General features: G+C 64.8%; 54 protein-coding genes, 1 other RNA gene and 1 pseudogene (1 of these 56 running past the window's edge). 20 read left to right on the top strand and 36 right to left on the bottom strand.

Going from position 1 to position 55,529, the window contains the following annotated elements; translation table 11 throughout:
• Positions 1 to 22: 22 nt before the first annotated feature.
• The 5 genes from Q8R75_RS10815 to Q8R75_RS10835 all read left to right on the top strand — a co-directional run bounded on the left by Q8R75_RS10815 (position 23) and on the right by Q8R75_RS10835 (position 2,292).
• Positions 23 to 115: a hypothetical protein gene (locus Q8R75_RS10815; protein WP_305612472.1), complete on the top strand. Its 93-nt coding sequence runs from the start codon at positions 23 to 25 to the stop codon at positions 113 to 115.
• Positions 116 to 316: 201 nt separating this feature from the next.
• Positions 317 to 739, top strand: a complete 423-nt coding sequence (locus Q8R75_RS10820) for a hypothetical protein (protein ID WP_305612452.1) — start codon at positions 317 to 319, stop codon at positions 737 to 739.
• Between the two features lie 150 nt (positions 740 to 889).
• The gene (locus Q8R75_RS10825) at positions 890 to 1,681 is read left to right on the top strand and encodes a transposase (protein ID WP_305663653.1); all 792 of its coding nucleotides are present in this window, start codon (positions 890 to 892) and stop codon (positions 1,679 to 1,681) included.
• Positions 1,682 to 1,693: 12 nt separating this feature from the next.
• Positions 1,694 to 1,972, top strand: a complete 279-nt coding sequence (locus Q8R75_RS10830; RefSeq protein ID WP_305614514.1) for a type II toxin-antitoxin system RelE/ParE family toxin — start codon at positions 1,694 to 1,696, stop codon at positions 1,970 to 1,972.
• An 11-nt stretch (positions 1,973 to 1,983) separates the two neighbouring features.
• Positions 1,984 to 2,292 carry a HigA family addiction module antitoxin gene (locus Q8R75_RS10835; RefSeq protein ID WP_305614515.1) on the top strand — a complete coding sequence of 103 codons (309 nt, stop codon included), beginning with the start codon at positions 1,984 to 1,986 and terminating at the stop codon, positions 2,290 to 2,292.
• Between the two features lie 102 nt (positions 2,293 to 2,394).
• Here the strand turns inward: Q8R75_RS10835 and Q8R75_RS10840 are convergent.
• Positions 2,395 to 2,661: pseudogene (locus Q8R75_RS10840) on the bottom strand (transposase); the annotation flags it as partial.
• An 83-nt stretch (positions 2,662 to 2,744) separates the two neighbouring features.
• Here Q8R75_RS10840 and Q8R75_RS10845 point away from each other — a divergent pair.
• The 3 genes from Q8R75_RS10845 to Q8R75_RS10855 all read left to right on the top strand — a co-directional run bounded on the left by Q8R75_RS10845 (position 2,745) and on the right by Q8R75_RS10855 (position 3,668).
• Positions 2,745 to 3,032: a BrnT family toxin gene (locus Q8R75_RS10845; protein WP_305614516.1), complete on the top strand. Its 288-nt coding sequence runs from the start codon at positions 2,745 to 2,747 to the stop codon at positions 3,030 to 3,032.
• Positions 3,025 to 3,291 (top strand): hypothetical protein, encoded by a 267-nt coding sequence (locus Q8R75_RS10850; protein ID WP_305614517.1) that lies wholly within the window; start codon positions 3,025 to 3,027, stop codon positions 3,289 to 3,291. Before Q8R75_RS10845 ends, Q8R75_RS10850 begins: the two co-directional genes overlap by 8 nt.
• 173 nt (positions 3,292 to 3,464) lie before the next feature.
• A complete protein-coding gene (locus Q8R75_RS10855; RefSeq protein ID WP_305614518.1) occupies positions 3,465 to 3,668 on the top strand; it encodes a hypothetical protein in 204 nt (67 codons plus the stop codon).
• Positions 3,669 to 3,876: 208 nt separating this feature from the next.
• Here Q8R75_RS10855 and Q8R75_RS10860 read toward each other — a convergent pair whose 3' ends face one another.
• The 3 genes from Q8R75_RS10860 to Q8R75_RS10870 form a co-directional block, all read right to left on the bottom strand.
• Positions 3,877 to 4,074 (bottom strand): hypothetical protein, encoded by a 198-nt coding sequence (locus Q8R75_RS10860; RefSeq protein WP_305614519.1) that lies wholly within the window; start codon positions 4,072 to 4,074, stop codon positions 3,877 to 3,879.
• Positions 4,075 to 4,406: 332 nt separating this feature from the next.
• Positions 4,407 to 5,303, bottom strand: a complete 897-nt coding sequence (locus Q8R75_RS10865) for a 2Fe-2S iron-sulfur cluster-binding protein (RefSeq protein WP_305614520.1) — start codon at positions 5,301 to 5,303, stop codon at positions 4,407 to 4,409.
• Between the two features lie 123 nt (positions 5,304 to 5,426).
• The gene (locus tag Q8R75_RS10870; RefSeq protein WP_305626258.1) at positions 5,427 to 6,287 is read right to left on the bottom strand and encodes a class I SAM-dependent methyltransferase; all 861 of its coding nucleotides are present in this window, start codon (positions 6,285 to 6,287) and stop codon (positions 5,427 to 5,429) included.
• A 75-nt stretch (positions 6,288 to 6,362) separates the two neighbouring features.
• Between Q8R75_RS10870 and Q8R75_RS10875 the strand changes: the two genes are divergently transcribed.
• The gene (locus Q8R75_RS10875) at positions 6,363 to 6,794 is read left to right on the top strand and encodes a helix-turn-helix domain-containing protein (protein WP_305614522.1); all 432 of its coding nucleotides are present in this window, start codon (positions 6,363 to 6,365) and stop codon (positions 6,792 to 6,794) included.
• A 2-nt stretch (positions 6,795 to 6,796) separates the two neighbouring features.
• Here Q8R75_RS10875 and Q8R75_RS10880 read toward each other — a convergent pair whose 3' ends face one another.
• Both Q8R75_RS10880 and Q8R75_RS10885 read right to left on the bottom strand, forming a co-directional pair.
• Positions 6,797 to 7,546: an RES family NAD+ phosphorylase gene (locus Q8R75_RS10880; RefSeq protein ID WP_305614523.1), complete on the bottom strand. Its 750-nt coding sequence runs from the start codon at positions 7,544 to 7,546 to the stop codon at positions 6,797 to 6,799.
• Positions 7,543 to 7,938: an antitoxin Xre/MbcA/ParS toxin-binding domain-containing protein gene (locus Q8R75_RS10885; RefSeq protein WP_305614524.1), complete on the bottom strand. Its 396-nt coding sequence runs from the start codon at positions 7,936 to 7,938 to the stop codon at positions 7,543 to 7,545. The genes Q8R75_RS10880 and Q8R75_RS10885 overlap by 4 nt, the downstream gene beginning before the upstream one ends.
• Before the next feature lie 334 nt (positions 7,939 to 8,272).
• Between Q8R75_RS10885 and Q8R75_RS10890 the strand changes: the two genes are divergently transcribed.
• The 5 genes from Q8R75_RS10890 to can all read left to right on the top strand — a co-directional run bounded on the left by Q8R75_RS10890 (position 8,273) and on the right by can (position 14,671).
• Positions 8,273 to 10,213: a hypothetical protein gene (locus tag Q8R75_RS10890; RefSeq protein ID WP_305614525.1), complete on the top strand. Its 1,941-nt coding sequence runs from the start codon at positions 8,273 to 8,275 to the stop codon at positions 10,211 to 10,213.
• Positions 10,210 to 11,823 carry a PEP/pyruvate-binding domain-containing protein gene (locus Q8R75_RS10895; RefSeq protein WP_305614526.1) on the top strand — a complete coding sequence of 538 codons (1,614 nt, stop codon included), beginning with the start codon at positions 10,210 to 10,212 and terminating at the stop codon, positions 11,821 to 11,823. Before Q8R75_RS10890 ends, Q8R75_RS10895 begins: the two co-directional genes overlap by 4 nt.
• A 133-nt stretch (positions 11,824 to 11,956) precedes the next feature.
• Positions 11,957 to 12,652, top strand: coding sequence for an alpha/beta hydrolase (locus Q8R75_RS10900; RefSeq protein ID WP_305614527.1), 696 nt, complete (start codon positions 11,957 to 11,959; stop codon positions 12,650 to 12,652).
• A 186-nt stretch (positions 12,653 to 12,838) separates the two neighbouring features.
• Positions 12,839 to 13,807, top strand: coding sequence for a GNAT family N-acetyltransferase (locus Q8R75_RS10905; RefSeq protein ID WP_305614528.1), 969 nt, complete (start codon positions 12,839 to 12,841; stop codon positions 13,805 to 13,807).
• 219 nt (positions 13,808 to 14,026) lie between these two features.
• Complete coding sequence (gene can, locus Q8R75_RS10910) at positions 14,027 to 14,671, top strand: carbonate dehydratase (protein WP_305614529.1); 645 nt, start codon at positions 14,027 to 14,029, stop codon at positions 14,669 to 14,671.
• A 40-nt stretch (positions 14,672 to 14,711) separates the two neighbouring features.
• On the opposite strand, the gene Q8R75_RS10915 is transcribed toward can, so the two are convergent.
• Entirely contained in the window at positions 14,712 to 19,808 is a 5,097-nt protein-coding gene (locus Q8R75_RS10915; RefSeq protein WP_305614530.1) for an alpha-2-macroglobulin, read from the bottom strand.
• 266 nt (positions 19,809 to 20,074) lie between these two features.
• Between Q8R75_RS10915 and Q8R75_RS10920 the strand changes: the two genes are divergently transcribed.
• Both Q8R75_RS10920 and Q8R75_RS10925 read left to right on the top strand, forming a co-directional pair.
• The gene (locus tag Q8R75_RS10920) at positions 20,075 to 20,938 is read left to right on the top strand and encodes a hypothetical protein (protein WP_305614531.1); all 864 of its coding nucleotides are present in this window, start codon (positions 20,075 to 20,077) and stop codon (positions 20,936 to 20,938) included.
• Between the two features lie 205 nt (positions 20,939 to 21,143).
• Positions 21,144 to 21,836 carry a hypothetical protein gene (locus Q8R75_RS10925; protein ID WP_305614532.1) on the top strand — a complete coding sequence of 231 codons (693 nt, stop codon included), beginning with the start codon at positions 21,144 to 21,146 and terminating at the stop codon, positions 21,834 to 21,836.
• 34 nt (positions 21,837 to 21,870) lie between these two features.
• On the opposite strand, the gene Q8R75_RS10930 is transcribed toward Q8R75_RS10925, so the two are convergent.
• The 21 genes from Q8R75_RS10930 to pedF form a co-directional block, all read right to left on the bottom strand.
• Positions 21,871 to 23,799, bottom strand: a complete 1,929-nt coding sequence (locus Q8R75_RS10930; RefSeq protein ID WP_305614533.1) for an EAL domain-containing protein — start codon at positions 23,797 to 23,799, stop codon at positions 21,871 to 21,873.
• Positions 23,799 to 24,521: a transglutaminase-like cysteine peptidase gene (locus Q8R75_RS10935; protein ID WP_305614534.1), complete on the bottom strand. Its 723-nt coding sequence runs from the start codon at positions 24,519 to 24,521 to the stop codon at positions 23,799 to 23,801. Before Q8R75_RS10935 ends, Q8R75_RS10930 begins: the two co-directional genes overlap by 1 nt.
• A 66-nt stretch (positions 24,522 to 24,587) precedes the next feature.
• Positions 24,588 to 25,283, bottom strand: coding sequence for a CAAX prenyl protease-related protein (locus Q8R75_RS10940; RefSeq protein ID WP_305614535.1), 696 nt, complete (start codon positions 25,281 to 25,283; stop codon positions 24,588 to 24,590).
• A 106-nt stretch (positions 25,284 to 25,389) separates the two neighbouring features.
• On the bottom strand, positions 25,390 to 26,754 hold the full coding sequence (gene tilS, locus Q8R75_RS10945) for a tRNA lysidine(34) synthetase TilS (protein ID WP_305614536.1): 1,365 nt from the start codon (positions 26,752 to 26,754) through the stop codon (positions 25,390 to 25,392).
• Positions 26,723 to 27,691, bottom strand: coding sequence for an acetyl-CoA carboxylase carboxyltransferase subunit alpha (locus tag Q8R75_RS10950; RefSeq protein WP_305614537.1), 969 nt, complete (start codon positions 27,689 to 27,691; stop codon positions 26,723 to 26,725). The genes tilS and Q8R75_RS10950 overlap by 32 nt, the downstream gene beginning before the upstream one ends.
• 153 nt (positions 27,692 to 27,844) lie before the next feature.
• The gene (locus Q8R75_RS10955) at positions 27,845 to 28,273 is read right to left on the bottom strand and encodes a ClpXP protease specificity-enhancing factor (protein WP_305614538.1); all 429 of its coding nucleotides are present in this window, start codon (positions 28,271 to 28,273) and stop codon (positions 27,845 to 27,847) included.
• Positions 28,274 to 28,309: 36 nt separating this feature from the next.
• Positions 28,310 to 28,906: a glutathione S-transferase N-terminal domain-containing protein gene (locus tag Q8R75_RS10960; protein ID WP_257097615.1), complete on the bottom strand. Its 597-nt coding sequence runs from the start codon at positions 28,904 to 28,906 to the stop codon at positions 28,310 to 28,312.
• Positions 28,907 to 29,012: 106 nt separating this feature from the next.
• Positions 29,013 to 29,771, bottom strand: coding sequence for a cytochrome c1 (locus Q8R75_RS10965; RefSeq protein WP_305614539.1), 759 nt, complete (start codon positions 29,769 to 29,771; stop codon positions 29,013 to 29,015).
• A 14-nt stretch (positions 29,772 to 29,785) separates the two neighbouring features.
• Positions 29,786 to 31,069, bottom strand: coding sequence for a cytochrome bc complex cytochrome b subunit (locus Q8R75_RS10970; RefSeq protein ID WP_305614540.1), 1,284 nt, complete (start codon positions 31,067 to 31,069; stop codon positions 29,786 to 29,788).
• Positions 31,070 to 31,072: 3 nt separating this feature from the next.
• Complete coding sequence (petA, locus tag Q8R75_RS10975) at positions 31,073 to 31,681, bottom strand: ubiquinol-cytochrome c reductase iron-sulfur subunit (RefSeq protein WP_305614541.1); 609 nt, start codon at positions 31,679 to 31,681, stop codon at positions 31,073 to 31,075.
• A 133-nt stretch (positions 31,682 to 31,814) separates the two neighbouring features.
• Positions 31,815 to 33,029, bottom strand: a complete 1,215-nt coding sequence (locus Q8R75_RS10980; RefSeq protein WP_305626250.1) for a CaiB/BaiF CoA-transferase family protein — start codon at positions 33,027 to 33,029, stop codon at positions 31,815 to 31,817.
• The gene (gene recR, locus Q8R75_RS10985) at positions 33,026 to 33,619 is read right to left on the bottom strand and encodes a recombination mediator RecR (RefSeq protein ID WP_305613610.1); all 594 of its coding nucleotides are present in this window, start codon (positions 33,617 to 33,619) and stop codon (positions 33,026 to 33,028) included. Before recR ends, Q8R75_RS10980 begins: the two co-directional genes overlap by 4 nt.
• Before the next feature lie 16 nt (positions 33,620 to 33,635).
• Positions 33,636 to 33,956, bottom strand: a complete 321-nt coding sequence (locus tag Q8R75_RS10990) for a YbaB/EbfC family nucleoid-associated protein (protein ID WP_305613632.1) — start codon at positions 33,954 to 33,956, stop codon at positions 33,636 to 33,638.
• 13 nt (positions 33,957 to 33,969) lie between these two features.
• Complete coding sequence (gene dnaX, locus Q8R75_RS10995) at positions 33,970 to 35,661, bottom strand: DNA polymerase III subunit gamma/tau (protein WP_305613611.1); 1,692 nt, start codon at positions 35,659 to 35,661, stop codon at positions 33,970 to 33,972.
• A gap of 51 nt (positions 35,662 to 35,712) precedes the next feature.
• Positions 35,713 to 35,811: signal recognition particle sRNA small type (ffs, locus tag Q8R75_RS11000), an RNA gene on the bottom strand.
• 50 nt (positions 35,812 to 35,861) lie between these two features.
• Entirely contained in the window at positions 35,862 to 36,164 is a 303-nt protein-coding gene (locus Q8R75_RS11005; RefSeq protein ID WP_305613612.1) for a hypothetical protein, read from the bottom strand.
• 2 nt (positions 36,165 to 36,166) lie between these two features.
• Positions 36,167 to 36,421: a MoaD/ThiS family protein gene (locus Q8R75_RS11010; protein ID WP_069037844.1), complete on the bottom strand. Its 255-nt coding sequence runs from the start codon at positions 36,419 to 36,421 to the stop codon at positions 36,167 to 36,169.
• A 2-nt stretch (positions 36,422 to 36,423) separates the two neighbouring features.
• Positions 36,424 to 37,695: an FAD-dependent oxidoreductase gene (locus Q8R75_RS11015; RefSeq protein ID WP_305613613.1), complete on the bottom strand. Its 1,272-nt coding sequence runs from the start codon at positions 37,693 to 37,695 to the stop codon at positions 36,424 to 36,426.
• 63 nt (positions 37,696 to 37,758) lie between these two features.
• Entirely contained in the window at positions 37,759 to 39,606 is a 1,848-nt protein-coding gene (locus Q8R75_RS11020; protein WP_305613614.1) for an aldehyde ferredoxin oxidoreductase family protein, read from the bottom strand.
• Positions 39,607 to 39,626: 20 nt separating this feature from the next.
• On the bottom strand, positions 39,627 to 40,097 hold the full coding sequence (locus tag Q8R75_RS11025; protein WP_305663654.1) for a 4Fe-4S dicluster domain-containing protein: 471 nt from the start codon (positions 40,095 to 40,097) through the stop codon (positions 39,627 to 39,629).
• A 224-nt stretch (positions 40,098 to 40,321) separates the two neighbouring features.
• Positions 40,322 to 40,762, bottom strand: a complete 441-nt coding sequence (pedF, locus tag Q8R75_RS11030; protein ID WP_305613616.1) for a cytochrome c-550 PedF — start codon at positions 40,760 to 40,762, stop codon at positions 40,322 to 40,324.
• A 324-nt stretch (positions 40,763 to 41,086) separates the two neighbouring features.
• On the opposite strand from pedF, the gene Q8R75_RS11035 reads away from it, so the two are divergent.
• Positions 41,087 to 43,054 (top strand): sigma-54-dependent Fis family transcriptional regulator, encoded by a 1,968-nt coding sequence (locus tag Q8R75_RS11035; protein WP_305613617.1) that lies wholly within the window; start codon positions 41,087 to 41,089, stop codon positions 43,052 to 43,054.
• Between the two features lie 162 nt (positions 43,055 to 43,216).
• Here the strand turns inward: Q8R75_RS11035 and Q8R75_RS11040 are convergent, their stop codons facing one another.
• The 3 genes from Q8R75_RS11040 to Q8R75_RS11050 form a co-directional block, all read right to left on the bottom strand.
• Complete coding sequence (locus Q8R75_RS11040) at positions 43,217 to 44,971, bottom strand: PQQ-dependent methanol/ethanol family dehydrogenase (RefSeq protein WP_305613618.1); 1,755 nt, start codon at positions 44,969 to 44,971, stop codon at positions 43,217 to 43,219.
• Between the two features lie 148 nt (positions 44,972 to 45,119).
• Complete coding sequence (locus Q8R75_RS11045) at positions 45,120 to 46,091, bottom strand: quinoprotein relay system zinc metallohydrolase 1 (protein WP_305613619.1); 972 nt, start codon at positions 46,089 to 46,091, stop codon at positions 45,120 to 45,122.
• Positions 46,088 to 46,837, bottom strand: coding sequence for a quinoprotein dehydrogenase-associated SoxYZ-like carrier (locus Q8R75_RS11050; protein ID WP_305613620.1), 750 nt, complete (start codon positions 46,835 to 46,837; stop codon positions 46,088 to 46,090). Before Q8R75_RS11050 ends, Q8R75_RS11045 begins: the two co-directional genes overlap by 4 nt.
• 336 nt (positions 46,838 to 47,173) lie before the next feature.
• Between Q8R75_RS11050 and Q8R75_RS11055 the strand changes: the two genes are divergently transcribed.
• The 3 genes from Q8R75_RS11055 (at position 47,174) to Q8R75_RS11065 (ending at position 50,321) form a co-directional block, all read left to right on the top strand.
• The gene (locus Q8R75_RS11055) at positions 47,174 to 49,036 is read left to right on the top strand and encodes a methanol/ethanol family PQQ-dependent dehydrogenase (RefSeq protein ID WP_305613621.1); all 1,863 of its coding nucleotides are present in this window, start codon (positions 47,174 to 47,176) and stop codon (positions 49,034 to 49,036) included.
• 199 nt (positions 49,037 to 49,235) lie between these two features.
• Complete coding sequence (locus tag Q8R75_RS11060; protein WP_305613622.1) at positions 49,236 to 49,835, top strand: pentapeptide repeat-containing protein; 600 nt, start codon at positions 49,236 to 49,238, stop codon at positions 49,833 to 49,835.
• Between the two features lie 27 nt (positions 49,836 to 49,862).
• Positions 49,863 to 50,321 (top strand): c-type cytochrome, encoded by a 459-nt coding sequence (locus Q8R75_RS11065; RefSeq protein ID WP_305613623.1) that lies wholly within the window; start codon positions 49,863 to 49,865, stop codon positions 50,319 to 50,321.
• Between the two features lie 67 nt (positions 50,322 to 50,388).
• Here the strand turns inward: Q8R75_RS11065 and Q8R75_RS11070 are convergent, their stop codons facing one another.
• The 5 genes from Q8R75_RS11070 to Q8R75_RS11090 all read right to left on the bottom strand — a co-directional run.
• Entirely contained in the window at positions 50,389 to 51,441 is a 1,053-nt protein-coding gene (locus tag Q8R75_RS11070) for a methyl-accepting chemotaxis protein (RefSeq protein WP_305613624.1), read from the bottom strand.
• Between the two features lie 321 nt (positions 51,442 to 51,762).
• Positions 51,763 to 53,049 (bottom strand): TRAP transporter large permease subunit, encoded by a 1,287-nt coding sequence (locus Q8R75_RS11075; protein WP_305613625.1) that lies wholly within the window; start codon positions 53,047 to 53,049, stop codon positions 51,763 to 51,765.
• Positions 53,046 to 53,708 (bottom strand): TRAP transporter small permease, encoded by a 663-nt coding sequence (locus Q8R75_RS11080; RefSeq protein ID WP_305613626.1) that lies wholly within the window; start codon positions 53,706 to 53,708, stop codon positions 53,046 to 53,048. The genes Q8R75_RS11075 and Q8R75_RS11080 overlap by 4 nt, the downstream gene beginning before the upstream one ends.
• Positions 53,709 to 53,806: 98 nt before the next feature.
• Positions 53,807 to 54,811, bottom strand: a complete 1,005-nt coding sequence (locus Q8R75_RS11085) for a TRAP transporter substrate-binding protein (protein WP_305613627.1) — start codon at positions 54,809 to 54,811, stop codon at positions 53,807 to 53,809.
• Positions 54,812 to 54,968: 157 nt separating this feature from the next.
• Positions 54,969 to 55,529, bottom strand: partial view of an EAL domain-containing response regulator gene (locus Q8R75_RS11090; protein ID WP_305613628.1) — the 3' portion only. 717 nt of this gene lie beyond the right edge of the window; 561 of the gene's 1,278 nt are visible here — the last part of the coding sequence; its start codon lies beyond the right edge, outside the window; the stop codon is at positions 54,969 to 54,971.

A 55,529-nucleotide genomic window follows, 5' to 3' on the forward strand; every position in this document is an offset into this window, starting at 1 on the left:
CAAGCGCCTCGACCGCTTCACGTTGCGCGGGCGTACGAAGGTCAATGGGCAGTGGAAGCTCTATTGCATGGTGCACAACATCGAAAAGCTCGGGCACCATGGGTACGCGAATTAGGTAAGCTGGCGGGCAGGGAACCAGCCCGATCAGGTCACGCAGTAGCCGCCCTGTGAGGGCGTCAGGAGACGAAGATGAAACCGCTGAAACAGGATTGATGCGATGAAGAGTGAATTGAAGCCGGCAATGGCCGGACGCAGCAACTTGCCCCGGGACGGGGTTTTTCTACAGCGTCGTTAGCGGGCATAGAGAGGAAGTCGCGTGAATCTTGCAGTGAAGTTAACTCTGGCCGCATCGGGAATCTTTCTTTTTGTGGGCTTGATCGGCGGCATTCTGAAATACCGCGGGATCATGACGAGCCCAAATCATCGAGCGCATCCGTACATCGATATTGCGCATAGGGCCTCCCTTCTCTATAGCTTTGCTGCGCTGGTCATGGCCGCACTACTTACTTTCAGCCCGTATTCAGACCCAGTGCAGATTCTCATCACCGGAGTGCCGCTATTCTTCTTCTCAGTCGCTATCGCCCAGTACTATCGGCTCGGGCTTGAGGGCAAAGTTACCAACCAGTTCAAGGAGCGGAACTTCAATACCACTTGGGGCATGCTGCTTCTGATCGTTGGTGAGCTTGGTGGCGTTGGCGCAATAGTCTGGGGCTTCATCTCTACGCAGTTCCTGGGGTGAGAGCGTGTGCTGCCCGCTAACGATTCGTTCGAGCGGACGTCCCTGACGGGCCGCCGCTCAACTCAAACGTTGAGGCTGTAGAAAAACTCGTTTCATCGTCTGTTTACATGCCGTTGTTATGATCGGTCATCGCTTCCACGGAGCCCTGCGATGCCGCGCTTCAAGACACCCGACTACGGTCTGAAGATGATTCCGGTCGATTTCGCGCAGCAGGTGCTGCCCGGCACCTTCGAGTTCGCGCTCTGTCACCTGGTCGACAACGAACTCGACCTCTCCACCCTCCGCTCCCGCTACACCAATGACGCCGGCGGCGCCCCGGCCTTCGATCCGGCAGTGCTGCTCAAGATCGTGCTGCTCGCGTACTCGCGTGGGCTCATCAGTTCGCGTTCGATTGCCGGCGCGTGCCGGAACAACGTGCTGTTCATGGCCGTTTCCGGCGACAGCGCCCCGCACTTCACGACGATTGCCGGCTTCGTGGCTGAGCTGGGCGACGAGGCCGCAGCACTCTTCACCCAGGTGCTGCTGGTGTGCGATCGCCAGGGTCTGATCGGGCGCGAGCTCTTTGCCATCGACGGCGTGAAGTTGCCGTCGAATGCATCGAAGGCGAAGAGCGGAACACGCGCTGACTTTGAGCGCGAGGCGGCGAAGATGGAGGCGGCCGTGCAGCGCATGATGGGCGAGCAGAAGGCGCGCGATCTCTCGGGCTGTGACGACGAGCAAGCGCGCGCAGCGCGCACCCGTGAAAGGCTCACCCGCGAAGCAACACAGATCCGCGACTGGCTCGCGGCCAACCCGGACGAGCGGCGCGAGGCCAAGGGCGCCGTGCGCTTGAGTAACCGCACCGACAACGAGTCGGCCAAGATGGCCACCGGCAAGGGCGTCATTCAGGGTTGCACAGAACCCCTGTTGGTTCGCGAGCTTGCCATGTTACGCGGAGCGTAATACACTCGCCACATGATCCTTTCGTTCAAGTGCAAAGACACTCAGGCGCTGTTCGAGGGGAAGACCGCGAAGCGCTTTCGGGCGTTCGCATCGATAGCCGAACGCAAGCTCGCCCAACTTCACGCTGCCCAAACCCTCGAGTTTCTGCGCTCGCCGCCTGGCAACAGCCTCGAAGCTCTGAAAGGTGACCGGAAGGGTCAACACAGCATCCGTATCAATGACCAGTGGCGCATCTGCTTCGTCTGGTCAAAGGCAGGTCCAACGGGGGTCGAGATCGTCGACTACCACTGATGGAGTACAACATGAGCCACCCAGTAGATCGCATGCGTCCGGTACATCCCGGCGAGGTGCTCCGCGAAGACTTCCTCGCGCCCCTGGGCCTGAGCGTCAACGCCCTGTCCGTAGCTCTTGATGTGCCAGCCACACGCATTCATGAAATCGTCAAGGAGCGGCGGAGCATCACCGCCGACACTGCGGCTCGGCTGGCCAAGTACTTTGGCGGCGACGCGGCCTCGTGGCTCGTACTTCAAGCGAACTTCGACTTGAAGACACTGCCTTCCAAGGCAGAGATTGAGCGAAACGTCCGCGCTCGAGAAGAAATCGCAGCCTGAGTTGGCACGCGGTGCCGCCTAAGGATTAAGGTTAGATCGTGATCGCGAAGCGAGCCACGATCTGAACCCGTGGTTGAACAAGCCCTGGCCGTCGTGCGCGGGGTCGCAACTGAGGATGTCGGCTTCGCGGATCACGCCGCGATACAGATAGCGCCCGAGATACACCAGCGCCTTGTCGCCGTTGCCCACGCTCTTGCAATCGACCACCCAGGTGTCCGGCAGCGCGCCGGGGAGCTTGAGCCCTTCCTGCTTGAGGGCTGCGAGCAGCGTGCCGCGAAACACCCGTGCCAGCGCCCGGTGGTTGAAGAGGTAGCCGCGCCTGGTGCGCCAGCGCCGGCTGCGGGCGTCCAGGCTTGCGCCGGGCATGACCTCGGCACCCGCCGCTTGGCCTAAGCAGCGGCTCGCCGCTCTTCTGAAGACAGAAGGCACACGGTCTGCTACGATTGCGACCGATGAAACCGTTCCGATGGTCACCTACCAAGAATGACCTGCTTAAGCAAGAACGCGGGGTGTCCTTCGAGGAGATCACTGTCGCAGTGGAGGCAGGCGGTTTGCTGGAGATCGTGCTGCACCAGAACCCAGCGAAGTACCCCAGACAGAGGATCATGGTTGTCGAAGTTGCCGGCTACGCTTTTCTGGTTCCGTTCGTTGAAGAGGAAGACCACTTCTTTCTCAAGACCATCATCCCCAGCCGGAAGGCTACGCGAGACTTCATCGCGAAGGAGTCTGACGATGTCTAAGCTTGATCCATACGAACTTGAAGTGCTTGAGGCTTACGAGTCGGGAAAGCTGAAGCCGATTGCGAGCAAGTCCGAACTGCAGCGCATGCGTGCCGCAGCGAGGGCCACTGCAATCAAAGACAAGCGGGTCAACATCCGCCTGTCGTCGGCAGACCTCCTCGACATCCAGGCCAAGGCACTTGCCGAAGGCATGCCGTACCAGACCCTGATCGCCAGCGTCCTGCACAAGTACGCTGCGGGCAAGCTTGCGGAAAAGTAGCCGCCGGTTGTTGGCTCTCAACGACGCCTCTCTAAGAGGTCGCGGTAAGTAGTTGATTTATATTGTCACCAACGTGTGCATGCGGCTGACTTTCGGGACGATTTGCGGTATCGGCGAGCCGATTACTTCGCAAACCCCTCGCTCAAGCTGAGGCGCCCGACTACATCCTGAAGATGATTCCGGTGGATTTCGCGCAGCAGGTGCTGCCCGGCACCTTCGAGTTTGCGCTCTGTCACCTGGTCGACAACGAGCTCGACCTCTCCACCCTCCGTTCCCGCTACACCAATGACGCCGGCGGTGCGCCTGCCTTCGATCCGGCGGTGCTGCTCAAGATCGACGCCGCCGCGCCGGGCAAAGGACCGGGCAACGTTCGTTGATCGCGCCCCTGCGTTCGGGCCTACGGCCCTCACTGCGGGGCGCGATCAACGAGCATGCAAATGTAATGGGGGTGTATCAGTTTTAAATCGGCAACCCGGTGAAAAGCGGGTCAGTTTTAAATCGGCATTGACATGGAGAGCCATTCGCGGCAAGCGGAAAAGTGAAGCCCACGATCAAGGTTAGATCGTGATCGCGAAGTGGGACGTGCTATTCCAGCGACTTTTCCCCCGTCGGCACCGGTGCCGCCTCGTCCGGCTCCTTCGGCGTGTCCGAGTTGTGATGCACCTTGTGCGTCTTTTTCCCCGGCTGCGGTGTTTTGTCGGCGTCGGGGGCGATGTCTTCGCCGTGTTTCTTCTTTTCCTGGCGCACCTTCTTGTCGTGCGCAATATCGCGTGGGTCTGTCATCGCCTGTTTCCTTCGCTGGTTGATGGGCTTCCTCACCGGCCGCGCATGCCATCCATGAAGCACCGCAGGCTGCCGGACGACGAACATCGCCAGACCTGTGTCCCACGGCATCGTGAGCTCACTGCCTGACGGGCGGTTCATCGCGTCGATGAGGCGCTGCGTGCATGCTGGGCGCAGGCAGCCCCACTGTCTGTCGGCTGGCGCACAAGGGCGACGGTTGCGATGGGAGGGCCGGCGGCGGCACGGCAGGCAACGCCCCGCCCCATGAAAAACGGGGCGCCCCGGCCCGTGCCGGAGCGCCCCGCTTCGGGTGCGCGGCATGACGACGCTGCTTATCTGACCTTGGCGCGCATCGCGGCCTCTTCCTTTTCGATCCACAGCTTGAGCGTTTCGACGTGCTCGGTTTCTTCGCGCACGAACTCCTTGGCGACCTTGCGGATGTCCGGGTCTTCGGTGGTGCTCGCGACGGCGTAGTAGAACTCGAAGCCGCGACGTTCGCCCTGCAGCGCGGCCTTCAGCCCGTCCAGACGTGTCAGTGCGGGGTCGCCGGCCCACAGCGCGGTCATTTCCGGCGACGAGTTGTCCGGCCAGGACGAGCTGGCGGGCAGTTGCACGGTGACGTCGTAGCGGGCGCACTTGGCCTTGGCTTCATCGAGATGCATGCGCGAGTACTTGGCCAGCTGGGTGAACAGCAAGGCGACGTCGGCGTTGCCGCAGGCGGCCATCGATTCGGCAAGCTGGTCGTAGTGCACCGCCGCATCGTCTTCGACCTTCACCGAATAGCTCAGAAACTCATCCAATGAGCGGATCTGCACGCCGCCCTTGTAGATCGCGGCGGCGATCGACAGCGCCGGCCCCTTGCCGGGGATCGTCGTATCTCCTTCAAACGACACAATGATGTCTTCGTTGCGGACGAAGCACTGGCAGGCCAGCCGATGCTGCGGCGGCATGTCGTTGACTTCCGCGTCCATGATTTCTTCCTTGCTGATCTTGCCCATCTGGCGCAGCACTTCCTTTTCCTTCTCGGTCAGCGCAACGCCATAGCGCACGCGCCTGTCGACGTGGCTGACTTCGACGATGCAGGACGCGCAGTCGCCGTCCTGACAGTCGAACGGGATCGGGATCTTGTGCGATTTGGCGAGGCCGAGCAGTGTGCCGCGGTCGCCCGCGACGGCGTAGACGGTGATGTCGCGCGGCATGGCCGGCGAGGTAAATGTAACGTTTGCCACGTGAGTACTCCTGTTTGAGGGGTGGAACCCTCGAACCGCAGGAAGCATGCCGCCGACGGGCCGCGACGTTGACGAGGATCAAGCGGACCGCATTCAGGTGCGGTGGATCGTGGTCGCCGTCGACTAGGGGAGACGCCCCGCATCGATCCGCCAGCAAGCCGCCGTGAAATGCACGTACGCGCCTTGCACCCAGGGCTGGAAGGCTTCGTGCAGCGTTTCGATCACCTTTGCGCGGGTGGCCGCATCGGTCTGACGCAGCGCAAGTCCGACCGGACCGAGCAGGGTGAAATAGGCTTCGAGATCGGCCGCCGGCAGCGTGCATTCGACATCCAGAGGCCGGATGTCGACGTCCAGCCACCCGCCGCGCTCCAGCACTTCGCTTATATAAGTGCGATCGGCGAAGGCGAACTGGCCCGGCGCCCCCGGGCGGCGTGCCTGCAGTGCGGGCAGCAACAGTGAGGCTGCGCGTTCGGCAGTGGTCATGAAGGGGTTCTCGTCAGCACCGCGCCAGGCGATGGCACTGAGCGCACCGCCGAGCCGTACCGCGTTGCGCAGATGAGCGAAGGCGGCGACCGGATCGTCGAAGAACATGATGCCGAAGCGCGACACGACGAGGTCGGCGCCGGCCGGCACGAAGGCATGATGCGCGGCATCGCTGCAGACGAAGCGCGCCGCCGAGCCGCTGGCCGCCGCGCGCTCACGGGCCGCAGCGATCATCGGCGCGGACAAGTCGACGCCAAGGCAACGCGCCCCCTCTCCCAGCACGTCGGCCAGCGCCAGTGTGGTCGCGCCGGTGCCGCAGCCGACGTCGATCACGCTGCGTGCCGACATCGACTGCGCATGTCCGACCAGGAGGTCGGAAAACGGCGAAAACATGGCGTCGAGCGTCGGTTGCGCCTGCACCCAGGCCTGCCCGGCCGGCCCGTTCCACAAGGCAGTTTGCGCATCGTCGCGCGTCATTGCAGCATCCGTTGAAGCGTCCATCATCGTCTCCCGTGACTTGCCCGCGAAGTGCGGAGTACGCACTATGCAAACTCAAGTCGACTTGAGGTCAAGCCCATGAGCGATCTGGATATCGCCGAAGTGGCACAACGTGCCGGTGTCACCGCCGCGACCCTGCGGTTCTACGAGGAAAAGGGGCTGATACGTTCGATCGGGCGGCGCGGCCTGCGCCGCGTGTTTGGCGACAGCGTGCTGGAAAGACTGGCGTTCATTTCGCTCGGCCGCGCTGCGGGTTTCTCGCTGGCCGAGATCGGCCGCATGTTTTCACCGGGCGGCACGCTGGACATCGACCGCAGCCTGCTGGCTGAACGCGCGGACGAACTGGACCGCACGATACGCAGGCTGGGCGCACTGCGTGACGGTCTCAGGCACGCCGCCGCCTGCCCGGCGCCGAGCCACATGGAATGCCCGACCTTCCGCCGCATCGTGCGCGCCGCCGAATCGAAATCGCTGGAAAGGCACATCGCGTCGCCGCGCAACAAGATCTGAACTCAACCGGCAGCGCGCCGCCCGAAGTCTTGCGCGTCGATGCCGAACCAGGCCAGACCCGGCGTCTTTTCGACGACGATGCAGTCGCCGTCGAGCCGGTAGCCGAGCTGCAGGTGATGGCGCGGGGCCGACAGCACGGCCGGATTGAATACGGCGAAGTTCTCGCCCTCGGGCCGGCGCACCGACTGCACCAGCAGGCCCGGGTGACCTTCGCGGTGGATGCGCGCGCCGACCGACTGCGGAAAGCTGTAATCGGCCGGATGCAGCAGCGCCGGCCAGTCGCCGGTGAGCGGCCGGAAATCAAGCAGCGCGGCGGCACAGCCCACGACGTACACCTTGCGCTCGGCCACCACCGATTCGCGCTCGAAGCCGGCGTCGGCGAGCAGACCCTGGCGCCAGTGCCAGGCGGATTCAAAGACCGTCGTGTGGACCGACTCCGAGCCATACCACACGCCGTGGCGCCCGTCGGAATAGCGGCTGGCCTGCCAGTTCTGGAACGGCCAGGCGATTGCGTTGAACCACTCGGCGTCTTCGAACGGACGGTGCACCACCGGCGTGGGCGAGCGGTAGGGCGGCGGCTTGGCGTCGCCTTCGACCTTCTGCGCAAGTGCCCATTCGGCCGGGTCGTCGGTGAGGTCGTCGAACAGATCCTGCGAGGTGCGCAGCGACACGATGTTGCGGAACACGTCGCGCTGCACTTCGGCCAGAGCGAGGCGGGCAAACAGGTCGCCGAAACTTAATGACTGCGTCACTGGCCGCGTGCCCGGTCGAGATAGGCACGCACCATCAGCAGACCGGCGAAGCCCCATTCCCGGATCACCTCGACCGGACTCAGATTGTCGAAAGCGCGGTTGCGGGTGCTGATCCAGCGATAGACCAGATCGCGGTTCTGCGGAAACAGCAGGCGCAGGTTCTTGTGGATGCCCAGCAGATGACCGACCCGCTCGTACTGGTCGCGGCTGGTGCCGATCGGCTCGCCGCGCCGGTAGCGCGCCAGCGCGGCGCGGTTGCTGGCAGCAATGCCGAGCAGCGCGGCCTGGTCTTCGGTGGATAGTTTCCAGTGATCAAGCAAGGTCATGACCATGCGGGCCAGCGCGCCGCGGTCTTCGGAAGCGCTGATGCCCTTGTCTGCAACGGCGCCCATGGGTGGCTCCTGTCGAATCGGGATGGAAATTCAGGATAGCACCCGTACGTTTTCAATCAAACAATAAGTGTTTCGATAAATCAACTAATTGGCGCGTGCGCTCAAGGGATACGCGGATACGGCAGAGGGGCACGCAGACGGATCGTGTCCGCCCGTCACGAAATCGTCACCGGTCCGGTCCTGCAGCAATCCATGCGCACCCCGCAACTTGCCATCGCCGCGCGACCGCGCCCGCTTGACCTGAATCAAGCTGCGCGCACGCCGACGCCGCGCTGTCATCAATCCGCCATGTGCGCGGCCAAGACTGAACGTTTGAACCCGCACGAACTGCCGCATGCGCAAGGAATCCGCCGTCGAAGCCCTCGGCCAGCAATCATTGCTGATGCCGGCCCGCATCAAGGCTGCGCTGGCCGCCAATGACCGACTCAAGCTCAGCCTGACCATGCTGCAGGCGGCAGCGGCGCACGCCTCCGACCGCGAAGCACCGGTCGCCGACTGGGCACCGGACATGCGCCAGGCCGGCCTGCATGACGCCACCTGGCTGCGCGAACTGGTCAGCACCGCCTACTTCGACGACCACACGCTGGTGCTGCCAAAGATCGCCCCACTGGCCGACCTGCTGCAGACCGATCTCACGCTGATGGCGCGCCCGGTGTGTGATGGCGGCACGCCGGCCGACGCCGAACTGCAGCAGCGGCGCGACAACTGGCTGGCCCGGCTCGGTACGCTGGCCGAGCGCGAAGGCCTGGACGGCGACGGCCTGCGCGCGCTCACCCACGGTGACCGGCGCGGCGGCGACAGCCTGCACCTCCTGGTGATGGATCTGCATCGCCGGCTCAACGCACTGTCGGCGCAGATCGCGACCGAAAACATCGACGGCGCGCACGCCTGGCAGATCAAGCCGGACGACAGGCCGCTGATCCAGGCCTTCATGCGCGGCATCGCGCGCACCGCGCAGCTGAAGTTTTCGCACCCGGGCCTGGACACCGCGGTGACGCGCGACCACAGCCGGCTGCTGATCCAGAACGATATCGGCACCAATGACGTGCACGTGCTGGTGATCGAGGTCGAGCCCGGTCGCATCGCACTGACCTATTCCGACCTGCACGCGGGGCGCTTCGACTTTTTCTGCCGCATGCTGGCCGACATCGGTTTCGCATGGACCGTGTCGGCGCCACGCGTCAGCAGCAACCTGAACGCCGGCAAGCCCTATCAGCTCGGCCGCGCCGAACTGCGCACTCGCGGCACGCGCGCGCTGTGCGACGCGCTGGAGCGGCTCGCCTCGCGCATCGTGTTCGTGATCGACTGGAACCGCGCCCGGCGCCGGCTGCAGATCTTCGTCGACAAGGCCGGCGCGCGCGACCTGCTGTGGCAGGCAGCGCGCGAGGAATGGGGCCACATGGCCTGGCTGCTGGCCGGCGGTGAGGAACTGGTGTACGGCGCGATGCGCGCGGCCGGTGCCGATGCCTTCCGCGTCGGCGACCGGCTGGACGCCGTGCTCGGCCGCGACGCCGCGCGCGACTATCTGGCCGCGTTGCTGCGCACCTCGAGCCACGCGCTGCTGGCGCACCAGCCGGTCAATCAGGTGGCTGACGAAGCGCGCCTGCTGCTCGCGCGGCTGCTGGCCCGGCGCACGATAGAACTGGACCTGATCGCCGAACATGCCGCCTGGTGCCACGCGCTGGCACAGGCGCTGGGCGATGCACTCGACGGCGCCGGCGATGCCGCAGCGCTCAGCACGCGCGCGAAGGACTGGGAGCGGCGCGCCGACCGCCTGCTCACCGAGGCGCGTCAGCGCGCCGAGCGCCAGGCGCGCTGGGCCGCTGTGGTGGCACTGCTGTCGCAGGCCGACGACGTGGCCGACGCGCTGGAAGAGTGCCTGTTCATCCATTCCATGCTGGAAGCGCCGCCGGTCGACGGCGTACCGGTCGAGGTGCGCGATGCGCTGCGCCTGTTGTGCGACACCACCACCGCGGCGATACAGGACTGGGTGCGCGCGATCGAAATCGCACGCCATGTCGGCGGCGCCGGGAACGCGCGCGAGGACGAAAGCTTCCTGCAGACGCTGTGGCGCATGCTGCGCGCCGAGCGCCTGTGCGACGAACAGGCGCGGCAGGCCCGGCGCGCCATCGTGCGTACGCTGCATGCCTCGCCGGCCGCCTTTTCGCTGGCCAGCGATCTCGCGGCAACGCTGGAAAAGGCGTCCGACGCCCTGCTCGCCGCGGGTTATTCGCTGCGCAGTCTGGTGTTCTCTCGCAACGGAGATGCAGCATGACAACGCACGCGAAACACGGCTTCCTGATCGGTTGCGGCGAAGCGGAGCAAGCCGACGCCAGCGCAGCGACCATGGGGTCCAAGGCGTGGAATCTGCTGCGCATGGCCGGCGCCGGCCTGCGCGTGCCACCGGCCTTCGTGCTCGGCACCCACTGGACCGGCCACCCCGACACCGGCATCGAACACGCTTTCGCCAGCGGCCTGCCGGCGCTCGAACATTCGGTCGGCCGCCGTCTCGGCAACGCCGCCGACCCGCTCATCGTGTCGGTGCGCTCGGGTGCCGCGGTGTCCATGCCGGGCATGATGGAAACGCTGCTCAACATCGGCCTTTCAGACCGCACGCTATCCGGCTTTCTGCGCCAGACCGGCAACCCGCGTCTGGTGTGGGACGCCTACCGCCGGCTGGTGGCGAGCTATGGCGAAGTGGTGGCCGGCCTGCCGGCTGCGCTGTTCGAAAGCGAGCTCGAGCGGGTGGCACAGGGGCGCGACGAGCGCAGCCTCGATTTCGGCGAACTGCGCGACCTGACGCGCCGCTTCCTCGATCTGTATGCCGCCGGCGCCGGCAAGCCTTTCCCGCAAGATCCGGGCGATCAGCTGGCGGAGGCGGTGCGCGCGGTGTTCGCATCGTGGGGCGCCGACAAGGCCACGACCTATCGCCGGCTCAACGGCATCGCTGCCGACCTGGGCACCGCGGTGACCGTGCAGGTCATGGTGTTCGGCAATTGCGGCCATGGCTCGGGTGCGGGCGTCGGCTTCACGCGCAACCCGGCCACCGGCGAACCGGGGCTGTGGGTGGATTTCCTGTCCAACGCACAGGGCGAAGACGTGGTGTCGGGTCGGCGCAGCGCGCACGGACACGAGGTGCTGGCGCAGCGCCTGCCGGCCGCCTGGGCCGACCTGCAGCACGCCGCCGGTGCGCTGGAATCGCTGTTCGGCGACATGCAGGATTTCGAATTCACGGTGCAGGATGGCGTGCTCCATCTGTTGCAGTCGCGCACCGGCAAGCGCACGCCGCGCGCCGCCGCGCGCATCGCGCTGGACCTGCTGGACGAAGGCGTGATCGACGCGGATACCGCGCGCCATCGCACCGCCGAACTGGACGACGGCGACCTGCACACGATGCGGCTGTTGTTCAAGGGCCACAGCGAGCCGGCCGAGCCGCTGGCCTGGGGCATGACTGCGAGCGCCGGCATCGCCAGCGGCGAGATCGCCTTCGACGGCGAGCGCGTCGCCGCCCGCGTGAAAGACGGTGCACGCGTCATCCTGGTACGCAACGACGCGGAAACCGCCGACATCGGCGCGCTCGAACACGCGGCCGGTCTGCTCACGCGCAACGGTGCGCGCACCTCGCACGCCGCGGTGGTGGCGCGCCAGCTCGGCAAGGTGTGCCTGGTCGGCTGCGACGCGCTGCGCATCGACCTCGACAAACGCCGGCTGCACATCGGTGAGCAGCGTTTCGACGAAGGCGACGCCATCACGCTTGACGGCAACGCCGGCGGCATCCACGCCGGCACGGTGCGCAGCGAGCGCGTGCCGGACCGCCCGCTGATGGCGCGACTGCAGGCACTGCGCGGAAAGCCGGCAAAGGCGCACAGCAAACGCAAGCGCTGAGCGGCAGGCAAGGCGTCCGATCGGAGGGCAGTTCTGGCGCAACGGTGAGCCCGATCGATGCGACCCGCGCACCGACACGTCCGTGTAACCCTGTCGTTACCGGACTGACGCACAAGCGCGCCACGCTTTCGCGATGCCCGCCCACGTCACCTTCGTACTGCTGCCCGGACTCGATGGCAGCGCATCTTTTCTGCGCCCGCTGATCGATGCGTTGCCCGCCTGGATCACGCCGCGCGTCATTCACTATCCCCGCGAAGGCGCTCAGGACTACGACACCCTGCTGCGCCATGCGCTCGCGCAGACCGCCGATCTCGATGCCTACTGGCTGCTCGGCAGCTCGTTCGGCGGGCCACTGGCTTTGCGGCTGGCCGCGACCGATGCGGCGCGAGTGCGCGGTTTGGTGCTGTCCACCACCTTTGTCCGCATGCCGCAGCCACAGCGTGCGAAATGGGCGCCGTTCGCCAGCACGGCAGTGATCGGTGCGCTGCGCACCGCACGCCGCCTGCCCGTCTGGTTCGGGCGCCAGCCGTCCGATCCGTTCCGCATCGCCAAAGCGGAAACCTGGCGCCACGTGTCATCGCGCGAACTGGCGGCACGCATCCGTAGCGTCATGCACGAAGACGCCCGCGCCTACCTCGGCGCGCTACACGTGCCGCTGCTCTGCCTGGCAGCCGCCGCCGACACCGTGGTGCCCGGGCACAACCTCGACGACATCGTCGCGCTGAAGCCGGATGCCGAGATCGCGACGCTGGCCGGCAGCCACATGGCCCTTTTTCATCAGGCCGGTCAGGCGGTGCAGCACATCGTCCGGTTCATCGAAAGACACTGATGGCGAGGTCTTTGGTCGCGCCACGCGCGCTCATCGGTCGGCCTGTCCCGCATGACGTTCACCTGATTTCGCCGCGCCTGACCTTTCCGGGCTCACTTTTCGCAGTCATTGTCGAGATGTCGCCCGATGGCCGCCGGCCGAGCCCGCGGGTACAGTGATCGTCTTTTCGGGTGAGCTTTCCTTTTCATGGCAGTGCAGATCGACTTCGACCTCGATGCTGACGGGTTTCGTCGGCAGTTCGTACGCATCCCCGGATCAAACCTGTTGCAGCATGATCTTTACGGACGGGCGATGGCGCGTGTGCAGGGTCTGCAGCCGCGCTGGGGTGCGATCCGCGATGGCAACGACGAGCTGGGCGTGGTACAGGTACTCGAACGGCACGCCCTGTCCGGGCTGCTCGGCGCGGTCGTGCTCGACCGCGGCCCGTTGTGGCTGCCGCAAGCCGATGGCGCTGCGCACGCCGGAGACTTCTTCCGCGCGTTTTCGCGCATCTGGCCACGCCGCATCGGACGGCGCCGCCGAATCATCGCCGAGCTGCCGGCGGGCGAGCGCAGCATGGCGCTGCTGCGCGCCGCGGGCTGCCGTGCGCTGACCGACACGCCAGCGGCCGGCTACGCCACCTTCATCGTCGCGGCCGATGAGCCCGCGGCCTGCCGACAGCGGCTGCTGCCGCGCTGGCGCCATGCACTGGACAAGGCGGAAGACGCGATCGCTGCCGGCCGGCTCGTCGTGCACTGGCCGTCCGCGCGGTCACGCGCGGCTGAGCTGCTGCGCCGGCATCTGGCGCAGCGCCAATCGCTGGGCTATCGCGGTCCGACGGTGGCCGAGCTGCAGCGGCTGCTTATCGATTACGCCCGGGCCGACCAGTTGCTGATCGGCGAGGCGCACGAAGCCGGCAGCGACGAGCCGTGTTCGATGATTGCGCTGCTGTGCCACGGCATGACCGCCACCTACCAGATCGCCTGGAACAGCGACGCCGGTCGTCGCCTGCACGCGAACAATGCACTGCTGTGGTCAGCCCTCGAACAATTGCGGGAACGAGGCATCGCTCACCTCGATCTGGGTGGCCACGATGCGCAGCACTCGCCGCTGCTCCGGCGCTACAAGGCCGGACTGGGCGGGCGCGAATTGCTGCTGGCCTGCATGCACGACTGAGTCGACGTTTGATCGCACCGACGATGGCCCTCACCCGAGGGCCGAAGCATGCGTGCGGGCAAGGCCGCGCCGACAACGCGTGACACTGTGCTCCACGAACGGCCTCGATATCGCCCTCAGGGCGTCCACAGGCCGTCCACAGGCCGTCCACAGACCGTCCAATCCGTGCGCCTTCCGGGCCGACGATATAATTCGCGCTGATACCCGGGGAACGCGCACATGAAGAAAACTGATCAATTATTCGAATCCAACCGCAAGTGGGCAGCGAAGATGCAGGCCGATGATCCTAAATTCTTCGAGCATCTGGCCACCTTGCAAAACCCGGAGTATCTGTGGATCGGCTGTTCCGACAGCCGCGTGCCGGCGAACCAGATCGTCGGGCTCATCCCCGGCGAAGTGTTCGTACACCGCAACGTGGCCAACCTGGTCGTGCAGACCGACCTGAACTGCCTGTCGGTCATGCAGTACGCGGTCGACGTGCTGAAGGTGAAGGACATCCTGGTGGTCGGCCACTACGGCTGCGGCGGCGTGCGCGCCGCGCTGCATGACATGCGCTTCGGCCTGATCGACAACTGGCTGCGCAATGTGCAGCACGTGCGCAACCACCACCGCGCCCTGCTCGACGCCGTGGCCGAAGGCGAGTTGCAGGAAAACCGCCTGTGCGAACTGAACGTGATCGAGCAGGCCGTGAACGTCTGCGAAACCACGGTCATCCGCGATGCCTGGGCACGCGGCCAGGAAGTGCGGGTGCATGGCTGGATCTACGGCCTGAAGGACGGCCTGGTACACGACCTGCGCATGGAAGCGAGCAACGAGGAAGAACTGCGCGACAACTACGATCTGGCACTGAAGGCTCTGGTTTGACCCGGCAGGGTGGCCGGTGCGCACGGCGCGCCGGCCATGTTCATTTGCTCCTGCTTGTGGCGGGCGGCGCCACATCCACCACCTCCACACCTTGCCCCGGCTCGCCCACGGTGCGCAGTTCGGGCCGGTACATGTCTTCCATGAAGGTCCCGGGCACGGTATAGCGGCCCGGGGTGACGACTCTCACCATATAGATGAGGTTGATCGGCGCGCTGTCGAGCTTGAGCGCGGCGACGAAGCGGTCGTCGCGAAACTCGCGGTGCTTCACGCGGTTGTCGGTCAGCGTGTCGGCGATGCGCAGCGACTGGCCGTTCGGCAGTTGCAGCGAAAACTCCGACGCCTGCGGCCCCTGCGACAGGTTCTGGTTTTCGATCTCGAGCCCGGCGGGCAGTCGGTCGACCAGCAGCGCGTCGTCGGCGCGGCGCGTCGGCTTCACTTCGACCCGCACCAGCATGAGGTCGCCCACCTTCAGCGCGCGGCCGTCCCACGGTCGGCCGTCGGCGTCGAACCAACTGCGCTGCACGCTGCCGAGCCGGTTTTCGGGCGGCGGCGTGACCTTCGGGTAGCCGCTGGATTCGACTTCGACGTATAGCGGGGCATCACCGGTATTGACCAGTGTGACGCCGCGCCGCGCGGCCGGGGCGTCGACCGGCAGCATCATCGGCTGGGCGCCGCCGTAGCGCGCGCCGCCTTCGACCTGTAGCGCCCAGGGTTTGCCGGCGCCGAGCCCGGCGGCGCGGCCGGCCATGACGAGGGCGATCTGTTCCTGCGTGGACAGCCAGCGCCGCTGTGCGCTGTCGGCTGACAGTTCGAACAGCAGGTTGGCAGCGCGGTCGAGCTTCACGTCGTGGCGCGACAGCAGCGCGTACAGCATCGCGCGGTCGCGCAGCGGGCTGCCGTAGTCGCCGAGCCACTCGTATTCGTTGTCATTGCCGCTCAGGCCGTACGGCTTGCCGAGTGCTTCGTCGAGCGCGACGCGCGAACGCGCCTCGTCGCCCATCAGCTTCAACGCCAGACCAAGGTGAGCCAATGCAAGCGGCGACTTCGCCAGCTGACGGTGGTCGTCGTGCAGCAGACGAAGGGTGGCCAGCGGGGCGCGCTGTTCGCGCGCCAGCACATAACCCAGATGGGCGGCGTTGGCGAAGCGCGTGTGCGCGCCGCGCACCAGATCAGCTTCACCTGGCTGAGCGGGCTGGGCAGGCTGCGCAAGCGTGCGCACCGGCAGGCGCGGCATCTGCGACGGGGCGAGCTGGAATTCCTTCAGCATCCAGTCCTGCATGCGCCGGGCGAAACTTTCCGGCACGGTGAAGCCGCCTTCGCGCGCGTCGATCAGGAAGCCGGTGACATAGGCGGTGATCCAGTGTTCGTACTCGCCACCGCTGCCCCACATCGTCATGCCGCCCTGCGTGCCCTGCATGCCGGCCAGCCGGCCGATCGCCGCTTCGACCAGCGCGGCACGCTCGGCGCGGGTGTGCGGCTTCAGGCCCAGTTCGGCAGCGTAGGCCTCGTCGATGATCACGTGCGGCCAGGCGGCACTGACCGTCTGTTCGGCGCAGCCGTACGGATAGCGCAGCAGGCCGCGCACCTGTTCGCGGATGTTCAGCGGCGGGCTGGCCGCGGCGCTGACGTTGAGCGACGCAGACGCCGGCCAGAAGGCGTCGAGCACCGACGCATCGACGACGTGGCGCGCACCGGCGTCGATCTTCACCCGCTGCTTCTGACGCTGCAGCGGCACCGGCGGCGTCACCTGCAGCGCGGCTTCGCGTTCGATGTGGATAGGCCTGGCGCCGCCCGTCGCGTCGAGCGTCAGCGTCAGTCGCGCAAGCCCTTCGGCTTCGACCGCCTCTGCGGCGAAACGCAGGGTTTCGCGCTGCCTGGGCGCAAGCGTCAGCGTGCGGGCGCCGTCGGCGATGCGCGCGGGCGACTCGGCGGCCAGCGCAAGGCGTATCTGCTGCGACGTGTCGGTCAGATTGGTGACTTCGAGCGCCACGGTGGCGCGGTCGCCGGGCGCGATGAAGCGCGGCGTGGACAGTTCGGCCACGATGGGCGCGGCGACGACCAGCTCGCGCTCGCCGCGGCCGAAGCGATCCAGCGTGGAGGCAACGGCCATCAGGCGCAGGCTGCCGTTGAAGTCGGGCAGCGTGAGCGCGATGTTTGCCTCGCCCTTGTCGTCGAGCTTCACCGGGCCGGAGAACAGATCGACCAGCTTCACCTTCTTCGGCATGCTCTGCGAATCGCGCATGCCAGCGTCACCCCCCCACTTGAGCTTGCCGCGCGTGCCATCCATCTTTTCGATCAGCCGGCCGTAGATGTCGAGCAGATCCGGGGCGTAGCGCTGCTTGCCGAAGAAATAGGCGTGCGGGTCCGGTGTGGCGAACTGCGTGATGTTCAGGATGCCCTGATCGACTGCCGACAGCGTGACCCAGGCCTGCTGGCCGGTCGCGCCGTCGACCTTCACCTTCACCGTCGTTTTCGTTTCCGGCTCGACCTTGGCCGGTGCATCCAGCGCCACCTTCAGCCGGCGGTCTTCGCGCGCCAGCGGGATATGGGCGAGCCCGAGCGCACGCGCCGGTGTCACGCGGCTGCCTTCACTGCCCGGCCGGAACGCCAGCACGGATACATAGAGGTCGTGGCGGTTCCAGCTCGCGTCCAGCGGCAGATTGATGGTCGTGCCGGCAGCGCTCACCTTGACGCGTTTGGCCCACAGCACACGGTCGCCCTCGATCAGCACCAGCGCTTCGCCGTCGTGCGGCGGCGTGAGGTGCGCTTTTACCGTGTCGCCGGCGCGGAAGGGCGCGCCTTCGAGACGGATCTGCACGCGGTCGGGCCGGTTGCCAAGTGCCTCGTCGCCCTGCGCACCCCAGCCGGCGTAGAAGCGGTAGCGCATCGTGAGGCCGTGCTGCGGGTCGTCGATTTCCAGCCGGTAACTGCCCCAGGTGACCGGGAAGGCGAGCTTGGTCTGCGTCTTCACTGCAATGGTGCGGCTGTCGACCAGTTCGTCGGCGTCGCTGAAGCCGGAGTGCCAGCCGCGCTGGTCGTCGAAGCGCCAGTAGTACTGCCGCTCTTCCTTGAACAGCCGCACGTTGGCCTTGTCGAGCGCGGACAGCGTGCCGTCGGGCAGGAAGCGGCCGACCTCGAATTCGGCCAGCGACGATTCGCGCGCCACGTCGGCCTCGAACAGCGGACGCACGCCGATCAGCGCGGGCGCCGGCCACCAGGCGCGTTCGATCGAGCGCACCACCGGCCGGCCGCCGGATTCGAGCAGGCTCAGGCTGGTGCGCAGGCGCAGCGGCGAGCGTGCGGTGCCCGGGTCGTACGGCACGGCCAGCCGAGCAGCGCCGCTGTCGTCGAGCGCGGTTTCTTCCAGCTCACGCCGGCCCTTCAGCGCATCGTCGGCGAAGTCGCCGAAGATGAAGCCGGGCTTCTGCGGCAGCGCGAAGCGCAGGCGCTCGGTGGCGAGCGCGCCGAGCAGGCGGTTGCCGGCGGCCGGCGCACCGAACAGGTAGTCGCCCTGCACCGCGATGTCGAACGGCGCGCCGTCGGTCAGCACGCCCTCTGCACTTGTCAGCGCGAGCTTCATGCGCTCGGGCAGGAATTCCTCGACCTTGAAACGCATGATCGAGTCGGGCCGCTTTGCCCCGGGATCGGCGCGTAGTTCCAGCGTCCAGGCGCCGGTCTGGGCGTCACCGGGTATCGCCAGCGTATGCCGGAAGTAACCGGGTTGTTCGCCCGACGGCTGCCACACGCGTTGACTGACGGTGCGTCCGTCGGGGCGCTTGAGCAGCACACTGACCGGCTGCGCGGCCACCGGTTTGCCGTCAGCATCGCGCGCCAGCACCGACACGTCGAAGCTTTCGCCCGGCCGGTACAGGTCGCGCCCGCTCCACACGAACAGCTTGTTGTTCGTCGGCAGCAGGCCGGCGGTGTCGAATTCGGACAGGTCGAGCGCGGCTTCGCCCAGCGACACGACCGACAGCTCACGCCCGCGCCGCGCGATCACCAGCCTGGCATCGGCCGGTACGGCGTCGAAGGTGGCGCGACCGTCACCTTCGGCCTTCACCGATGCGACGCGCTTGCCGTCGCCATCCAGCACCTCGAACTCGACGCCGTCGAGCGCCGCGCCCGAGCGCAGCGACGTGGCGAAGGCATCGACCCGGCTGCCGTTGCGGTGCAGGTGCAGGCCGATGTCGCTGACGTAGAAATAGGTGGTCTGGTAGTCGCCGGAAAAGCTGCCCGGCACATTCATCACCGCGACATACACGCCGGGCTCGCGCAGCTCCTTGATGTGCTCGACCGGCAGGAAGCTCACGTGCCGGCGGTCGCGCTTGTCGTCGGTCTGGAAGCGGCCCAGATACACGCTGGACGACAGGTCCTTCAGCTGGTCGATGTACCAGCCTGAGGTGCGACCGCGCAGGTCGACCGTGCCACCGTCGTAGTACTCGCCTTCATATTCGCCCTCTCCCTGCGCCGCGTCTTCGTCGGCGCTGCGGCGGATGCCGTACACCTTGTCGAGAAAGGCCGGCAGCTGGGCGGGCCCGACGCGCAGGAACTGCACATCGACTTCGGGCGTGTTGATGGTGACGACCGGGAGGCCGCCGTTCTGCCCGGCCGGCAGCACGGTGCCGCGGCTGGCGAAGAAAAAGGCCGGCGGCATGTCTTCGACCAGGGTTTCGCACTGGTGGGTGCCGGCGAGCTGATCGCCGGCGCGCGACGCGACGCCGACCGCCACGTCGATGCGATAGCGCCGTTTCGGCAGCACGCCGGAGAAATAAGCGATGCGCGGGTTGTCGCCGACAGTCCAGTTGCCGGCGACCTTGCCGCCGACGTCACGACTCGCCTGACGGGTTTCGCCCTCACCCAGATCGGTGACCGTCATCAGATCGCCCAGCGGCAGCTTGCGTGCCAGCGGCCGGCTGAAGGTGACTGCCAGCGCCGGTCCCGCGTCGCGGCTGCGCGCGTCGCAGCGCAGCACCGCGAACGGTGTGTCGGGGTCGTCGCCGATGGCGGCGATCGTTGCGCCCGGGCTGCGCGTCGTCTGCCACCACAGCCCCGCGGCGACCGCGGCCGCCAGCACGAACAATCCCGCCCAAAGCTTGCCGCCGCCTGCCTTCATGACCGTGCCCGTTCCGTCTGTCATCGCCCGCCGCGATTATCCCCGAGCACGCGACCTCGTGTGTTCGCCATACGCATCGCGGGCCGGATCCATTCCTGCGAAAAGCAGGCCGTCGCGCTTCTCGCAGGAGCAGACCCTGCCGGATGCGGTCTCCGAGCGAGCGATGTTTCGTAATCAACGCATTTATCGCGGACAGGGTCCGCTCCTACAAAAACCGGTCGGCGCCTCGGATTGGACGTCCCGATGACCTGAGGCTATGATTTTCGCCCGGAAATCAATCGCTTTCAGCCATGCCCCTGATCGAATTGCAGTGCTCACGCCCTGAAACGAGTGCAGAAACGCTGCGTACCAGCCTGTCGGTGCTGCTGGCGCGCCTGTACGAACGCGACCGGGGGCTCGATGCAGCGCATCTGCGGGTGCTGGTGCTGCGCGACGATGCGGCGGGTTCGGCGGGTGCCGCGCCACCGTTGTCGCGCGAGGACGGCGCAGGCGGATTCACGATCACGCTGTCGGCGCCATTTGTCGAACAATCGCTGGCGGGCGAACCGGAACAGTTGCTGCAGCTGGTGCATGCGCTGCATCGGGAATTGTGGCGCGGCGAGCTGGCTCTGGAGCCCGCCGGCGAGGCAGCAGGCGATGCGCTCACCGTACAGTTCGCACCGATCGCCCGGCTCATGCTGGACGAATACCGTGCCAATCGTGCCAGCGCCTGGTCGCTGCCGGCCGGCGCCGATCTGCTTTTTCCCCATCTGCTTCGACTGCTCGACGAACTGCCCGACGCCAGCCAGCGCGCCCTCGCCGACTACCGCACCGACGCCGATCTGGACACGCTGACCGGTCTTGCAATGGCGCGGCTGACCCATCTGATGCAGACGGTGGCGTTCAGCCTCGGTTATCTCGCCGGGCTGCAGCGCAGCGCCGCGGACATCGCGCCCGAGCTGAAAGCCGGGCTCGACGCCTCGCTGATCGGCCGTGAATGGCCGCGCATCGCCGCCCTGCTGTCGGGCGTTGCAGCAGTCGAGGGTGAAGCGCGCGCGCTGCAGATGAACATGCTGACGACGCGCATCATCGCCGTGCTCGGCAGCATGGGCCTGCATGCCCGCGCGGGCGACGACGGCAACGTGTGGATGGATGTGGCGGCAACGCTGCATTAGCGGACGCTTGGCGGCAAACCGCGCGGCACAGGATCACTGCAGGACCACTCGGTACGGCAAGAAAACCGTCACGTTACGATCAAGCCATTGCAACGGGCTTCATTTAACTTCGCGGCTCGGCAAGGTCACGCATCACGGATGCGGACCGGTTTGCCGAATGACACAGTCCCGCGAAAGCGCGGGTCGCACCGCACAAGGCCCCAGGATGACACCCCGAGTTCTGCACCACGCTGCCAACGACACCCGCTTCCATCCGTTTCCGCTTGCCCGTCCGACGCCGCGGCTGACACTGATCCAGCACGCGCCTGCGGCGACGATGCCGTTCGCGCACCTCGCCCCCTTCGCCGACTTTGAATTCATGCTCGCCGACAGCGAGGCCGATCTGACTGCCGCTGCAGCGCTGGTCGAACAATGCTACGGCTGGCGCGGTTATCCGGCGCAGCGGCCCGAATCGACAACCGGCGAAACAACCTTGCTGGTACGCAGGGCCGGCCGCCTGGTCGGCACGGTGACGGTGCGCTGCGGTGTCACGCAGCGCCTGCACGCCGAAAGCGGCTTCGCGGAACACGTCGGCGCGCTGCGCGAGCAGGGCTGCCGGCTGATCGAATACACACGCTTTGCGATCGATCGCGAAGTGCTGACGCGCACCGGGCAGGAGATCGATCTGGCATTCGAACTGATACGCCGCGCGCTGCGGCTGGGCCAGGTGTCGCTGGCAGCGACCGATGCAGTAATCGAAGTGAATCCGCGTCATGTGCGCTATTACCAGCGTGCCTTCGGCTTTCGGGCGTTCGGGGCCGAACGCCGGTGCGAACGCGTCGGCGCGCCGGCGCGGCTGCTGCACCTGAACCTGTCGGCGCTTGATCCGGCCAAGTGGCCCGTACTGGCGCTGCACTGAGGCGGGCTGCTGACCGCAATCCGGGATCGAGCGATCAGCGCACAGGCAGTATTTCCGACGCCACCGCCTCGCCCTGAACGCCCCGGAAGCCCAGCGCGTGCAGTGCTGCCAGGGTTTCGGCATGTTCCACCGCGACGGCGACCGGCAGGATGGACAGGGCGGATGCAATGCCGGTCAGCGAGGACACGTAAGCCCCCGAATCCGGATTGAGCAAGGCTTCGCGCGTCAGCGTGACCGAAAACTTTACGTGCTGCGGCCGCAGGCGGCGCAACAGGCTCAGTGCGTTGGCGTGCAGGCCGAAGTGCTTGATGCCGATCGCCAGCCCGCGCGACTGCGCCAACTGGGCAAATGCTTCGGCTGCGTCGGGGTCACCGAGCAGGGCGACCTCGGAAAATTCGAGGATGAAACTTCCGCGACGGGTGTCGTGCCGGTAGCCGCCGACCCAACGCAGGATGTCGGGATCGACGAGCGCCGCGGCGCTGACATTCACCACCGTTGCCAGACCGTCCCGTCGCGCCTGCGCGTGCTCCAGCGCGCGCATCAGGCAGGCGCTGTCGAGCGCGGCCGATACACGGGCTTCGCCGGCGTAGGTCATGTATTCGGCAGCGCGGATCAAGCGGTCGCCCGCATCGAGTGCGGCGCGCAACTCGACATGAAGCGCGCCGGCGACGCCGCTGGCATCGAGCCCACGCGTGGCCTGCGACGCGAAGGCGATGCGCCCCTGCCCGATCAGATCCCGCACGGTGCCGCGTACCGCACCGCCTGCCGATTCGATGTCCTGCGTGTGCGCCAGCGGGAATTCGTGCGTGTCGCCCGGCAGCCACAGGTGCAGCGCGCGGTCAGCCGCGGCCAGCCAGCGCGCGGCGTCACAGTCGCTTCCGCAATCGGCAGCGCCGCCGCGCCAGGCGTCGGGATCAGCGGTACCGGCTGCACGCGCCAGCCCGTTGAGCCGCGCGCGCAGTGCCACAAGCACCTGTCGTGCCGGCGCTTCGGTGGTGTCGACGAGCAGCGCAAAACAGGCGCCTTCGACCCGACCGCACATGCCGCCATTGGCAGCGTCGCGGATGTAGTGGGCGGATTCGGTCAGCAAGTCATCAACCGTCTGCCGGCCGTACTGATGATTCAGATCTTCCAGCCCGTCGATGCGCAGCAGCGCGAGCCAGCCGGTGCGCTGACCGGCTTCGATGCGGGCTTCGAGTGCCGCTCGGAAGCCGCGACGGTTGGCCAGCCCGGTCAGTTCATCGACCAGCGCCTGGTCGCGGAAGCGCTCGGCGCGGGAGGATTCGGCGTCGAGCGCCTGTGCCAGCGCACCCAGCATGCGGTTGAAGGCGCCGACCAGCGGCTGCAGTTCGGTCGGCACGCGGGCTTCGTCGATCGGCATGAATTTGCGTGAAGCGGCCGCCACGGCCGAGCGCTGGACGCGACGCAGCGGCCTGAGTCCCCAGCGCAGCGCGGCCAGACCGAGCGCGGCGGCCACCGCCAGCCCGCCGCCCATCCAGACCAGCAGGGTTTGCGCGATGGTCCACAACTGGAGGTAGGCCCAGTGCGGATGCGGTTCGACCAGAACGCTGCCCGCGATGCGCCAGCCGGCCATGATGTCCGCCGTCTGGGCGCCGGACGCCAGCGGCAGCAGGTCAACGAACCACTGCGGCGCGCCACCGGCGAGCCGGGCCGGCGCTTCGCGGCTGGCAACGATGCGCTGCTGCGCGTCACGCACCGTGATGCGGCGCAGATAGCTCTGGTCGAACACCGGCTCGACAAGGCTTTCGGCATTCTGCAGCGACGGTACGCCACCGGCGGTCAGCGCGACGGTCAGCGACAGCGCGATCGATTGCGCCTGACTGGCCATCTGCGCTTCGACACGGTCGCGCGACACCCACAGCGCGGTCAGCAGTGCCGCGATGAAAGCCGCCACACCGACGCCAAGCAGCGCTGCCAGCAGACGCACGCGCAGGCTGTTCATCACTTCACCTCCGCACGCACGCGGTCGAGCAGTTCGCGCCACTTGCGCAGTTGCTGCGGCGAACCCAGTTCGCGGTCGCCTCCGCCCTGCACCTTCCAGACGCGGTCATCGTTGAAGCTGTACACCGGCGTCAGGTCGGGCCGCTCGGCAGCCGGCATGAAGCGCTTTTCTAGGTTGTCCATCACCCAGGGTTCGGCGCCAGGCTCGGGGTAGTAGGCGAGGACCATGTGGTTTTCCAGCCGTCCGTCGCGCAGCAGACGCACATAGGTGATGCGCAGCTTGTCGGCCGGCATGCCCAGTTCGCGCAGCGCGAAGTATTTGGCCAGCGCATAGTCTTCACAGTCGCCGGCGGCGAGCGAGGCGAATTCGACCGGGGTGGCCCAGTAGTCTTCCGATTTCCAGAGCACCGGGTCGGTCACGTAACGCGCCCGGTTGGCGATCTGGTTGATGCGCTCGACGCGCAGTGCCTCGTCGGCAATGTGGCCGGCAGCGTTCAGCGATTCGGCCAGTTCGGCCATGCGCGGTCCCGCCTTGCTGCCAAATCGCGCGTCCATGCGCTGTTGCAGTTCAGCGCGCACGACCAGCAGATAGCCCTGATAGGTGAAGGCCGTGGCCTGCGCCGCGCCGACAGCCGTGACCGCCACGAGCGCACACGCGACCCAGCCGCGCGCGCGAAGCAGGCGGCGGGGCAGCGATATTGACGGGTTTGTGGTGGCCGGCATCCGGGAACATCCAGGGACAGTTCTCCTTTAACGGTCGCAAGCCCGCCCGGCTTGACCCGGCGCGCGTCACCAGAACTGCCACTGGCCGGAGTGGATGACCCACAGGCCGAGCAGAAGGTTGGTCACGCCGTGCGAAACGATGGGCAGCCACAGGCGCCCGGTGGCGCGATACAGCCAGCCATAGACCAGACCGGCGACGATGCCGGCCGCCCACTGGCCGTGCTCGAAGCCGAACGCGATCGAACTGAACAGCACACTGCGCAGCGTAACCGACTGCGCCACGACGGTCAGGAAGTTCGGGTTGTCGAGCCAGCGCATGATGAAGGAACGCCAGAACAACTCTTCCATGATGGGCACGACAACCGCGGCACCGAAAATGCGGATGACGACCAGCGTCATGATCAACGCGCCGGCGTCGTCCAGCGGCTTGTAGCCCTCGCCAGGCTTGAATGCGAAGGGCGGGAAATCGAGCCAGATCCACAGCGCCCAGACCGCGACGCCCAGCACCACGGCAACCAGCCAGGCGGATACACCGGACAGGGATGGCGGTGCAGCCGGTGCGGCGGCTCGCAGCTCGATGTAGTCGCGGCTGAACACCGCCAGTGCAGCGATCACGCAGGCGATCTGCAGCGCATACATCCAGCGCGGGTCGACGTCGAGCGCCCCGGCGAGCGGTGCGGCGATGATGAGGAACAGGATGTAGAGCGCGAACGGCAGGATGCGCGCCAGCGCGGCACGGCGCGGTGTGATCGTGGAACTCATGTCGGAAGGATGACGCGACGGACCGGTTTCGGGACAGTGCATGATAAGGCCGCCGTGCGACAGTCAGATGGCAGCGCTGCACGGTCGGCTGGTATCGGAACGTCGGTCAGCCGGCCGGATACCAGCGCGGCAACCACCCGGCCTCGTCGACCGCCGCAACGAAGGGCGGCGCGATGTCGCAACCGGGCATCCAGACCGGACGCCCGTCGACGCACACGATGGGTACGCGATCACGCAACCAGGGCGGCAGGCCGCATTCCTGCGCGATCTGCTTGATGCCGGCACGCGGCCGCCCCGGACCGCGCGGCAGACGGTCGCCGGGCGCCCGGGCACGCACGGTGACATGCGCCTGCGCAACGACCGATGCTGCCAGCCCCTGCCCGCAGACCGGTTCGAAACGGATCTGCCCGGCACCCCATGCCTGCACCGGCTCCCCCGACCACTTCCGCTCGGCAGGCGGATCGAAGTCGGGCATCAGCCACAGCGCGCCGCGATGGCTGATGCCCGCCACACCGGCGTGCGCCACCGGACAGGCCGAGGTGGCCTGCGCCACTGCGAGTTGACGGCGCCATTCGTCCAGCCAGGGTTCGTTGGGCAACGTGCGCGCGCCATGCTGCCGAAGCAGCCAGCGCAGCAGATTGCGCTGGCGCGCGGCGTCGAGCGCGATCAGACCGTCGATCCGATAGCAGCGGCCCCACTGCGTGGCCTCGGCGAGGGCTTCGGCGTCGCGCGCGGCAAGGCCGTCGAGCAGGGTTTGCGCTTCGGCCAGACGACGCGCGACGCCGGACATCGCTTCGGCCGCACGCGGCCAGCGCGAGGTCAGCACCGGCAGGACGTCGCGGCGCAGGTAGTTGCGGGCGTAGCGGGTGTCGGCATTGGATTCGTCATCGATCCAGCGCAGGCCGTGCGCCTGTGCATGGGCTTCGAGCGCGCTGCGCGGCACGCCGAGCAGCGGCCGCAGCGTGGCAACGCGATCGCCATCGGCGGCACGCCACGCGGGCATGCCGGCCAGCCCGAGCAGGCCAGCGCCACGCACCATGTTGTGCAGCAGCGTTTCGGCCTGATCGTCGGCGTGGTGGGCGGTCAGCAGCGTGTCGAGGCCGCGGTCATGCGCATGGGTGTGCAGCGCCGCGTAGCGCGCGTCGCGTGCGGCACATTCGAGACCGTCGGGCGAGGCACGCGACACTTCGACGCGCAGCACACTGAACGGCAGGTCGAGCGCCCGGCACTGCGAAGCGCAGACGTCTGCCCAGATATCTGCGTTCGGGCTGAGGCCGTGGTGGACGTGGGCACATTCGAGCTGCCAGTCGTGCTGCGCGCGCAGCGCCGCCAGACCATGCAGCAAGACGGTTGAATCGAGTCCGCCGCTGAAGCCGAGCAAAAGCCGGCTGGCCTCGGTGCAGTGCGCCGCGAGTGCGCCGGCAAGCTGGCCGGACAGATCAGGCGACGGCCTGCTCCTTGAATTTGCCATAGGACATCAGTCGCTCGATACGGCGCTCCACCAGCTGTGACGGGGTCAGGTCGGCAAGCTGGCGCTGCGCTTCGGCCAGGGCGCGCTTGAGCGATGCGGCCACCGTGACGTGGTCGCGGTGGCCGCCGCCAGCCGGTTCGTTCACCACCTTGTCGATCAGGCCAAGTGTTTTAAGGCGCGACGCGGTGATGCCCATGATTTCTGCGGCATCGGCCGCCTTGTCGGCGCTTTTCCACAGGATGGACGCACAGCCTTCCGGCGAAATGACCGAGTACGTCGAGTACTGCAACATCATCAACGTGTCAGCCACGGCGATCGCCAGTGCGCCGCCGGAGCCGCCCTCACCGATGATGGTGGCAATGATGGGGACGCGCAGTTCGGCCATGGCGTAGAGGTTGTGGCCGATGGCTTCGGACTGGCCGCGCTCTTCGGCGTCGATGCCCGGATAGGCGCCCGGTGTGTCGATGAAGGTGAACACCGGCATGCCGAATTTTTCAGCCAGCTTCATCAGGCGCAGCGCCTTGCGGTAGCCCTCGGGACGCGGCATGCCGAAATTGCGATGGATCTTTTCCTTCGTGTCGCGCCCCTTCTGGTGACCGATCACCATGCAGGCATGGCCGTTGAAGCGGGCGATGCCACCGACGATGGCGTGATCGTCCGCGAACGAGCGGTCGCCATGCAGTTCCTGGAACTCCGTGAACATCAGGCGGAAGTAATCGAGCGAGTACGGACGCTGCGGATGGCGCGCCACCTGGGCAATCTGCCAGGGCGTGAGCTTGGCGTAGATGTCCTTGGTGAGCGACTGGCTCTTTGCTTCAAGCCGGGCGATCTCTTCCGAAATATCGACCGCCGAATCGTCCTGCACGAAACGCAACTCCTCGATTTTCGCCTCAAGTTCGGCGATCGGCTGTTCAAAATCGAGAAAGGTGGTTTTCATCGGCGGAGTGGGCTGAATCAGAAAGGAAGGCGATTTTACCGCGTACGCCTGCTGTTCGGTCGGCAATGCGCTGTCCGGAGTCCGGGTGCTGGATCGAGAGGGGACTGCACGGAGGTGGAGCGCGCGCCACGGAGCCGCGGCGCAGCGAGGTGGCTACTTGATGCGGCGAAGGTGCGAGCGGCCGACCGGCTTGTCCGGTGTGGTGAGCACGGGCTGCTCGCTGCGCTCGGAGGCCGCCACCGGCGCCGCATCGGCACGAACGGTCTGCCCCGCTGTGACTTCAAATGCCATGCCGTGACCGTTTTCGCGCGCATAGATCGCAGCGACACAATCGATTGGAATGGTCAATTCCTGCGCGACGCCACCGAAACGCGCCGAGCAGGTGATCAATTCGTTACCCATGACCAGTTGATGCACCGCTTCGCGCCCGATGTTCAGGATGATCTGACCATCCTTCACGTACTGGCGAGGGACGCCCGCGCGCTCGTCGACGACGACCGCGATATAGGGCGTGAGCCCCTGGTCCGCACACCAGTCAAACAGCGCACGGAGCAGGTAGGGCTTGGTCGAAACGGAACTCATCACATCCATGCAATTTGAACGAATACTCCGGGCAGTCTAGCGACGCATCACTTTTTCTGACGGCGTCAGCGCATCAATGAACCCTTGGCGGGAAAAGATACGTTCAGCGTACTTCATCAGCGGCGCAGCAGACTTGGGAAGTTCGATACCGTAGTGGTCAAGTCGCCATAGTAATGGAGCAATGGCAACGTCCAGCATGGAAAATTCCTCGCCCAGCATGTACTTCTGCTTGGCGAAGATCGCCGTGAGCTCGGTAAGACGATCGCGCAGGTGCGCGCGGGACTTGTCAGCCGTACGCGCATTCTTTTCCAGCGGCTCGATGTGCGAGAACAGTTCGTTCTCTACCGTATGCAGAAGCTGCCGTGCGCGAGCCCGCATGATCGGGTCAGGCGGCATCAATTGCGGGTGCGGAAAACGCTCGTCAATGTACTCATTGATGATGTTGGAGTCATACAGGATGAGGTCGCGATCAACCAGCACCGGCACGCGGTTATAGGGATTGATGACCGCAATGTCTTCCGGCTTGTTGTACAGGTCGACATCAATGACCTGGAAATCCATGCCTTTTTCGTAGAGGACAATACGGCAGCGATGGGAAAAGGGATCGGTGGTCCCCGAGTACAGATTCATCATCGTGTTGACACCCCAGGAGTACTCGGCATCCCGCACCACGCGACGTACGCGTGATGGGGTCGCTTCGCGATGACCGAGAGCTTGCATGACTTTCGGGCGTATTTGATTAATGGACGTCTTTCCAGTACTCACGCTTGAGCAGGTATGCCAGCGTGAGCAGGACGGAAAGACCGAGGATGACGAGCAGGCCGGTCTGGCGACGCTTTTCGGCGCCGGGTTCGGCCATGAAAACAAGATAGGCAACCAGATCGCCGATCGCCGAATCGTACTCTGACTTGCTGAGCTTGCCCGGTTTCGTCAGTTCGATCTGCAGCGAATCGACTTCGCCGCCGTGGCCATCCGATACCTTCACGTGCCTGGCAGTCTGCTCGCCCTGAAGTTCGTACAGGACGTGCGGCATGCCAACGTTGGCAAAGGCTGTGTTGTTCCAGCCGGTCGGGCGCGCGTCGTCGCGGTAGAAGCCGCGCAAGTAGGTATACAGCCAGTCTGCGCCACTTCCGTCGCCCGAGGCGCGCGAACGCGCCACGACGCTCAGGTCGGGCGGCGCCGCGCCGAACCACTTGATGCCGTCGGCGCGCGTCATGCCGACGCGCATCGTTTCACCGACCTTGTCGGCGGCGAACAGCAGGTTGTCTTTTATCTGCTCGTCCGTCAGACCGACGTCGTTCAGGCGGTTGTAACGCATGTACGAGGCCGAGTGACAGTTCAGGCAGTAATTGACGAACATCTGTGCACCGCGCTGGATCGCGAGGGCGTCACGGAATTTCTCCGTTGGCGCGCGATCGAGTTGAACGTGACCGCCTGCGGCCATTGCAACCAAGGGGGCGAACAGGGCGCCCAGAAACAGGTTTTTGAGTTGTTTCATGATCTGTCTGGCTTTCAGTGTCCGGTCACGCGATCAGGTACGGGCTTCGTCTTGTCTATCGCGGTGTACCAAGGCATCGCGATGAAGAACAGGAAGTAGATGATCGTGCAGATCTGCGACACCAGCGTGCCCATCGGCGTCGGTGCCTGCACGCCCAGGTAGCCCAGGATCAGGAAGGCAATGATGAAGATGGTCAGCGCCGCCTTGTAGATCGGGCCGCGGTAGCGGATCGACTTCACCGGCGAGCGATCGAGCCACGGCAGCAGGAAGAAGATCATCACGGACAGGCCCATGAAGATCACGCCCCACAGCTTCGCATCAACCCAGAAGAAATTCACCGTGTTGGCGCGAAGGATCGAATAGAACGGGGTGAAGTACCAGACCGGGGCGATGTGCGACGGCGTCTTCAGCGGATCTGCCGGAATGAAGTTGTTGTATTCCAGGAAGTAACCGCCAAACTCGGGGGCGAAGAACACCACTGCGGAGAAGCAGATAAGAAAGACCACGACGCCGACGATGTCCTTCACCGTGTAGTACGGGTGGAACGGAATACCGTCGAGCGGAATACCGGTTTTGGGGTCCTTGTGCTTCTTGATGTCCACACCGTCCGGGTTGTTCGAGCCGACTTCGTGCAGCGCGATGATGTGCGCAGCAACCAGGCCGATCAGCACCAGCGGCACCGCGATCACGTGGAACGAGAAGAAGCGGTTCAGCGTTGCGTCACCGATCACGTAGTCGCCACGCAGCCAGATCGACAGGTCGTTGCCGATGACCGGAATGGCCGAAAACAGGTTGATGATGACCTGGGCGCCCCAGTACGACATCTGTCCCCAAGGCAGCAGGTAGCCCATGAAGGCCTCCGCCATCAGCAGCAGGAAGATCGCGCAACCGAAGATCCACACCAGTTCGCGCGGTTTGCGGTATGAGCCGTACATCAGGCCGCGGAACATGTGCAGATAGACCACGACGAAGAACGCCGAAGCGCCGGTCGAGTGCATGTAGCGGATCATCCAGCCCCATGGCACGTCGCGCATGATGTATTCGACACTGGCGAACGCCACCGGAACGCCCGACGCGTTCAGCGACGCATCCGGCTTGAAGTGCATTACCAGGAAAATGCCTGTGACGACCTGAATCACCAGCACGAGCAGTGCGAGCGAACCGAAGAAGTACCAGAAGTTGAAGTTTTTCGGCGCGTAGTACTCCGCCAGATGTTCCTTGTACATCGAAGTCAGCGGGAAACGCTGGTCGATCCAGCCCAGCAGGCCGGTAGTCGTTACAACCTTTTCGCCTGCCATCGCTCAACCCTCCTTGGTGTCCTGACCAACCAGGATTCGGCTGTCGGACAAAAACATGTACGGCGGCACCGGGAGGTTATCCGGTGCCGGCATTGCCTTGAATACGCGACCTGCGAGGTCGAAGCTCGAGCCGTGGCAGGGGCACACGAATCCGGCGACGTCGCCGAGCTGCGCGTTGGAACCCGAAGCGAACGGGCCCGAAGGCGAACAGCCGAGATGGGTACAGATCGCCACGAGCACGGCGAACTCTGCGCGATCTTCGCGAGCGCGCTGGACGTTGCGGGCGTATTCGGGGGTGAATTCGGACGGGTTGCGTTCCGATTTGGGATCAGCGAGCTTGTCCTCGATCTTCGCGAGGGCTTCGAGCTGTTCCGGCGTACGACGCAGGATCCACACCGGTTTACCCTGCCACTCGACAGTGGTCATTTCGCCCGGAGCGAGTTTGGACACATCCACCTCGACCGGCGCACCTGCGGCTTTCGCACGCTCCGACGGCGCCAGACTGGTCAGGAAGGGTACTGCGACTGCAAGTCCTGCAACGCCACCCGCACAGGCGGTTGCCACGAGCAGATTGCGGCGCCCGCAATCCATTTTTTTCTCATTGCCACTCATGCTTCACCCCGTCGAAACAATTGATTCTGCGCAACCTGCGATTATACCCCCAAGCGACGACTGCTTTAAACCCCCAACGGCCTTCCGGTACCACGGAACATTGCGATGCAAGCCCATCGTGTAGCACGCAGGCTCAAACCGCACCCAGCTCGCGCATGCGCGCGATGCGTTCCGGTGCAATTCCCAGGTCGGCTAGCACCTCATCCGTGTGCGCGCCGAGCCCGGGGCCGATCCAGTTCGTTCCGCCCGGCGTTTCCGACAGCCGCGGCACCACCGCTGGCGCTTTGAATGGTCGGCCGTCCGGCAGTTCCAGCGTTTCGAACATTGCGCGCGCGAGAAACTGCGGATCGGCGACGATGTCTTCGATCGAATACACCCGGCTGACCGGTACGTCTGCCTCGCCCAGCGCGCGCAGCACTTCTTCGCCATCGCGCTCGGCCACCCAGGCGTCGATCAGCGCATAGATTTCGTCGCGTCGCGCATCGCGGCCTGCGTTGTCGGCGAGTGAAGGGTCGGCGGCGAGATCAGGGCGACCGAGGGCAACCATCAGGCGCTTGAAGATCGCGTCGCCGTTGCCGCCGATGATGATGTGGCGGCCGTCACGGGCCGTATGGGTGTTGGACGGCGTGATGCCGGGCATGATGTTGCCGGTTCGGCCGCGGATGAAGCCGAAAACGTCGAACTCCGGCAGCATGCTTTCCATCATCGCGAACACGGCTTCATACAGTGCGACGTCGACGGTCTGGCCCTGCCCTGCTCCCCGTCCGCCGGTGGCATCGCGGTGGCGCAGTGCCATCAGTGCGCCGATGACGCCCCACAGCGCTGCGATGGAGTCACCGATTGAAATGCCGACCTTGACCGGCGGCCGGTCGGGGAAGCCGGTGATGTAGCGCAGGCCGCCCATCGATTCACCTATGGCACCGAAACCGGGCTGTTCGGCCATCGGCCCGGTCTGTCCGAAGCCGGACAGACGGACGATGACCAGCGATGGATTCAGTTCGCGCAGCACTGCTTCGGGCAGGCCGAGCTTGTCCAGCACACCGGGGCGGAAATTTTCGACCAGTACGTCGGCGTCGGCCAGCAGGCGACGCAGCACGTCGATACCATCGGGGTGCTTCAGGTTGAGCGTAACCGACTTCTTGTTGCGCGCCTGCACGAACCACCACAGCGACGTTCCTTCGTAAAGCAGACGCCATTTTCGCAGCGGATCGCCGCCGTCCGGCGATTCGATCTTGATCACATCGGCGCCGAATTCGGCCAGGATGCGCGACGCAAACGGACCGGCGATCAAGGTGCCCAGTTCGACCACCTTCAGGCCGGACAGTGGTCTGACGGCGGTGTCACTCATGCTGGCCGGCGCTCCGACAGCGCCTGGGCGATGGTGCCGATGTCGGTATGCTCCAGTTCGCCGCCGACCGGCAGGCCACGCGCGATTCGGCTTACCGCAAGACCGCGCGCACGCAGCATTTCGCCAAGGTAGTGCGCGGTGGCTTCGCCTTCATTGGTGAAGTTGGTGGCGAGGATCACTTCGGTCACTTGAGGGTCGGCCGCGCGTTCCAGCAGGCGATCGAGCCTCAGCTCGCGCGGGCCGACGCCTTCCAGCGGAGCGATGCGCCCCATCAGGCAGTAATACAGGCCGGCATAACTCTGCGTCTGCTCCATCATCAGCATGTCGGCCGGGCTTTCGACAACGCACAGCAGCGATGCATCGCGGCGCGGCGATGCGCAGCGCTCACACACCTCGAGTTCGGTGAAGGTGTTGCAGCGCGCGCAATTGTGCAGCCGGGTCAGCGCCTGACCGAGCGCGCGGGCCAGCTTTTCGGCGCCCTGCCGGTCACGCTGCAGCAGGTGAAAAGCCATGCGCTGTGCGCTTTTCGGGCCGACTGACGGCAGGCAGCGCAGCGCGTTCACCAGCTCGTCCAGAACACCCGGCGTCATCCGTGCAGTACGGTTATCAGAACGGCAGCTTGAAGCCGGGTGGCAGGTTCAGACCGGATGTGAAGCCGGCCATCTTTTCTGCCGTGGTCGTCTCGACCCGACGCACTGCGTCGTTCACCGCAGCGGCCAGCAGGTCTTCGAGCATTTCGCGGTCGTCCATGACCGAAGGGTCGATGCTGACGCGACGCACGTCGTGCTTGCAGGTCATGACGACCTTCACCATGCCGGCGCCGGACTGGCCCTCGACCTCGACGGTCGCCAGCTGGTCCTGCATCTTCTTCATGTTTTCCTGCATCTGCTGGGCCTGCTTCATCAGGCCACCGATGCCACCTTTCATCATGGTGCGATCCTCAAAGTGGTTTTATCGAGTCTTCGATCAGCCGGGCATCGAACTGTTCAATGACCTGCTGCACGAAGGGGTCGTTCCGCATCGCCTCGCGCGCCTGCTGTTCGCGCGCCTGCTGTTCGGCGGTCAGCCGCTGCGCCACGGTCTGAGACACCGGGGCGCCGTGTTCAAATTGAAGCTGGACCGGCATACCGAGCGCGTCCTGCACGGCGGCACGCAATTTGTCCTGCGCGCTGCTGACCAGGTGCGCCATCTCGCGCGGCAGGCGCAACCGGATGCGTCCGCCGTCGCTGCCCAGCCATTCGCACTGATGCGCGAGCTGGCGCGTCAGTGCGACGATGTCGAGCCGGTCAACCAGCGCATGCCAGTCTTCATTGGAGTGCAGCACCGCGGCTCCGGCCTTGGCCTCGGTGGGAACGGTTGATGGCACAACCGCCGCCGGAAACGCGGAAGGCGCCTCTTTGTGCCGCGGAGCGGGTACCTGCGCAAGCGGTTCGCGCTCGACCGGCGTGGGCGCGACGACCGGCGGTAGCGGTGCACTGGCGCGGGCCACCCGTGGTGGCGCCTGCAGCGCGGCGCTGTGCCCGCGCGGCGTGGCAGCCAGCGGCGGCGGATTGTCGGGGCGGAAGGCCAGCAGGCGCAGCAAGGTCATCGAAAAACCGGTCAGCTCGTCCGGCGCCATCGGCAGATCATTGCAGCCCTGCACGACGATCTGGTAGGCCAGCTGCACCGATTCGGCGTCCATCGCCTCGACGTACGGCGCCAGACGCAGGCGCTCGTTTTCGTCGGTGATGGCGTCAGGTACCCGCTGCGCCATGGCGACGCGGTGCAGCAGCACGGCCAGTTCGCGCAGCGCCTGATCGAAATCGACGCTGCGCGTCCGCATCTGTTCGGTCAGCGCCATCAGTGCCGTCCCGTCGCCGGCGATGATCGCATCGAGCACGAGGTAGAGGTGTTCGTCACCAACGGTGCCCAGCATGTCTAGCACGTCCTGCTCGATCAGCCGTCCGGCGCCATGGGCAATCGCCTGATCGAGCAGCGACAGCGCGTCGCGCATTGATCCGGCTGCCCCCTTGGAAATCGGCCGCAGTGCCGCCGGCTCGTATTCGACCTGTTCGGCATCGAGCACGGAGGCGAGGTGTCGCACGATGGCGTCGGGCTGCATCTGCTTCAGATTGAACTGCAGGCAGCGGCTCAGGACCGTGACCGGGATCTTCTGCGGGTCAGTGGTAGCAAGGATGAATTTCACATGCTCGGGCGGCTCTTCGAGCGTCTTCAGCATCGCGTTGAAGGCGTGGCCGGTCAGCATATGGACTTCGTCGATCATGTAGACCTTGTAGCGGCCGCGCGCCGGCGCGTAGGCCGCCTTTTCGAGCAGGGCCGCCATATCGTCCACGCTGCGATTGGACGCGGCGTCCATCTCGACGTAGTCAACGAAGCGCCCGGCGTCTATTTCGGTGCAGGCTGCGCAGACGCCACAAGGTTTCGCCGTGATGCCGGTGTCGCAGTTCAGGCTCTTGGCAAGGATGCGGGCGATTGTCGTCTTGCCGACGCCGCGCGTGCCGGTGAACAGGTAGGCGTGATGCAGGCGTTGCTGTTCCAGGGCATGGGTCAGCGCGCGCACGACGTGGTCCTGACCGATCAGCGTGTCGAAGCTGCGGGGACGCCACTTGCGCGCTAGAACCTGATAACTCATCGGAACGCTGGCGGGAGGGGAACCGGGAACGGATCCAGCAAAAAAGGGAGGGGTGGCGAGCCTGACCCCCGGCACTCATGGTGAGCAGCTGTGGCTGCTTCCTTCCGGATCTGACCAGATTCACCGCGCCACGATGCGGGGAGACCCGCCACGCCGAATGATAACCCGAGCCACCCGACTTGGGCGACACCGACGGCAAATTAGCCGCCGCCGCGCTGGAAGTGTCGGTCGAAGCGTGCCATGAACTCCTGCATCACGGCGCCGTCACGGGACGGAAAATCGATCTGCACGCGCAGCCTGGGAAGGCTCAGCAGACCGATGTTCAGCGCAGGCAGCTCGTCGGCGGTCAGCTGCCAGGTCTTGCCGCAGACCTGCTCGCCACGGTGCACCAACGGCAGACCGACCGCACCGGGAAGCATGCCGAAAAACTCGGCGCGACCGATGCTCATGACGCGTTCGACGCGCCCCGATTCAAGTTCGGCCGGCTTCAGCGGAAACGCCATGCTCACCCGCCAGCCACCGGCGGCCAGATGGCCAGCACGTCATTTTCGACCAGCGGATGCGCGTCGCGGCTGGCGGGCGGAATGTAGTGGCCATTCACCAGCACCAGATGGACCAGGCGCTTGGGCAGCTGATGGCGATCGATGAGGTCGCCGACGGTGGTGCCGTCGGCGACTTCCATCGGCCACTCGTTGGTGCGCTTGGCCTCGTCCGGAAGATGATCCGACAGCGAGGCATACAACTTCAGCGTCACCCGCATCGTCAGTGCGCGGCCCCGGCGAGCGGCGCAGCACTCTGCGCCTGGGCACTCGACAGATAGGCTTCCATGACGCGCAGCGGGTCCTGCATCAGACGTTCCTTCCAGGTGCCGAGCGGCGTACGCGTCTGGATCAGACCGCGCAGCACACCGACGTGGTCGGTCAGGCCGATCGAGGTCGCACCGACCAGCACGTCTTCCTTGAACTGCAGGCTGATGTAGCGGAAGCGCTTGTCGTCGATCATTTCGACCGCATCGCCACCGTCAGCGCCCCACCACTGACCGAAGGACGCGGAAATCAGGCCCAGCGTATCGAGCACATTGATCGCCATGGTGCCCTGCGAGCGCGTGCTGCGACCGGCCATGTTCATGGCGGCGACGCGTCCCTGATCGACCGCGTTCGGCTGGATGGCGTTGACCAGACGTTCGCCGGTCGAAAAATCGATCGCTTCAGCCACATCTCCCGCTGCGAAAACGCCCGGCACATTGGTTTCGCAGCGTTCGTCGATCAGGATGCCGGTCGCGCAGGCGACGCCGCTGCCTTCGAGGAAGGCGACGTTGGGCTTGACGCCGGCGGCCGCGATGATCAGGTCGGCGACCACTTCCGTGCCGTCACCCAGCGTGGCGACCAGGGCATCACCGTCCTGACGGATTGCCGTGACACGCGCCTTGGTATGGACGGTCACACCCTTCTGTTCGACCCAGCGCGCAATCATGCTGCCCGCCTTCGACGTCATCATGCGCGGCACCATGCGGTCGCCCATTTCGACGATGTCGAGCTTGACGCCACGCGAGGCAAGCGCTTCCATGATGATGCAGCCGATGAAGCCGGCGCCGATCTGCAGCACACGGGCGCCCTTCTTTGCCTTCGCCGCAATGTGGCGCGCATCTTCAAGCGTCCAGCAGCTGTGAACATTGGGCGAATCGATGCCCGGTACAGGCAGGCGCAGCGGGTGTGACCCGGTGCAGATCAGCAGCCTGTCGTACTGCAGTGCGGTGCCGTCTTCGAGATGGACCGTGCGCCCGGTGGTGTCGACCGATTTCGCGCGTCCGAGCACTTCGCGAATGCGCAGCGACTCGAAGTGGCCGTCGGTCTTGCGCAGCCAGGTGCCCTTCTCTTCGATGTTGCCGACCAGCAGATAGGGAATGGCCATGCGTGAATATGGCCGCTCCGGCTCATCGCCGATCATGACGATGTCGGCCGATGCGTCCGCGCGGCGCAGCGCCTCGGCGGCGACCACTCCGGCTGGACCATTGCCGATGATGACGTGTTTCATGTTTGTTCCTGTCGAAATGCGCCGCGCCCCGAAGGGCGCGGCGAGGTCAGGGGTAAAACCCGATCAGAGGCCCAGGCGGGCGACGGTTTCGGCAGTCGGCCGACCTTCCGGGTCCCAGCCGCGCAAGTCGTAGTACTCTGGAATCATCTTGTCGATCCCTGAAACCAGGCCCTTGGCCGGACCGACCTTGGCCGCTTCGGTCTTCAGGCGGGCCGGCAGATCGTCGTCCTTGCGCGTGAAACCGGCCGCGTTGTTGAACTGGCGCTCCATGTTCCAGATGCGCTCGCCCATGAGGTCCAGTTTTTCCATCGACCAGTCGCCTTCGCACGCCGCCTGCAATTGCGGCTGAATGTCGGACAGCGCCCAGGCAAAGGTCGTGAAAACGCACAGGCCGGTCGAATCGACCACCGCTGTCGCGTCCTGGAAGGCCTTGACCAGCGCCGGCTTGCCTTCGGTCGTCAGCGGATCGGTCTTGACCGGAATGCCCAGCACTTCGGACGAAATCGTGTATGAGCGCAGGTGGCAGGCACCGCGGTTCGAGGTGGCATAGGTCAGCCCCATGCCCTGCACGGCGCGCGCGTCGTAGGCCGGGAATTCCTGGCCCTTGACCGACATCGACAGTTCCGGATGACCGTACTTCTCGCAAAGACGCTTTGAACCGAGGCCGATGATCTTGCCGAAGCCTTCGCCGCGGGCTGTGATTTCGGTCAGATAAGTGAGCGCCTTGGCAGAACCGAAAGGCGCTTCGATGCCGATTTCTTCCTTCGTCAGCACACCCATTTCGTACAGTTCCATCACTGCACCGATGGTGGCGCCGAAAGAAATCGGGTCAAAACCGTCTTCATTGCACAGCATGGTCGCGTACTGCAGCGCATCGAGATCATCGACGCCATTGGCGCAGCCCAGCGCCCAGGCCGCTTCGTATTCCAGACCGCCCGATGCCCCCCAGTACTTCGGGCTGTTGACCACGGTGTAGTGCGTGGCGTCGATCTTGGAGATGCGACCACAGGCGATGGTGCAGCCGAAACAGGCCTGGTTGTTGATCAGTTGCGCCTTGCCATCACTCTCGCGCGGCTCGTGCATCGCTTCAGCCGAAATCTTGCGCGCGCCTTCGAACTGCACATCCTTGTGGTTGCGCGTCGGCATGGCACCGATTTCGTTGATCACGTTCATCAGCACCTGGGTGCCGTAGGTCGGCAGGCCCTGACCGGTAACCGCGTTCTCCTTGAGGATCTTCTTCTTCTCGAAGGTGACCTTCATGAATTCCTTCGGATTGGCGATGTTGCCGACACCCAGCGTGCCGCGTACCGCAATCGCCTTCAGGTTCTTCGAGCCGGCGACGGCGCCGACGCCGGAACGGCCGGCTGCACGGTGCAGGTCATTGACGATCGCAGCGTACAGCACGCCGTTTTCGCCGGTGCGGCCGATACAGGACACACGGACCTGCGGATCCTGATGTTCCGACTTGATCTGACCTTCGGTTTCCCACACGGTCTTGCCCCACAGATGGGAGGCATCGCGCAGTTCGACCTTGTCGTTCTCGATCGACAGATAGACCGGGCTCGACGCACGGCCTTCGATGATCACCATGTCCCAGCCGGCGAACTTCAGTTCGGCGCCGAAGTAGCCGCCGGAGTTCGAACAGGCGATGGCGCCGGTCAGCGGGCCCTTGGTGACGACCGAATAGCGGCCGCCTGTGGAGGCCATCGTGCCGGTCAGCGGGCCGGTGGCCCAGATGATCTTGTTGTCCGGCGACAGCGGATCGACCTTCGGATCGATTTCTGACGCCAGGTACTTCGTCGCCAGACCGCGCTGACCCAGATAGTCGTGCGCCCAATCCATGTTGAGCGGCTCGCTCGTACAGGTGCGGTCGGTCAGATTTACGCGGAGAATTTTACGTGTCCATGCCATGTCGGTATCCCTTTCGGTGGTCAGGCAGACGGATTGCCGAGCTTGTCGGCCCACTGGCGCATGCGCTCCAGCCCGGTCCAGTTGGCATCGACATAAGTGATGGCACCGGTCGGACAGGCTTCAGCGCAGGCCGGGTCACCACCGCACAGGTCGCACTTCTGCACCTTGCCGGTTTCGGCGACGTAATTCACGGTCCCGAACGGACAGGCGATCGTGCAGACCTTGCAGCCTACACAGACATCTTCGAGCACGATCTTGGCACCATTGGTCTTGTCGAGCTTGATCGCCTCGACCGGACAGGCGTGCATGCACCAGGCTTCGTCGCACTGGGTACAGGTGTACGGCACCTTGGCGCCGGTGTGGTGAAACTCGAATACCTTGATGCGCGACAGCGAGTTGTTGAAAACCCCGTAGTTCTCGAACGAGCAGGCCATTTCGCACTGCAGGCAGCTCGTGCATTTCAAGGGGTCAATATGTAGTGATTTCTGCATGTTCAGTCGCTCCTCCACATTCTGGGCGTATCACTGTGTGGTTCGACGCACGGGTGCGCCGGCTATGAAAACCGCTTCTTATTTTAGCGCCCGGATTTTCCCCGCGGGAGGCCTTTCGGCGGGTCAGCACGGGGGTTTGAGTGCGGCGGGTGTGTTCAATGCGTCCAGATGTCCAGAATCTGGACATCTGGACAGTTGCGGCGCAGACAGCGCCGCGCTGGCGCTTAGGGTTCGTAGCGCGTGTCGAGATAGCTGCGGATCGCCCACATGGCTTCCTGCGCCATCATGCCTTCGAACGGCGGCATGTACACGGCGCCATTACGCACGCGTCCGCGACGGACCGTATTGATGTAGTAATCATCGCTTTCAGCGTCCAGGGGCAGCATGCGAAGATCCGGCGCGATGCCGCCGCTGATGGCTTCCAGCCCGTGGCAGCGCGCACAGTTCTGGTTGTAGGCCGAGGTGCCGATACGGATGGCTTCCTTGTCGCCGCGGTAGGGGTTTTCCTTCCTCCATTCCTCGCCGAGCGGCTTGAGCGCGCTGACGTCGACCGCCTGGGGCACGACGTCGCCGTGTGCCTCGACGCGCAACGTGGTCGCCGCGCCCAACGTAATCAACGCGGTACAGACCAGCGTTGCCTTCAAAATCCGGTTACCTGCTTTCATCACTCCTCCGTAAATATCCGTTACTGCAACACAATATGCGGCCCCAGCCCGTTAGCAGGATGCGTGCCACGTTAAACTCGAGTAAGAGCCGAGCGGCGACACTCGCGCCGCACCGAAGACAACGCACGGCGCGGCAGGTGCGCATACAGCCGGTCGCCATGATGCCCCAGGAGTGTGGAGGCGCGTGCGCCCTAGGTGCGGCGGTGCTTCAGGCCTTACTATCTTGCATGAACAGTTTGCAGGGCACTATCAGTCGCCCGTCGCGTCACACGCCAGAGTCGGCATCACCGGCCATAGCGCGTGGTTCAAGGTTCGGAGGAGAGCATGGATTTGACAACGCCTGAAGGGGTGCGCAGTGCGCAGGCCCACGAGATCATGCGCAGCGAGGGCGAAGTACCCGCCGGGGTGCTGCCGACCCTGATCGAAACGTCGTGGAGTCGCTGCATCAGCAGCGGCCTCGACGCCGACAGTTGCAGCAAGGAAGTGGAGCGTGCGCGCCGCGACGTCCTGCTGACCGAGCGGGAGCGCAACGAATGTCTGCTCAAGCACGCCGCTCCCGTCATGAACGGCCTGTATGCGCAGATCGCGCGCTCGGGCAGCATGATCGTGCTGACCAATTCGTCCGGTTTCATCATTCATTCGGTCGGCGACCAGAGCTTTCTGGATCGCGCGTCCAAGGTCGCGCTGTCGCCGGGCGTCGACTGGTCGGAAGCAAGCAAGGGCACCAATGCCATCGGCACTGCGCTGGTCGAACAGGGGCCGGTATCGGTGCATGGCTCGCAGCACTTCTTTTCCGCCAACCACTTCCTGAGCTGCTCGGCGTCTCCGATATTCGATCCGTGCAGCCGTATGCTTGGCGTGCTCGACGTAACCGGCGATTCGCGCACGCCATCTCACCACAGCCTGGCGCTGATCAACCTTGCGGTTCAGACCATCGAGAACCAGCTTTTTGCGCATGCCTTTCCCGAAGGCTTCCTGCTGCACTGCCACGTGCAGCACGAACTGATCGGCACGGTATTCGAGGCGCTGCTTGCGTTCGACCAGGAAGGTCGCGTGCTGTCGGCCAACCGCAGCGCGTGCAGGCTGATCGGCCGCAGTCACGCCGAACTGATGAACCACAGCTTTTCGTCGATGTTCGACAAGTCGCTGAGCGCGCTGTACGACCCGCTGATGCGCGGCACCGACATCATCGAACTGCGCCTGTTCGGTGGCCGAACTCTTTTCGGCCGGCCGCGGCCGGGCGTGCTGGCACGCCCGCCGGCGCGAGTTTTCAGCATGGATGTTTCTCGCCATGACGGTTCGACAGGGACTTCGCTGCGGCCGCCAGCCGACCCTGATTGCGGCCTGGAGCGCCTGAGCACAGGTGACGCGCAGATGAATGCCGTCGTGGAAAAAGTGAAGCGCGTGCTCGGCCGCGACATTCCGGTGCTGATCCAGGGCGAAACCGGTACAGGCAAGGAACTGCTGGCGCGCGCCATCCACGACGAAGGCCCGCGTCGCGACCACAACTTCGTGGCGGTCAACTGCGCGGCTATTCCGGATGGTCTGATTGAATCAGAACTGTTCGGCTACGAAGATGGTGCGTTCACCGGCGCCCGGCGCAAGGGCTACGCCGGCCGCATCATGCAGGCCGATGGCGGCACGCTGTTCCTGGACGAGATCGGCGACATGCCGCTCGCGTTGCAGGCGCGCCTGCTGCGCGTGCTGCAGGAACGCAACGTTGTGCCGCTGGGCAGCGGCCGCGCCACACCAGTCGACCTTTCCATCATCTGCGCCACCCACCGCAAGCTGCGCGATCTGGTCGCCCAAGGCATGTTCCGCGCCGACCTTTACTACCGGCTCAACGGGCTGACCGTCATGCTGCCGCCGCTGCGCGAACGCAGTGACCTGCGCGCGCTGGTGCAGCGCATTCTCGACAGCGAGTCATCGATTCCGCGCGGCCTGAGCATAGACGACGAGGTGCTCGAGTTGTTCGAACGCCATCCGTGGCCGGGCAACATGCGCCAGCTGGCCAACCTGCTGCGCACGGCAGGCGTCATGGCGGCGGACGATGGCGTGATCGGCCGGCCGCACCTGCCGGACGACTTCATCGACGAACTGGATCATCAGCCAGCCAGCAGTGGGCTGGCAGGCGAGGGCGCGGCGGGCGCCGGTTCCCCGTGCGATCTCGATAGCCTGACACTGCGCGCAATCCGCGAGTCGCTGTCGCGCAACGACGGCAACGTCGCGGCGACGGCGCGCGAACTCGGAATCAGCCGCACCACGCTCTACCGCAAGCTCAAGGAAGGCTGACGGGCAAACCAAGTCGAAAATTGACAGGCAAAAAAAAGCCGGCCTTGCGAGCCGGCTGAAGAGCCATGTCCTGCTGAAGAGATGCCGCGCCTGAAAACACTGAAACAGACACGGCACAGGAACCAATGCAAGCGTCGTGCCTGCATCGGTCCATTCTGCAAATTACTTGTGCAGCTTGAACACCCACATCGAACCACCCTGATTCAGGTAGTTCACCTTCTTGGCGACGTCGCCACCCCACAGCGGCACGGCACCGCCCCAGCCGGTCGCGACACCGATGTACTGCTCGCCGTCCTGCTCCCACGTGATCGGGGGGGCCACGACGCCGGTGCCGGTCTGGAAGGACCACACTTCCTTGCCCGTCTTCGCGTCAGCTGCCTTCAGGAAGCCTTCCGGGGTACCCCAGAACACCAGCCCGCCCTTGGTTGTCATCACACCACCCCACAGAGGAGCGTTGTTGGTGACTTCCCACACGATCTTGCCGGTCTTCGGATCCACCGCGCGCAGGGCGCCGATGTACTTGTCCTCGATGGTCTTGATCGTGAAGCCGGCGCCCAGATAGGCCGCACCCTTCTTGTAGGTGATCGGTTCGTTCCAGATTTCCATGCCCCACTCGTTGGCCGGCACGTAGAACAGGCCGGTGTCCGGGCTGTAGGCCATCGGCATCTGGTTCTTGCCGCCCAGGAAGGACGGTGCCGAGAACACGGATTCGCCCTTCTTGCCGTCAGCGCTCTTGGCCGGGTCGCCGGGGCGGTTGGCCGGGTCGAAAATCGGCCTGCCTTCGGCGTCCAGGCCCTTGGCCCAGGTAATCTTGTTCACGAACGGGAAGCCGCGTTCGAACTTGCCGGTATTGGCATCCAGCACGTAAAAGAAGCCGTTGCGGTCGGCCTTGCCACCCATGCGCTTGCCGTTCATGTCGAAGGTGACGAATTCATTCACACCGTCGTAATCCCAGCCGTCATTCGGCGTGCCCTGGAAGTGCCACTTGATCTGACCGGTGGTCACATCGATGGCGACGGTCGAGCACGAGAACAGGTTGTCGCCGGGGCGCAAGTGGCTGTTCCACGGTGCCGGGTTGCCGGTCCCGAAGTAGGCCAGGCCCGTCTTCGCGTCATAGCTGCCGCCCAGCCAGGTGGCTGCGCCGCCGGTCTTCCACAGGTCACCGGTCCAGGTGGCGTTCAGCGTGCCGCTGATGCCGTTTTCCGTCTTGTTGCCTGCGGCGTCGTACTTGTAGCCCATGTGGCCTTCGACCGTCGGGCGGACCCACACCAGCTTGCCGGTCTTCGGATCGCGTGCCTCAACGCGGCCGATGACGCCGAATTCACCACCGGACACGCCAGTCAGCAGCAGGCCCTTGGCGATGATCGGGGCGGCGGTATTCGAGTAGCCGGCCTGATAGTCGTCGATCTTTTCCTTCCACACGACCTTGCCGGTGTTCTGGTCGAGCGCAACGAGTTGTGCGTCCAGCGTGCTGAAGATGACCAGGTCGCCGTAGGCGGCGGCGCCACGATTCACCACGTCGCAACACGGCATGATGCCGTCCGGCAGGCGGTGTTCGTACTGCCACAGCTTGGTGCCGGTCTTGGCGTCCAGCGCGTACAGGCGCGAGTAGGAGCCGGTCACGTACATCTTGCCGTTGATGATCAGCGGCTGCGATTCCTGGCCGCGCTGCTTTTCACCACCGAAGGAGAAGGACCAGGCCGGAACCAGGTTCTTGACGTTCTTCACATTGATTTTGTCGAGCGGGCTGTAGCGCTGACCTTCGGTGCCCATGCCCCACGACAGGATGCTGGTCGTGGTCTTGGCGTCGGCTTCGATGTCCTTGTCGGTGACGCCGGCCATGACTTGCGGTGCGGCCAGCGCGGCGAATGCAGACAGCAGGACGCCGGACAGCGTCGTGGTACGCAAACCTTTCATACTTCCTCCTCAGTGGTGAGTTTGTCTCTTGTTTGCCGGGATGTCTTCCCTTGATCGGCTAGCAGCGATCGCAAGAAGCGGGCCAAGTACAAACGAGGGGGAAATACGGTCGCACCGCCTTGCGAGCGGCGCGAAACAGGTCAGGTGTTCATTTTTGTTTCAATCGGGAGGGCGCAGCAGTGCTCAGCGTCTGCTGTTCGTAGCGGCTGTACAGATGAGTGACCGAACGTTCGAATTCGCTGCGCGCCAGCGGCATCTGCGCGAAACGTTCGGGCAGCGGCAGCACCATCACTTCAGCCATGTCCATGCCGCTCATCGCCGCGCGATTCAGCGTGTCGTCGAGCCAGTCGAGCCAGTCGCGTGTCTGGACGACGCCACGCCGGTCGTCATGTACCGGACCGTGGCCGGGCAGTGTGCGCTTCACCGGGAGTGCGGCGAGCGTGTCGAGCGCTGCGCGCCAGTGGGTGATCGAGGCGTGCGGCGTGGTCGGTGCCCGGTCCAGGAAGATCAGGTCACCGGCGTACAGCACGCCGGTGGTGCGGTCAAAAATCGCCAGATCGCCTCCGGTGTGGCCTTCCAGCGCGATCAACTCGAACTCGTGACCGCCTATCGTCAGTCGCCCCGCCTGTGCCGCCTGATCCGCCACGGTGACTTCGGTGCCGGCCAGCCAGTCACCGGCCATGCGATACATGTTGTCGGCGAAGGCTCCGCCCTGCTCCCGCATGCCGGCCTGCGCAGCCGGCAGCGCCGCCATCGGCACGCCGGAGAATGACTGATTGCCAAGGAAGTGATCCGGGTGCTGATGGGTATTGAACACCCGGATGACCGGACGGTCGGTCACGCGGGCGATGGCCGCCCGCATCTGTTCGCCGTAGCGACGTGACGGTCCGGTGTCGATCACCACAACGCCCTCGGCCGTCACGACAAAGGCGGTATTGACGATATTGCCGCCGTTGTCGCGGGAAATGTCCTCGGTTCGACCGACGAAAGCCCAGCTGTTCTCGGCGATCTTCTGCGGCACGAGGCCGTAGTCGAACCGGTCTGCGGCAGTCGGATCAGCCGCCTGCGCCAGCAGCGTGCCACCGGCCAGGACAAGGGCGAGCAGGAACCGCCCGATCATGGCTGCACCATCGCGTCGATGCGGTTTCCGTTGTTGTCGCGACCGACCACACGCAGCGCCGCCTTGCCGGTATCCGGCAAGTCGAACGAAAACACCGGGTTTTCGCTCAGCGGCTCGAATGTTTCCATGCGCAGCATCGCCTCACCGCTGGCGTCTTCCACCGCCAGCTGCTCGATATAGAAGGCCGGAATGCCTGGCGCAAGGCCGGTATCCATCGGATGCATGATGCGCAGCCGCACGCGTTGGTTCTGCCCGTCGTGGAATACGCGCGCCTGCACCTGGTTCAGCGTGCTGGCCCAGTCCGGCGCGCTGCGGCCGGTGCTGGGCGCCGTGCAGCCGCCGCCCGCAGCATCGACCCACACGCCGCCCGCATACCACTTGCCGTCGCCAGTCTGCACCAGCGCGCGGATCGGGCTGGCCTGCTGCAGCTTGATGCGGAAGGACAGCCCGGGTTGTGCCAGCAGCGGCTGGTAGTCCAGCACCTTGACGATGGGGTTGAAGTCCGCGACCACCAGCACGCGCTTCACATCGGGCAGGTTCCGGAACTTGATCGTGACCGGCACGTTCATCGAATCTTCGGCCACCTTGGGCGCCAGCACCTCGACACGCGAATCGAAGGTGACCGGTGCATTGCCGGCATATTCGCGCTGCAGGTCAGGCCAGCGCGACGAACCGAGCGGGTCGGCCGCGCCAGCCGCTGCACCAAGCCCCAGCGCCAGCCACAGGGCCATCAGTAACTGCTTCATCGGGATCTACTCCTGGTTATCGATCTTTGGATCACTGCACTGCCCCGTTTCGGGAAGCAAAACAAGGGCCATCGCCGTGTCGGCGCCCGTCAAGGCGATGGCCAGTCCTCGAGACGCGAGCTTAACGCCATGCGGCTGTCTCAGGGCGCGACATCAAGGTGTTCAACCGTGGAACACCCGCCAACACCGGGACCGACTCCCTGCTTTCGCGGGAATTTTCTACCAACAGCTTGCGGCCTGCCTGCCTACGCTGCAGTGCGTGTCGCAGCCCGTCACCCGGATGCCATGGCGAGCGGCGACGCCGACACGACACATCACACTGAAAGAGGAGTCAGGATGAAAACGTTTTCACTGAAGAACCCGGCACTTTGCATCGCGCTCGGCGCGCTGCTCGCCAGCCCGGCCCACGCCGCAAAGACGGTGAGCTGGGAAGACATCGTCAACGACGACAAGACGACCGGCGACGTGCTGACCTACGGCCTGGGCATGAAGGCCCAACGTCACAGCCCGTTGAAGCAGATCAACACGAAAACCGTATCAGCGCTCTCCCCCGCGTGGTCCTATTCCTTCGGTGGCGAAAAGCAGCGCGGCCAGCAGGGTCAGGCGCTGGTGCACGACGGCATCATCTACATCACCGCTTCGTACTCGCGCATGTATGCCGTCGAAGCGAAGACCGGCAAGCGGCTGTGGTCCTACGAGCACCGCCTGCCCGACGACATCCGCCCGTGCTGCGACGTGGTGAATCGCGGCGCTGCCATCTACGGCGACAAGGTGTACTTCGGCACGCTGGACGCCGGCATGGTCGCGCTGAACAAGGACACCGGCAAGGTCGTCTGGTCGAAGAAGTGGGGCGACCACAAGATCGGCTACACGATGACCGGCGCACCGTTTGTCGTGAAGGATCAGAAGAGCGGCCGCGTCATGCTGGTGCACGGCTCGTCGGGTGACGAGTTCGGCGTGATCGGCTATCTGTTTGCACGAGATGTCGACACCGGCGAAGAAATCTGGGCACGCCCGATGGTCGAAGGCCATATGGGTCGGCTGAACGGCAAGGACAGCACGCCGACCGGCGACGCCAAGGCACCCAGCTGGCCGGATGACCCCAGCTCGCCGACCGGCAAGGTCGAAGCCTGGAGTCACGGTGGCGGTGCCCCTTGGCAGACCGCCTCGTTCGATGTCGAACAGAACATGGTCGTGATCGGCACCGGCAACCCGGCGCCGTGGAACACGTGGAAGCGCACCAAGGAAGGCGACAGCCCGTCCAAGTGGCCCAGCCTGTTCACCTCCGGCCAGGCCTATGTCGATGCATCGAACGGCGAACTGAAGGGTTTCTTCTCGCACACGCCAAACGACGCCTGGGACTTCTCGGGCAACAATTCGGTGCTGCTGTTCGAATACAAGGATCCGAAGACCGGCAAGCTGGTGAAGGCTTCGGCGCACGCCGACCGCAACGGCTACTTCTTCGTGACCGACCGCGAAAAGCTGGCCACCGGTGCCGGCTACCCGTGGAAGCAGACGGCACTGATCGGTGCCTGGCCGTTTGTCGATGGCATCACCTGGACCAAGGGTTTCGACCTCAAGACCGGCATGCCGAACGTGGTCGAAAGCCAGTACCCGCCGAAGCCGAAGGCGGGCGAGGAGAAAGGCGAAAGCATTTTCGTGTCGCCGCCCTTCCTCGGCGGCACCAACTGGATGCCGATGTCCTATAGTCCGGTTACCGAGCTTTTCTACATCCCGGGCAACCATTGGGCGATGGACTACTGGACGGAAAACGTCACCTACAAGGCGGGTGCCGCCTACCTCGGCCAGGGCTTCCGCATCAAGAAACTGTTTGATGACCACGTCGGCACGCTTCGGGCGATCGACCCGAAGACCGGCAAGATCGCCTGGGAACACAAGGAGCAGTTCCCGCTGTGGGCCGGTACGCTGACCACCGCTGGCGGCCTGTTGTTCACCGGTACGTCGGACGGCTACGTGAAGGCCTTCGACGCCAGGACCGGCAAGGAAATGTGGAAGTTCCAGACCGGCTCCGGTGTGGTTTCGGTGCCCATCACGTGGGAACAGGACGGTGAGCAGTACGTCGGCATCGCGTCAGGCTACGGTGGTGCCGTGCCGCTGTGGGGCGGCGACATGGCCGAGCTGACCAAGCAGGTGAATCAAGGCGGCTCGTTCTGGGCCTTCAAGTTGCCGAAGCGCTGATGCAGCGGGGCCGCGAGGCCCCGTCATTTCCTCCTCAGGCGGGCCGTCTGCCGACGGTCCGTTCCTTTATTCCTGGTCGACACGCCCGAGCCGGGGGAAACAGCGGCCACTCCTCCGCTGATCCACCCATCGGAAGCACCCGGGCGCCGCCTTTCGCTCCCGGAGCCGTGACGATCAGGTCTCTTTTCCGGATCCGCCCATGAAGCTTTCGCGCATCGTCGCCTTCTTTGTGCTGCTCGCTGGCCTGACTGCCCAGGCCCATGCCGTGGATGCGTCGTCTGTCGAGGACGTGCATGAAGAAGTGCTGGTCATCAATGGCTGCCCCATCTGGCCCTACACCCGCTGTCCCGGCGTTGACCTCAGTCACGCCGACCTGTCGCTGCGCGATCTTGCAGGTGCCGATCTGACTGGCGCAAGGCTGGTCCGCGCGGACCTGCGCAGCGCCAATCTGGCTGGCGCCATGCTGGATGGGGCCGATCTGAGCGCGGCGAACGTCCAGAAGGCGAACATTCCTGCCGCATCGCTGCGCGGCGCCAGGCTCATCGCCACGGATCTGGAGTTCGCGCGCATGTTCCGCGCCGACCTCAGCAATGCCGACTTGTCGATGGCGAACATGGAAGCCGCCCGTGCCACCCATGTGAGGCTGAACGGCGCCCGGCTGATCGACGTGAACATGCAGGAAACGAAGTTCCAGGAAGCCGACTTCCGCAACGCTGTCATGAAGAACTGCTTCACCCGCTTTGCCGTATTCCTCGACGTGAGCTTCGAGGGCTGCGACGGCTGCCCGGTGGACTGGTAAGCCCGATCAATGATGCCGAGACCCGACATGACACACCGACTGCTCACTGCGCTGTTCGCCGCCTCGCTGATCCTCTTGTCAGGCACCGTCGGGGCCGAACGCCCCGAAGCGCCACTGACCGACACGTCGTCCCTGCCCGCGCTGGGCGATGGCTGGCGCGATGCCAACCCCTATCGTGGCGATGAGCAGATCGCCGCCGTCGGGCGCACGCTGTACAACGAAACCTGTTCGAAATGCCACGGCCCTGACATGAACGCCAAAGGCCACCCCGCACCGCCGCTGCGCCGGCTGCAGCGCTACTGCAAGAAGGTGCAGGACGCCGCGCTGAAAGCGCGCTGCCTGGCCGACGTGGACCACTATTTCGTGACCACGGTGCTGAAGGGCAAATACATCCTTGGTGTGGAACACATGCCCGCGTGGGACGGCATCCTGAAGCAGGAAGCCGTGTGGGCGATCAAGACCTACGTCGATTCGCGCAGCCGCTGACCGGCATCCGAAATGAAAAAGGCCCGCCGGTGCATGCCAGCGGGCCTTTGCAGTATGCGGGAGCGGATCAGACCTGGAAGGTCCGCAGGCTGCCTTCGAGCTCGCGTGCCGACGCGGCCAGCGATTCCCCCTGCGTCGCGGTCATCGACACACCGCGCGCATTGTCTTCCGACAGTGCCGACAATTCGCCCGCATTGCGCAGGATGGCATGCGCCGTGGTGTCCTGTTCCTGCATGCTCAGTGCGACTTCGCCGGACTTGCTGACCAGTTCATCCATGCGCTGCAGGATGTTCGTAAAGGTGTCGACCGCGCCGCGCGAAGTCTTTACAGCGCCACTGACCCGCTCGCTGGCCTGTCCGACACGTTCAACGGTTTCCTTCGCGTCGTGACGGATCTTGGCAACGATGTGTTCGATGTCGGCGGTCGAGCCCTGCGTGCGCTGAGCCAGCTTGCGCACCTCGTCGGCCACCACGGCAAAACCACGGCCCTGTTCACCGGCACGTGCGGCTTCGATCGCAGCGTTCAGCGCCAGCAGGTTGGTCTGATCCGAAATTTCCTTCACCACGTCGTTGATCTTGGCGATTTCTTCGGAATCCTTCACCAGCCGTTCGATCACTGTCAGCGACTCTTCCATCTCGACCGCAATGCGGCTGACGCCTGCCATCGAATGTTCGAGGTCGGTCTTGCCGCTGCGCGTGCTGTCACCGGTACTGCGCACGATGCTGTCCATGTCCGCCGACAGGGCGGCAACCTGACGCGCCGACGCCGTCATTTCCTCCATCGCCTCGGCGACGGTGCGGATGCGGTCCGCCTGCTTCGTACCGTTCTGGTTCGCCGTGATGGTCAGTTGCGACAGTTCCTCGGCGGACTGCGTCAGTGTCGATGACAGTACCGTCATTTTCTCGATCAGCTTGCGAAAGGACTTGCAGGCCTGGTTGTACTCGTAACCCAGCCAAGCGAAGTCGTCCTTGCCTGACAGATTGAGCTTGTGGTTCAGCTTGCCCTCGGCGAGGCTGTGCAGCGCATTGACGAGCATTTCGGCTCGCCGGCCGAAGCCGTTGCCGAACCAGAAACCGACGCCGAGGATTGCCGCGAAGCTGATCGCGCCTGCGGCCAACATACCGGCGGTGCCCGGAAAGAACGTTTGCTGTACCCCGAGTGTCGTCACGCTACCGACACTCGCCAACAGTGAATGAAATATGAACGCCTTTCGTACGCTGAGCTGATTTCTCATGTGTTCCTCCTCGGAAGCAAGATCGATGGCCAAAATGGAGCGGCGCTTGTGTTGTTTTGACTTCTCGGTGCGGTGCGCCGTCCGACTCGTTCTGCAAGTAACGACCGGCGGAGCGCCTGGCTTGAATCAATCTTGGAAAAGCAAAACGCCGCACCAGGGTGGTGCGGCGTTTTGAGCCGGTTGCAACTTCGGACAGTCGGAAGGCCGTTAGCTCATCATGCCCAGCGTACGCGGCAACCACAGTGACAGCGACGGCCAGTAGGTAACGATCATCAGGAACACGAGCATGGTGACGAGCCAGGGCGTGACTGCCTTGGTCATGTCGGTCATGCCCAGTTTCGCGATGCCGCTGCCGACATAGAGGTTGAGCCCGACCGGCGGCGTGATCATGCCGATTTCCATATTCACCGTGATGATGATGCCGAAATGCACCGGATCGATGCCCAGCGCCATCGCCACCGGGAACAGGATGGGCGCCGTGATCAGGATGATGGACGAAGGCTCCATGATATTGCCGGCCAGCAGCAGCAGGATGTTCACCACCAGCAGGAAGCCGAGCGCACCCAGGCCGCTGTCCACCAGCCAGGCCGCCACCGCCTGAGGAATCTGCTCCGAGGTCAGCAGGAAGGAGAACAGGATGGCGTTGGTGATGATGTAGAGCAGCATCGCGCTCATGTTGGCCGAATCGAGCAGCACCTTCGGAATGCGCTTCAGCGGCAGATCGCGATAGACGAACACGGCCACGATGAAGGCGTACACCGCACTCATCGCCGCTGCTTCGGTCGGTGTGAAGATGCCGGTGTAGATGCCGCCCATCACGACGACGATCAGCATCAAGCCCCAGAACGACTCGCGAAAGGCCTTGAGGCGGTCAGCAACCGGGGCCTTTGCCATGCGCGGATAATTGTTCTTCTTCGCATACCACCAGGTCGTGAAGCCGAGCATGAACAGCAGCACCGCGCCCGGAATCACGCCCGCCATGAACAGGGCGCCGATCGACGAATTGGTCGACACCGCGTACATCACCATGACGATGGACGGCGGAATCAGGATGCCCAGCGCGCCGGAGCTGGCGACAATGCCGGCGCCGAACTTCATCGGAAAGCCCTGCTTCACCATCGCCGGCAGCAGGATGGCGCCGATCGCCGCCACGGTCGCCGGGCTGGAACCCGACACCGCGGCAAACAGACCGCAGGCCACGACACCGCCCATGCCCAGACCACCGTGGAAGTGACCGACCAGCGAAGTGGCGAAATTGATCATGCGTTTCGCCACACCGCCATGGGTCAGGAAGTTGCCGGCCAGGATGAAGAACGGAATCGCCATGATTTCGAACTTCTCGATACCCGTGAACAATTTCAGCGCCACCGACTCGACCGGCACGTCGGTCATCGTGAACAGGAAGGTCAGTACCGTCAGACCGAGCGAGATCGATACCGGCATGCCGGTCAGCATCAGCACCAGCAGCACGACGAAGATGATGGCGGCGCTCATTTGCGGCCTCCCTTCGCGTGTTCGGCTTCTTCCGCGTTTTCGACCGCCTCGCCCACCAGAATGGGCTTGACCTCGTCCATGCCTTCGACGTGCGCATGATCGTGATGCGGCAGCTCACCGGTACGGATGAAGGTCGTCATCACCTGCAGGAAGCGGAAGCACATCAGGCCGGAGCCGAGCGGGATCGCCATGTAGACCATCCAGGTCGGCCACTCGAGATCGGGCGTGGTCGGTCCTTCATACAGATCACCGACGTCCATCCCGATCGTGCTGCGTACCGCGTAGGCGGCGCCGTTCTCCCACACGAAGTGACTGCCCAGCACGCACACAATGCCGGTGAACAACGCGCCGGCCGCCAGTCCGAAAATGACGAACTTGTTGCGCAGCGCAGGTTGCAGCTGATTGATCAGAACATCCACGCCGACGTGGATGCCGGTGCGCACCCCGTAGGCGGCGCCGAACTTGGCCATCCACACGAACAGGATGATGCACAGCTCCTGCGCCCAGCTGAGGTTCAGTGACAGCAGCCAGTCCTGCAGGCCCGGGATGCTAAATCCCGTGGCGTAGCGATGGACTACCGCGACGAAAATGACGACGGTGGCGACGCCAATCAGCAGCGTGATCAGCCACTCCTCGATATGGTCGAGCAAGCGGAGCACGGCGGTCTCCCTGAAAATTGTGTAAGGCGCGCAGAGAGCCCTGCGCCCGGCGGATCAGGCGGTTGCCGCCCGACCGGGCAGCAACCGGAGCAAACGGCTTACAGCTTCGACGGATCGAAGGCCGTTTCCTTGTAGATGGCATCGATCAGTTCGCGACCGATACGACCTTCCATCTTCTTGTGCACCGGCACCATGACGCGCTTGAACGCGAGGCGCTCGTCGGCCGTCGGCACATAGACCTGGGTCTTGCCGCTCTTGCGGATGCCGTCGAGCGAGGCGTCGTTTTCTTCCTTGGCGATCTTGTTCGCGTATTCGGTCGATTCCTTCATCGCCTTATCGAGCTGGCCGCGCACGTCGGCCGGCAGGCCGTCCCAGAACTTCTTGTTCACGATGACCGCGTAGCCAAGATAGCCATGGTCGGTCACCGCCATGTGCTTCTGCACCTCATGCATCTTCTGCGTATACATGTTGGAGTGCGGATTTTCGGTGCCGTCGACCACGCCGGTCTGCAGCGCCTGATAGGCCTCGGAAAACGCCATCACCTGTGGCAAGGCACCGATGCTGCGCATCTGCTCTTCGAGCACCTTGGACGACTGGATGCGCAACTTCTTCGCTTTCAGGTCGGCTGGCGTCCTGATCGGCGTGTTGGCCGAAAAGGACTTGAACCCGTTATCCCAGAACGCCAGACCGATGATGCCCTTGGAGTCCAGCTTCTTCAGGATGCCGGCACCGATCGGGCCCTTGGTCACCTTGTGCAGGTCGGCGTAGCCGTCGAAGATGAACGGCAGGTCGAACACCTCGAATTCCTTGACACCCAGCGGGCCGAACTTGGCCAGCGATGGTGCCAGCATCTGCACCGCACCCAGCTGCAGCGCCTCCATCTCTTCCTTGTCCTTGTACAGCTGGCTGTTCGGATACACCTCGACCTTCACCTTGCCGCCGGTCAGTTCCTCGGCGCGCTTCTTGAAGTAGTCCGCCGCCTTGCCCTTCGGCGTTTCGGTGGCCACGACGTGGCTGAACTTGATCACGATGGGCTGTTGCGCAGCGGCAAACGGGGTCAGGCCGAGCGCGATCAGGCCGAACAACATGGAATGCAGTTTCATGGGATCTCCTCCTGTTATGGACACACGGCATGCGAACACCGTGTGATGGGAGGATCTTGACGGCCGACGACGCACGTCGCCATTGTGGATATCCGCAACCGCTGAGCGGGGCGGCGCATCTGCCTGCTGGCTGCAGGCTGCACCGGTTATTGGCTGCTCAGCCTGTGCGCAGCACAGACGTCTGCTTTCGGCTCGAGTCGCCGATCTTTTCGGTGAGCGAGCGGTGCAGATGGGTGACGACCGGCAGGAAATCATCGAAAGAAACCGGCCGCGACACGAAATAGCCCTGCGCAAGCTCGCACCCCAGATGCCGCAGCAGATGAAGATCCTCGATCCGCTCCACGCCTTCGCCTACAGTCACCATACCCAGGCGCCGGCCCATTTCGATGGCCGATTCGAGAATGGTGCGGCGATTCGGGCGCATGTGCGCATCGTGCACGATGGAACGGTCGATCTTCAGTTCGGAAAATGGAATCTTCGACAGTTGCTGCATCGACGAAAAGCCGGTGCCGAAATCGTCGATCGCCAGCGAAAAGCCACGCAGCTTGAGCCGGAGCAACGTTTTTACCGCCGATACGCCTTGCGCCATCGCGGTCTCCGTCACCTCGAAAGTGATGCGCGACGGCTCGATACCAGCAGCCGCAACACGCTCGATCAAATCGTCGGCCAGTTGCTGGTCGTTCAGCGTCACCGGCGACAAATTGATCGCTACAGACAG

The sequence above is a fragment of the Methyloversatilis sp. genome (assembly GCF_030696805.1).
Lineage (GTDB): Bacteria > Pseudomonadota > Gammaproteobacteria > Burkholderiales > Rhodocyclaceae > Methyloversatilis.

Bases quoted from the DNA above. Each gene is read 5' to 3' on its own strand.
- Q8R75_RS10825 (WP_305663653.1), top strand. From the start codon at position 890: ATGCCGCGCTTCAAGACACCCGACTACGGTCTGAAGATGATTCCGGTC.
- Q8R75_RS10830 (WP_305614514.1), top strand. From the start codon at position 1,694: ATGATCCTTTCGTTCAAGTGCAAAGACACTCAGGCGCTGTTCGAGGGG.
- Q8R75_RS10835 (WP_305614515.1), top strand. From the start codon at position 1,984: ATGAGCCACCCAGTAGATCGCATGCGTCCGGTACATCCCGGCGAGGTG.
- Q8R75_RS10845 (WP_305614516.1), top strand. From the start codon at position 2,745: ATGAAACCGTTCCGATGGTCACCTACCAAGAATGACCTGCTTAAGCAA.
- Q8R75_RS10850 (WP_305614517.1), top strand. From the start codon at position 3,025: ATGTCTAAGCTTGATCCATACGAACTTGAAGTGCTTGAGGCTTACGAG.
- Q8R75_RS10855 (WP_305614518.1), top strand. From the start codon at position 3,465: ATGATTCCGGTGGATTTCGCGCAGCAGGTGCTGCCCGGCACCTTCGAG.
- Q8R75_RS10860 (WP_305614519.1), bottom strand. From the start codon at position 4,074: ATGACAGACCCACGCGATATTGCGCACGACAAGAAGGTGCGCCAGGAA.
- Q8R75_RS10870 (WP_305626258.1), bottom strand. From the start codon at position 6,287: ATGGACGCTTCAACGGATGCTGCAATGACGCGCGACGATGCGCAAACT.
- Q8R75_RS10875 (WP_305614522.1), top strand. From the start codon at position 6,363: ATGAGCGATCTGGATATCGCCGAAGTGGCACAACGTGCCGGTGTCACC.
- Q8R75_RS10885 (WP_305614524.1), bottom strand. From the start codon at position 7,938: ATGGGCGCCGTTGCAGACAAGGGCATCAGCGCTTCCGAAGACCGCGGC.
- Q8R75_RS10890 (WP_305614525.1), top strand. From the start codon at position 8,273: ATGCGCAAGGAATCCGCCGTCGAAGCCCTCGGCCAGCAATCATTGCTG.
- Q8R75_RS10895 (WP_305614526.1), top strand. From the start codon at position 10,210: ATGACAACGCACGCGAAACACGGCTTCCTGATCGGTTGCGGCGAAGCG.
- Q8R75_RS10900 (WP_305614527.1), top strand. From the start codon at position 11,957: ATGCCCGCCCACGTCACCTTCGTACTGCTGCCCGGACTCGATGGCAGC.
- Q8R75_RS10905 (WP_305614528.1), top strand. From the start codon at position 12,839: ATGGCAGTGCAGATCGACTTCGACCTCGATGCTGACGGGTTTCGTCGG.
- can (WP_305614529.1), top strand. From the start codon at position 14,027: ATGAAGAAAACTGATCAATTATTCGAATCCAACCGCAAGTGGGCAGCG.
- Q8R75_RS10915 (WP_305614530.1), bottom strand. From the start codon at position 19,808: ATGACAGACGGAACGGGCACGGTCATGAAGGCAGGCGGCGGCAAGCTT.
- Q8R75_RS10920 (WP_305614531.1), top strand. From the start codon at position 20,075: ATGCCCCTGATCGAATTGCAGTGCTCACGCCCTGAAACGAGTGCAGAA.
- Q8R75_RS10925 (WP_305614532.1), top strand. From the start codon at position 21,144: ATGACACCCCGAGTTCTGCACCACGCTGCCAACGACACCCGCTTCCAT.
- Q8R75_RS10930 (WP_305614533.1), bottom strand. From the start codon at position 23,799: ATGAACAGCCTGCGCGTGCGTCTGCTGGCAGCGCTGCTTGGCGTCGGT.
- Q8R75_RS10935 (WP_305614534.1), bottom strand. From the start codon at position 24,521: ATGCCGGCCACCACAAACCCGTCAATATCGCTGCCCCGCCGCCTGCTT.
- Q8R75_RS10940 (WP_305614535.1), bottom strand. From the start codon at position 25,283: ATGAGTTCCACGATCACACCGCGCCGTGCCGCGCTGGCGCGCATCCTG.
- tilS (WP_305614536.1), bottom strand. From the start codon at position 26,754: ATGGCAAATTCAAGGAGCAGGCCGTCGCCTGATCTGTCCGGCCAGCTT.
- Q8R75_RS10950 (WP_305614537.1), bottom strand. From the start codon at position 27,691: ATGAAAACCACCTTTCTCGATTTTGAACAGCCGATCGCCGAACTTGAG.
- Q8R75_RS10955 (WP_305614538.1), bottom strand. From the start codon at position 28,273: ATGAGTTCCGTTTCGACCAAGCCCTACCTGCTCCGTGCGCTGTTTGAC.
- Q8R75_RS10960 (WP_257097615.1), bottom strand. From the start codon at position 28,906: ATGATGAATCTGTACTCGGGGACCACCGATCCCTTTTCCCATCGCTGC.
- Q8R75_RS10965 (WP_305614539.1), bottom strand. From the start codon at position 29,771: ATGAAACAACTCAAAAACCTGTTTCTGGGCGCCCTGTTCGCCCCCTTG.
- Q8R75_RS10970 (WP_305614540.1), bottom strand. From the start codon at position 31,069: ATGGCAGGCGAAAAGGTTGTAACGACTACCGGCCTGCTGGGCTGGATC.
- petA (WP_305614541.1), bottom strand. From the start codon at position 31,681: ATGAGTGGCAATGAGAAAAAAATGGATTGCGGGCGCCGCAATCTGCTC.
- Q8R75_RS10980 (WP_305626250.1), bottom strand. From the start codon at position 33,029: ATGAGTGACACCGCCGTCAGACCACTGTCCGGCCTGAAGGTGGTCGAA.
- recR (WP_305613610.1), bottom strand. From the start codon at position 33,619: ATGACGCCGGGTGTTCTGGACGAGCTGGTGAACGCGCTGCGCTGCCTG.
- Q8R75_RS10990 (WP_305613632.1), bottom strand. From the start codon at position 33,956: ATGAAAGGTGGCATCGGTGGCCTGATGAAGCAGGCCCAGCAGATGCAG.
- dnaX (WP_305613611.1), bottom strand. From the start codon at position 35,661: ATGAGTTATCAGGTTCTAGCGCGCAAGTGGCGTCCCCGCAGCTTCGAC.
- Q8R75_RS11005 (WP_305613612.1), bottom strand. From the start codon at position 36,164: ATGGCGTTTCCGCTGAAGCCGGCCGAACTTGAATCGGGGCGCGTCGAA.
- Q8R75_RS11010 (WP_069037844.1), bottom strand. From the start codon at position 36,421: ATGCGGGTGACGCTGAAGTTGTATGCCTCGCTGTCGGATCATCTTCCG.
- Q8R75_RS11015 (WP_305613613.1), bottom strand. From the start codon at position 37,695: ATGAAACACGTCATCATCGGCAATGGTCCAGCCGGAGTGGTCGCCGCC.
- Q8R75_RS11020 (WP_305613614.1), bottom strand. From the start codon at position 39,606: ATGGCATGGACACGTAAAATTCTCCGCGTAAATCTGACCGACCGCACC.
- Q8R75_RS11025 (WP_305663654.1), bottom strand. From the start codon at position 40,097: ATGCAGAAATCACTACATATTGACCCCTTGAAATGCACGAGCTGCCTG.
- pedF (WP_305613616.1), bottom strand. From the start codon at position 40,762: ATGAAAGCAGGTAACCGGATTTTGAAGGCAACGCTGGTCTGTACCGCG.
- Q8R75_RS11035 (WP_305613617.1), top strand. From the start codon at position 41,087: ATGGATTTGACAACGCCTGAAGGGGTGCGCAGTGCGCAGGCCCACGAG.
- Q8R75_RS11040 (WP_305613618.1), bottom strand. From the start codon at position 44,971: ATGAAAGGTTTGCGTACCACGACGCTGTCCGGCGTCCTGCTGTCTGCA.
- Q8R75_RS11045 (WP_305613619.1), bottom strand. From the start codon at position 46,091: ATGATCGGGCGGTTCCTGCTCGCCCTTGTCCTGGCCGGTGGCACGCTG.
- Q8R75_RS11050 (WP_305613620.1), bottom strand. From the start codon at position 46,837: ATGAAGCAGTTACTGATGGCCCTGTGGCTGGCGCTGGGGCTTGGTGCA.
- Q8R75_RS11055 (WP_305613621.1), top strand. From the start codon at position 47,174: ATGAAAACGTTTTCACTGAAGAACCCGGCACTTTGCATCGCGCTCGGC.
- Q8R75_RS11060 (WP_305613622.1), top strand. From the start codon at position 49,236: ATGAAGCTTTCGCGCATCGTCGCCTTCTTTGTGCTGCTCGCTGGCCTG.
- Q8R75_RS11065 (WP_305613623.1), top strand. From the start codon at position 49,863: ATGACACACCGACTGCTCACTGCGCTGTTCGCCGCCTCGCTGATCCTC.
- Q8R75_RS11070 (WP_305613624.1), bottom strand. From the start codon at position 51,441: ATGTTGGCCGCAGGCGCGATCAGCTTCGCGGCAATCCTCGGCGTCGGT.
- Q8R75_RS11075 (WP_305613625.1), bottom strand. From the start codon at position 53,049: ATGAGCGCCGCCATCATCTTCGTCGTGCTGCTGGTGCTGATGCTGACC.
- Q8R75_RS11085 (WP_305613627.1), bottom strand. From the start codon at position 54,811: ATGAAACTGCATTCCATGTTGTTCGGCCTGATCGCGCTCGGCCTGACC.